This is a genomic window from Lentzea tibetensis (assembly GCF_007845675.1).
GTDB classification, from domain to species: domain Bacteria; phylum Actinomycetota; class Actinomycetes; order Mycobacteriales; family Pseudonocardiaceae; genus Lentzea; species Lentzea tibetensis.
Window position 1 is genome coordinate 1 of record NZ_VOBR01000039.1, and the last position, 57671, is coordinate 57671.

A 57671-nucleotide genomic window follows, 5' to 3' on the forward strand; every position below is an offset into this window, starting at 1 on the left:
CCTTGACTTGGGGTGCGGCGTGGTACCCCTATCGGGCCGGCAGGTGCTCTTCCTGCCGGCGGAGCCGGCCCCACCACGCCGCGAGGGGCCCCAAGTCAAGGCCCAATCGCTGCGCCGAAGGCGCGACTCAACCACCGACAGCGAAACACCGCAGCACAGCAACCATAAGAACCCAGCCCCGACGAAACCGGCAGCCAAGCAAAGACCCCAGCCCCAACGAGAACCGGCAGAGGCCAACCCCGGCGAAAACCGGCAGCCAAACGAAGCCCCCCAACGAAACCGCCAACCAAGCCACAAACAACGGGCCCCCGACCAGAAGAGGTCAGGGGCCCGTTAGATCCAACCACAACTACCAGCTAGCCAACTTCTTGTTGGGAAGCAAGAACACCAGCCCAAAAGCAACAGCAGCAACAGCGGCAACGATCAACGCCGTAGTCACCATGCCCGAAGTCAAATCGGCAGGATTGGCGGTCAACGTGAAGTAGATGGTCGCAATGACGCCGACCCCGAGGGACCCGCCGAACTGCTGCACGGCGGACAGGGTGCCGGAGGCGGAACCGACCTCGCGCTGACTGACGCCACCGAGCACGACGCGGAAGAGCGGTCCGAAGATCACGCCCATCCCGGCGCCGATGAGCAGGTGGGCGGGAACCAGGAGCCACGAGGTGATGGTGTTGCCGTAGTGGTCGACGGTCAGTGCGAGCGTGACCAGGCCGATGATCATCACGGCGAGTCCGCCGTGCAGGATGTGTCGGCCGAACCGGGCGGTGAGCTTGGTGGCCACCAGCCCGGCGCCCGCGATGCCGAGTGACAGCGGGATTCCGGTGAGCGCCGCGTGCACGGGGGTGAAGTGCAGGCCGATCTGCAGGTACAGCGTGATCACGAGCACGACTCCGGCGACTGCGCCGAAGAAGACGATCGCGATCGCCAGTCCGCTGATGAACACGCGGTTGCGCAGCAGGCTGGGTTCGATGATCGGTGCGCGGGTCGTGTGGCGCTCGTAGACGGCGAAGAGGCCGAAGGCCACCACACCGGCGGCGAGCATGACCCAGATCCAGACGGGCCAGCCGTGGGCACGGCCCTGGACCAGCGGGTAGATGACCAGAACCGCCGCCGCGGTGACGATGGAGGCGCCGATCAGGTCGAGCCGCATGTTGAGCTTGTCCTGCTTGCGGGGCAACAGGAACACCGCGCCTGCGAGCGCGATGAGCCCGATGGGCAGGTTGACGAGGAACACCATGCGCCAGCCGGTGCCGAAGATGTCCGCGTCGATCAGCGCGCCGCCGAGGATCGGGCCGCTGACCGAAGCCAGGCCCATGATCGGGGCGAAGAGGCCGAACGCGGTGCCGAGCTCCCGTTGGGGGAACACGGTTTTGAGGATGCCCATCCCCTGCGGGATGAGCAGGGCGCCGAAAGCGCCTTGGAGCACACGGGCGGCGATCAGGGTGCCGGGGCTGCCTGCGAGCCCGCAGGCGACCGAAGCGGCGGTGAAGCCGGCCGCGCCCACGAGGAACATCGTGCGGCGGCCGTAGATGTCACCGAGTCGGCCACCGGTGATCAGGAAGACGGCGAACGCCAGCGTGTATCCGGCGGCGAGCCATTGGAGAGTCGAGTTGCCGCCACCGATTTCGGCCTGCACCGAGGGGGCGGCGACGTTGACGATCGTGGTGTCGATCTGGTTCATGATGTTCGGACACAGAACGACCCCCCAGATCAGCCAGCGACGGGGGTTCGGGGGTTCGGCGGATTCCGCCGGTCGGGCCCACGCGGTGGCCGTAGCGCCACCGTGGGAGTCAGTTGGACGGTCTGTCCCGGCATCTGAACCGGGGCGAGCCTCGCGAGAGCTGTCTGAAGACATGGTTCATCCTTGGTGCCACCCTTCGACTCAGGCTGCTGCCTGGTCCCACTGTTGCGGCGTATATATGCGAATAGTTGCGCGCATGACGCTACCAGAGCGACACGCTGCGTGGTCGCTGGTTTGATCACACGGAGACCACCTGACCCGTCACGGTCGAGGCCTCGGCACCGACCAGGAACGGCAGCGCGCCGGCGACGTGCGCCGGGTCGATGACGTTCGAGGTGATGCCGAACGGGCTGAGCTCCAACGCGATTGTCCTGGTGAATCCGGACAATCCTGCCCAAATCGTCGCATTCGAACACTCGGCGACGGTGATGATGCGGCCTCCACCGTTCTTGATCATCGGATCGACGACCGCCCTGCTGAGCAGGAAGACCGCGCGCAACCGGGACGCGGTGGACGCGTACCAGTCGGGCTCGGGCAGTGCGTCTCCGACGACGTTCACGAGCACCTCCGGATCGCCGAGCGTCGAGCACACCTCGGCGAGAGCGGCGTCGACCGAGGTGGCGTCGGTGACGTCTGCTCCGATTGCTGCCGATCGCATGCCCAGCTCGGTGATCCGGTGCGCGGTGTCCGTGCACGCGTTCTCGTCCAGCAGTGCGACACCCATGCCGCACTGGGCCAGTCTCAGTGCAACGGCGGCGCCGATCTCCGAAGCACCGCCGGTCACGATCGCGACCCTTGCCATGGCTCGTCCTCTCACCCGTGGCCGCCGTCGACGTAGATCGTCTGACCGGTGACGTACGAGGCGTCCGGGCCGGCCAGGAAGGCGACCACGCCGGCGATGTCGTCCGGCGAACCGACGCGGCGCAGCGGAATCCGCTCCGCCGCGGTGCGCCGGAACTCGTCCGGGGCGACGCCCATCCGGCCCGCGGTCTCGTCCGTCATCGCGGTGGCGACGAAGCCGGGTGCGATGGCGTTGACCGTGATCCCGTGCGGCCCCAGCTCCGCCGCGAGGGTCCGGGTCAGGCCCTGCACCGCGGCCTTCGCGGTGGAGTAGTTGGCCTGGCCCTGGTTGCCCAGTGCGGCGATGGAGCTGAGGTTCACGATCCGTCCGGACCGCTGCCGCACCATGTGCGTCCGCGCGGCGCGCGAACACAGGTAAGCGCCGCGCAGGTGCACGTCCACGACGGTGTCCCAGTCCTGCTCGCTCATCATGAAGAGCAGGTTGTCCCTGATGACACCGGCGTTGTTGACCAGCACGTCCACCCGGCCGAACTCGGTGACCGCGCGGTCGACGGCCGCGTCGACCTGGTCGGCGGACGTGACGTCGCACGCGACGCCGATGGCACGGCCGCCCGCGGCCTTGATCGCGGCGACGGTGCCGGTCGTGTCGTCCTCGATCCGATCGAGGACGACCACGGCCGCTCCGTCCGCCGCCAGCCGGGCCGCGGTGGCGGCGCCGATGCCCCGCCCCGCACCCGTGACGATCGCGACGGGATCCATTCGCTAGTCGCCTGCCGTCGCGTCGATCAGGCTCTTCGGACGCAGGTCGAGCCAGTTCTGCTCGATGTGGGCGAGACACGCCGCGCGGCTGTCCGGGCCCATGACGACCCGCCAGCCGCCGGGCACGCCCGCGAACTCGGGCCAGAGTGAGTACTGCTCCTCGTCGTTGATCAGCACCAGGTAGGTGCCGTCCTGGTCTTCGAACGGGTTGGACACGGGCGGATCCTTTGCTCGGAGGTCGGTTGGGTTCACCCGGCGGCGGCCGCGGTCCCTGCCTTCGACAGGGCGCCTTGGTCGGCCTTGAGGGAGACGGGCAGCGAGCTCATGCCGTGCAGGATCGTGGAGTAGATCCAGTTCTCCTTGCCGGTCTGCTCGAAGCCGCCGACCATCCGGCGCAGTCCGTCGAGCACCGCCTCCACCTCGAGCTTGCCGAGGTAGTGGCCGAGGCAGAAGTGCGAGCCGAAGGCGAACGTGAGGTGCTTGTTGGGCGTGCGGTTCAGGTCGAACCGGTACGGGTCCTCGAAGACCTTCTCGTCGCGGTTGGCCGAGTAGATCCAGACGCTGACGGGGTCGCCCTTCTTGATCAGCTGCTGCCCGTTCACCACGACGTCGCCGGTGGTCATGCGACCGCCGTGCAGTGACGGCACGGTCCACCGGAGCACCTCGTCCGCCGCGGCGCTGATGTCGACCTCGCCGCGCTTGAGCGCCTGCCACTGGTCCGGGTGCTCCATCAGCGCGAGCACGCTGCCGGTGATGGCGTGCCGGCCGGTCTCGTCGCCGCCGATCATCAGGCCGTAGCAGTTGGCCATGAGCTCGGCGTCGCTGAGGTTCTCGCCGTCGATCTGGCTGTTGGCGAGCAGGCTGATCACGTCGTTGTGCTCGCTGCTGCGGCGGGTGCTGGCCAGGTCGGAGAAGTACAGCAGGATCTCGTTCTTGGCCGCCCAGCTGTCCTCGGGTGGAGCGTCGGCGTAGTCCGAGCTCCACGCGTGCGCGGTGAGGCTGAGCAGGTACTTGCGGTCCGAGCGGGGCACCGCGAGCAGGTCGCAGATCGCGCCGAGCGGGACGTTGCCGGAGACGTCCTTCGCGAAGTCGCAGTCGTCGTTCTCGATGGCGTCGGCCAGCAGCCCGTCGACCGTGATCCGCAGTGACTCGCCGATGTCGTGCAACATCCTGGGGGAGAAGGCTTTCATCAGGATGTTGCGGATCTGCGTGTGCCGGATGCCGTCGGTCACCGCGAGCATCGACCCGGCGGCCGAGTCGCCGCCGTTGAGCAGCGTGCCCAGTGCGTTGCCGTGCTCGGTGGTGAAGTGGTCCTTGTCCTTGTACACGGCCACGGCGTCCTCGTGCCGGGTGATCACCCAGAAACCGGGCTGCGAGCCGCGCTCGGTCTGCCAGTAGAACGGCTTCTCGGCACGGAGGTATCGCCAGACTTCGTCCAGCTCGAACTCGGCGTGCAGCCGCGGGTCGGCCAGGTCGATGTTCTCGAGGTCGTCGGGGGAAACCATCGGTCGTGCGGTCATCGTCGTCTCCTGTTACTGGCTGATGCTGCGTGCCACGGCGGCGAGCGCCTCGATGGTCGGGTTCTGGATCATCTCCCTCGGCGTGATCGCGAGCCCCGCCTCCCGGGCCTTCTGGATCACCGTGATCGCGAGCAAGCTGTTGCCGCCGAGCTCGAAGAAGTTGCTCGCGGTGTCCACTTCGGACACCGGGAGGATCTCGATGAAGATCGCGCTGAGCGCCTGCTCCGCCGGAGTGCGCGGGGCGATTCCGTTCGCCGACGAGGTGACCTCAGGAGCGGGCAGCGCCCGGCGGTCGAGCTTTCCGTTGGGCAGCAGGGGAAAGGCGTCCAGCGTGACGTACGCGGTGGGCACCATGTGCTCGAGCAGGAACCGGCCCGCGTGCTCGCGGAGCTCGGCCGGTGCGGGCTTCGCGTCGCCCGCGGGGATGACGTAGGCGACGATCTGGTCCTCGCGCACCACGGCGACGACCTGGCCGACCGACGGGTGGCCCGCCAGCACGGACTCGACCTCGCCGAGCTCGATGCGGAACCCGCGGAGCTTGACCTGGTCGTCGACGCGGCCGTGGAACACGAGGCTCCGGTCCGGCTGCCACGACACCAGGTCGCCCGTGCGGTACATGCGGGAACCGTCGGCGGCGAACGGGTTGGCGACGAAGCGCTCGGCGGTCAGCGCCGGGCGCTGGAGGTACCCGCGGGCCAGCAGGTCACCGCTGACGTAGAGCTCGCCGGGTGCGCCGGGCGGCAGCGGCCGCAGGGCGCGGTCCACCACGTAGATCGCGGCGCCGGGAATCGCCTGTCCGATCGGGGGAGCGGCGGAACCGGACAGCGGCTCGCTCATGGTCGCGCAGACGGTGACCTCGGTCGGGCCGTATGCGTTGATCATGCGGCGGCCGGGTGCCCAGCGCGCGACGAGGTCGCCGGAGCACACCTCGCCCGCGACCAGCAGGCTCCGCAGGCCGGGCACCGCTTCCGCGGCCACGCTGCCCGCGGCCACCGGCGGCAGCACCGCGTGGGTGACGCGCTGCTCGGTGACCACCTGGGCCAGCACGTCACCGGCGAGCGTGCCCGCGGGCGGGATCACCAGCGCGGCTCCGGCCGCGAACGTCGCGAGCAGCTCGAAGACGATCGCGTCGAAGCTCGGCGAGGAGAACTGCAGGACCCGGCTGTCCGCGTCGACGGCCATCCGCTCGCTGTTTGCCGCCGCCAGCCCGGCGAGCCCGGCGTGCGTGACGGCGACGCCCTTGGGCTTCCCCGTCGAGCCGGAGGTGTAGATGACGTAGGCGAGACCGGCCGGTGCCACTGGTGCGCCCGCCGGGTTCGCGTCGGAACGGCCGCGCAGGGCGATCGTGACGTCGGTGTGGTCCAGCAGGACGCGCTGCGGTCCTTCGGGCAGCACCGCCGCCTTGGTGGTGCACAGCAGCGCCGGACCGGCGTCGCGGATCATGTACTCGATGCGGTCGGCCGGGTAGCCGGGGTCGATCGGGAGGAACGCGGCACCGGCCTTGGTCACCGCGAGCATCGCGATGATCATGTCGACGGACCGCGGCAGCGCGAGCGCGACGAGCTTTTCGGGGCCCGCTCCCAGATCGGCGAGCAGCCCGGCGAGCCGGTTGGCGCGCCGGTTCACCTCGTCGTAGGAGAGCGTCACGTCGCCGGAGACCAGCGCGGTGTTGGCCAGCCGGTCACGTGCCTGGCGTTCGAACAGTCCGGCGAGCGTGACGGTGGAATGTGCGTCTTTCGGCAATTCACGTTGCTGCAGATTTATGTCATGGGCCATGACGTGAGCTCACTCTCTCGATCGTCTTGGAGAAGCCTGATTGCGATAGTGACAAAGGGCGGTCGGCGGTCGCTGAAATATCACTGAAGGCAATTCGGCTGGTTTTGCTCAGTCAGAGACCATTGTTTTTCCAGCCGTTCAGGTATGGCGGTACGGGCGGATCGGAATGCCGACCCGCTGCAGGCCGGAGTAGTCGACGACCTCCCAGTGCTCGACCACCTGGCCGCTGGACAGCCGGAACATGTCGGAGGTGCGCATGAAGAGCTTCTTGCCGGTCGGCATGCGGCCTCGGGCGAACCCGGTGTTCGTGCCGCGCCAGGTGGCGAAGACCATCACCTTGTCGCCGTGCGCCAGCACGTTGTCCGGCGCGACGGAGAGATCCGGGTAACGCGCGAAGTTGCCCCGGAAGAACTCCTTGAACGCCTCGACGCCGTTGGGCACGGCGGGCATCTGGTCGTTGTGGTGCACGTAGTCGCGGGAGTAGTGGACGTCCGCGCGGTCGAGCTGGTGCTGCGTCATCACCTCGTCGTAGGCGCTGAGCACCACCCCGACGTTGGCCTCCTCGGCCGGGGTGTGCGGGCCGATGAGGTCGAGGCTCGACGGGAAGTCGTCGCGCTGCGGCGTGAAACCGAACGTGCCCAGCTCGCAGTAGTCGACCACCGCGCCGTGCTCGGCCACCGCGCCGTCGGTCACCCGGAACAGCTCGCTGGTGTGCAGCTCGAGATCGCGGCCGTCGGCGTCGTGCCCGCGCCAGGTGAGGAACGACATGACCTGGTCGTGGTCGGTGAGGGTGAGGTCGACCGAGACCTTGAGATCTCCGAACGTCTGCAGGAACTCCTGCCAGAACCCTTCGAGGTCGTCGCCCACTCTGGGGTCGTGCTCGGCGTAGCCGGCGGGGAAGTACGCGGGCAGCCGGTCGAGCCGGTGCTCGTTGTGGATCTCCTCGACGAGCTGCCGGACCAAGTCCTCGCTCGGGCTCACGCGACACCGCCCTGGATCACGGCGGCCTCGTCCTCGTGCATGATCCGCGCGCCGAGCTGCTGGACCCGCTGCCGGTCGACCTTGCCCGACGCGCTGAGCGGGAGCTGTTCCCAGCGCACGAACCTGACCGGGGCGTGCCGCACCGACATCGCCTTGCCGACGTGCTCGCGCAGCGTCGAGAACCTGGTGCGGCCGTCCGGTCGCAGCACGACGGCGGCGTGCACGTGCTCGAGCTCGTCGGCGTCCTTCTGCGCGTAGACGCACGCGTCGACGACGTCGGGGTGGCCGGTGAGCACCTTCTCGACGTCGGCGGGGTAGACCTTCGTGTCGCCCGCCTTGATGATGTCGCCGATCCGGCCGAACAGCCGCAGGTAGCCCTCGCCGTCGAGGCGGCCGAAGTCGCCGGTGTGCAGCCAGCCGTCGCGCAGCACGCGTGCGGTGAGCTCGGGGTCGTCGACGTAGCCGCTCATCATGTTCGTCGAGCGCACGCAGACCTCGCCGATCTCGCCCTCGCCCACCTCGCGGCCGGTCTCCGGGTCGCAGATCTTGAGCGCGACGTCCGGGCTGGGCCGCCCGACCGTGGACAGCAGCTCGGGCCGCTGGTGGTCGGCGGGGCTCAGCAGGGTGATCCGGCCCGCCTCGGTCGTGCCGTAGTTCTGCGTCAGCGCGGCACCGAAGACGGGCAGCGCCTGCTCGAGCCGGGCCGGCGAAGCCGGACAGCCGACGTACAGCAGCTGGTACAGCGACGAGACGTCCGTGGTCTTGAGGTCGGGGTGGTCGAGCAGCGCGTACAGCTGCGGGACACCGATCATGGTGCCGGTGACGCGGAACCGTTCGATCGCGCGCAGGGCCGCGCCGGCCTCGAACCCGTCGTGCAGCAGGACCGTCCCTCCTGCGGCGATCATGATGTCCACGACGAGACCGACCGAGTGGCTCAGGGGGCTCACCGCGAGGAACTTGATCGCGGCGCCGTCCGGAACGGCCGACGCGCCCCACAGCACGGTGGAGTTCCACGCGTCGAACCGCAGGCAGACGCCCTTCGGCCGGCCTGTGCTGCCGCTCGTGTAGGTGACGTTGGCGCGCTCGGGCTTCTGCGGCGCGATGTCCGTCTCCGCGACCGGGCCGTCCAGTGCGGCGGCGCCGGGTACGGGGGCGCCGAAGCAGCCCAGCTTCAGCCCGCCGGGCATCAGGTCGCTGAGCGCCTTGGCCCGCTGCGCGCGTTCGGAGTCGAAGACGAGCACGGACGCCTTGGTCTCGCCGAGCATCCGGACCTGCGTCTCGATGGACAGGTCGGGGCCGCTGGTGCCGGGGTTGGCGCCGCGGATGTGCACGACCGACGCACCGAGCAGGTGCGCGGCGTACCGGGCGGTCAGCGTCGACGGGCTGTTGTTCCTGGTCAGGATCGCGACCGTGCTGCCGGTGCCCACGCCGAGCTCGCGCAGGGCGGCGGTGGCCGCGCGCACCGAGTTTCCGAACGTGGTGCCGGAGACCGGGGCGTCCTCCCACCACAGCACCGGGTCGTCCCCGCGCTCGGCCAGCGTGTCGAGTATTCGCGTCACGTAGTGCTCGGAGATGCTGGGCAGGTCGAATTCCGCGTCGGTTCTTGGCACTGTCGCCGGCTCCAATCGTGCTGATCGCTCACGGCGCTGCGCGATGGCGCCTCGGAGCGAGGATGGGGCCGGTTCCTGAGCATTCGCTGGAATCCAGCTGAACGCCGCTGTATGTAGGTTTTGGTCCTGCATGTCCGAATTGGCCGCGCGGCTCACCCGATCGGCCCGGCCGCTGCCGCCTGTCGGATGAATTCTTGTCCTGGGGCGCGACTGTGGCCTATAGTTGCGCTCAGAACGCAAGTTTCCTTGCGTTGAGGACGCTCGCCGGGGTCGACCGGCGACGCAGGACGATCAGAGGTGATTCCGAGCGCGAAGAGGACCGCGTCCCCTCGTGGACGGCGGTTGAACCCCTTTTCTCGTCTCGACGGGACATGCTTCGTCGTGTCCAGGTCACTCGCGTCCCTCAACGTGAGGAATTTTTCTTATCTGACCCGTTCTCTTCGAGGCGCCGCAGTGCGCCGATTCGCGGTGCACCAGTTGTCGGGCACATTGTCGTGCCGGGCTGTCGCACGCCCACATCGCTTTGAGTCATCGTTTTTTGCAAGGTTCTAAGGAGAAATCGTGATCCTCGTTCTTGGTGCCACCGGCAAGGTCGGTCGCGCCCTCGTTCCCGCCCTGCTCGACGCCGGTGCCGGCGTCCGTGCACTGACCCGCGACCCGGCCAAGGCCCGCATCGACCCGCGTGCCGAGGTCGTCGCGGGTGACCTCGGCGTGACGGAGGATCTGCCGCGACTCGTCGACGGCGTCGACAAGGTCTTCGTGCTCACCTCTGGCCACGGCCGCAGCGGTGCCGCCCAGGAGGCCGCGGTGGCCGCGGCCGCCGCCAGCGCCGGCGTCACCCACCTGGTCAAGCTGTCCACGACCGGTGTCCACTTCGGACAGCAGGACCCGATCACCGCCGGCCACGCCGAGGCCGAGCAGGCCATCCGCGATGCCGGTCCCGCGTGGACGATCCTGCAGCCCGGCACGTTCATGGACAACAGGTTCGCCTGGCGTCGTTCGATCATCACCGACAACGCCGTGTACGTCCCCGAGGGCGACCCGTCCTCGGCGCTCGTGCACACCCGCGACATCGCGGCGGTCGCCGCGCTGACCCTGACCACGTCCGGTCACGAGGGCCAGACCTACCAGCTGACCGGTGGCGAGGCGCTCACCACCGAGGAGCAGGTCGCCATCCTGTCCGAGGCGATCGGCCGTCCGCTGAAGTTCGTCGAGGAGCCCGAGCCCGAGGCGCGCGAGCGGATGCTGGGCTTCGGCTGGCCGCAGTCGGCCGTCGACGGCGTCTTCGACCTCAAGCGCGAGTCGGCGGACAACGAGAGCATCGTGTTCGACACCGTGCAGCGGTTGCTCGACCGTCCGGCGCTCACCTTCGCCGACTGGGCCCGTGAGTACGCGAAGAACTTCAGCGCCTGAGCACGAGGGCAGGGCCTCGACCGCCATCGCGGTCGAGGCCCCGCTCGCTATCCGCTGATGCCGACCTTCGCCACGAAACCGGGGTTGCCGGTCTGGGCTTTGACATCGCCGATTCCCGTCCAGTCGCCCGCCGCGGAACGCCGGATCGCGTGGAACAGTCCGCCTGCGCGCGTGGAGAGGAGAATCTGCAGGTCGCCGTTCACACCCGCGGCGGAGACGTCGGTGACGACGCCGGGGTTGCCGGTCTGCGCTTTCACGTCACCGAACGCGGTCCAGAAGCCCGGCGGGAACCGAATGGCGTGGAAGAGTCCTCCGTCGTTCGTGCTCACCAGGACGTGCACGTCACCGAAGATGCGCGCGGCGGAGACGCGCCGGACGTAACCGGGGTTGCCTGCCTGGCTCTTGGCATCGCTGATCGGAGTCCAGCTGCCGTCCGGCTGGCGGGTCGACTGGAACAGCCCGCCGTTCGCCGTGGCGGCGAAGATGTGGAACGCGCCGTTGCCGCCCACCGCGCCGACGTCGGTGACGTATCCGGGGTCCCCCGTCAGCGCTTTGACGTCGGTCATCGCGCTCCAGTTGCCCGCGGGGAACCGGATGGCGTGGAACAGCCTGCCGTTGTTCGTCCTGGTCAGGATGTGCAGGCTGCCGGAAACGTTGGCCGCGATCGCGTCGACCACGTACCCGGGATTGCCCGTCTGGGCCTTGACGTCGCCGATCGGGGTCCACGAGCCGTCACCGTGGCGAATCGCGTGGAAAAGACCGCCCGTGCGAGTCACGGCGAGGACGTGCAACTCGTCCAGAATGGCCGCGTCGGAGATGTCGGTGACGTATCCGGGGTCGCCGGTCTGGCCCTTGACGTTCCCCATGCCGGTCCAGTTCCCGCCCGCGGCCCGGACGGAGTGGAACAATCCGCCGTTGGCCGTCGCGACGACCACGTGGGCATCGCCTGCGGCGGCGATCGAGGGGCCGCCTGCCTGTGCGCCGGCAGTTCCGGCGGTGAGCCAGACCAGCACCCCGAATGTCGCTGTGAGTCTGATTGTCGCATTTCGTATTTTGCTCAAGGTCCACCCCTGGTTCGGCGACGGTGTGTGTTGCGCGGGGTAGGTTAACCTAGCTTTTCGAATGGCGACATACCCATTGCACGGGAATTAATCGCACGCCCGGACACATCAGTTTTCCGGATAGTTGGTGGTGTGCAGGATTTCAGCGGAATTCGAGGGTTCGGCCAGCACGTCGTGCTAGGCGAGTCGGCGTGCTATTCGTCCAGTAGTTCGCGGGCGTATTTGACCAGCGCCGCGCGGTCGGGCTGGTTCGTGCGGGCGCGCAGGCTCGCGACGTGCCGCTCGACCGTGCGGGGTGACAGGAAGAGCCGTTCGCCGATCTCGGCGTTTCCGAGTCGCTCGGCGACGAGCCGGAGCACCGCGAACTCCGCGACCGTGACCCCGTCCTTGCGCAGCTCGGCCGGGATGGTGTCGTGGTCGCGCCTGCGTCGCGGCGGCGGGGCGCCCGCACCGCGCAGCAGCGCCCGGCAGGCCGCCGCCACCTCGGGCACGCGTCTGCCGTGGAAGTACTCCTCCGCCTCCCGCAGCCAGTTCAGCGGGCTGCCCCAGCCGTCGGTGATCGCGCAGGCCGCGGCGAGCCGGGCGCCGAGGTGGCGCGGCAAGCCCAGGCCGGCACCGAGATCCATCGCCTCCCGCGCGGCCTCGGCGGCGGCGTCCGATCGGCCTTCGCGGCCCAGCAGCACGGCTCGGCTCCACGCGAAGTACGTCCGGTGCACGTGCACCTGGGCGAGGTGCGACCCGGCGAGCTCGTCGTGCTCGCGCCAGCCCGCGCGGTCGTGGACGACGCGCAGCAGGAGGTAGGGCCCTTCGTAGAAGGTGCCGCGGATGTGCGGGACGGTGTTGGCGGCGTGATCCACTTCAGCGAACTCGGTCAGCGCCCGCTCGGGCTGTTCCTCCAGCAGCGCGCACAACGCCGAGCTGTGCGCCCAGACCTCCGCGCAGTGCCCGTGGTCGCGCAACCGGGCGAGTGCCTGGTCGGTGGGCTTGCGGCGACCGTGCGCGGCGGCGATGCCCGCCTCCACGGCGGCGGCCAGCCGTTGCAGCTCGCGCAGCTGCAGGCGGTCCGCGGCCTCGGCCGCTTCCGCGCCGTGGCTCGACGCCTCGACGTACTGCCCCCGCAGGAGGTACGTGCTGGCCAGGTGCAGGTCGATCGTGATGATCATGGCGACCGCACCGGACGCGTGCGCGGCCCGTCGCGCGGCCAGCAGTCCGGTGGGGCTGGTGTGCTGGTAGGTGTCGGTCACCCCGAGTTCGAGCAACGCCCGGATGCGCCAGGCGGCGAGGCCGTGCTCTTCGGCGATCGACCGCCATCGCTCGATGTGCTCACGGGACTGCGGGAGATCACGTGCCCGCGCGCAGCGGGTCAGCACCTCGAGCGCCTCGCAGACGACCTCTGGGGTGCCGTTCGCGGCCGCGCGCTCGGCGAGTGCGCGTGCCTCGGGCAGCCGGTCGAGCTGGTTGAGGCCGAGCACGAGGTTCGCCTCGACGGCGTCGATCGACGCCTCGGTGACGGGATCCGCGTCGTTCGCGCGCAGCAGGCGGCGAGCGGTCGACACCTGGTCGAGCCCGATGTGCCAGCGCCCGCACACCGCAGACGCCCGCGCCTGGGCGAGGTGAACCGAGGCGCGTCTGGCCAGTGGCGCGTGCGCCGCGGTGAGCGCCTGCTGAACGCGCTCACCGAGTGCGAAGACCCGTTCGCTGCCGCTGTTCGGCACCAGCAGCGCCGCCTGCGGCAGCGCGGATGCCAGTGCTTCGAGCAGGTCCGTCACGAGCGCGGGATCGGGGTCGGGATCCGCGATCGACAGGCCCCGTTCGAGCAGTTCGACGGCGGTGGTGAACCGGCCGCGCCCCGTGGCGCGACGACCGGCGCGCAGCAGGACGCGGGCGGCCCGCTCGGTGTCGCCACCCGCCGCCCACAGGTCCGCCGCCCGTACCGCCTCTCGTGGGCAAGCGCTTTCCACGGCCTGCGCGGCCGTGCGGGACAACGCCGTGCGTTCCGCCGCGGTGAGCCTGCTCAGGATCGCCTCGGCGGTCAGCGCGTGGCGGAACGCAGGCGCGTCGGCATCCCCCGTGGTGATGAGCCGCGCCCGCGCCGCGTGGCGCAGGTGCTTGAGCGCGTCGCCGGGAGCGATGCCGGCGACGGTGGCCGTGATCTCCACCGGGAGACCGTTGCCGAGCACGGCCAGTGCCTCGAGCAGTGCGACGCCGGTGGTGCCGATCCGGTCGACCCGTTGCAGAATCGCCGTCGTCACGTTGGGCGGCAGGCCGACCCGCACGTCACCGTCCACCCGCCAGGCCCCGCGGTCGTGCCGCAGGACGGCGTTGCCGACCATCGCGCCGAGCAGTTCCTCGACGACGAACGGCACACCGCCTGCGACCCGGCGCAGGTGGGCGATCACGTCGGGTGGCACCTCGCCGACGGGGGTCTCGAGGCAGTGCGCCGCGAGCTCCGCCGTGCCGTCGTCGTCCAGTCCCGCCAGCCGCCGCACGGTCGCGACCCGCCGTGCGCAGGCCTTCTCCGCCAGCTCGGCCGCGCCGCCGGGATCCGGCCGCAGCGTCGCCAGCAGCAGCACCCTCTCACCGGCCAGGTTGTCCACCAGGTAGTCCACGACGGCGAGCGTCTCCGCGTCGGCGTCGTGCAGGTCCTCCAGCAGGAGCACGGTCGTCCTGGTGGTCAGCAGCCGCAACACGGCCTCTGCGCGCACGACGACCGGGTCCGGCACGTCACCGGGGGCCTCCGGTGCGAGGCGGTGCAGGACGGGGAGGTACGCGCCGAGCTGTGCTGTCCCAGGGGCTTCGTCCCCGCGAAAGGCGGACAGCGCCGCCTCGGCCAAGGCGCGTAACGGAACCTGGGCGCTGGCTCGGCCGCGCAGCACCCGGAACCCGCGCATCGCCGCCTCGGCGACGACCTCGGAGGCCAGCCGCGACTTGCCGATTCCCGGTTCTCCGACCAGGAAAACCGCGCCACCCCGGCCACTTCCGGCTCGGTCGACGGAGGCGAGCAGCGCCGACTGGTCGTCGTTTCGGCCGACGATCACGGGTGACGTGAGGTGCATCCGCCTGCTTCCAGAGGCTCGGTGCCCGGCTCGTTCCGGGCCACGGAAGCTTACGGAGAATGATCACCAAAAGGTGAAACCTTGTCGCGTTTTGGACAAGGTCTCACCCTGTTGTGATCAGGACGTGAGCAGAGATGCTCCATACGCAGCAAGGGATTTGGTGATGTCGACGTAGGCGATCCGCCACGAGCACTGCCTGCCGACGACACCCGTGCACGTCGCCGGGGCGTTGGTGATGTCCGCCGCGGAGAGCGTTCCGTACGCGGTGACCTTGCCCGCGGCGTTGTGGACGAAGAGCGCTCCGCCGCTGTCGCCCGCTCCGCCCGCGTTGGTCCGGTCAGCCTGCTCGGCGACGACCACCGGGAAGACCGAGACCGCGTCCGGAGTGTTGATCGTCTGGTTGACCGCGACCACGCGGATCCGGCACGACTCGTCCGAACGGGCCGACGACCGGCACACGAGGTTGCCGACGAAGCTGGCCGACGAGCCGGAGACGCGCCTCGAGTCGATGCCGTCGTAGAACCCGGTGTACATCGACCCGGTCGCGGGTGCGTCGATCAGCAACGTGTCGTGGGCGTTGTCGTCACCGACGACCGGGCCCATCGGATCGTCGCCGCCGTCCTTGGCGTTGAAACCGTTGGACGCGCAGTGGCCTGCGCTGAGCACCTTGGTCCGGCCGCCGTGGCGCACGCCGAACCCGGTGCTGCAGAACCCGATCGCGCCCTTCCACAGGCCGCCGCCGAAGTAGGGCGGCACGTCGTTCTGCTTCCCCGCCGCGGGCGTCATCGCGGCCCCGTGCTCGACGGTCACCGGCACCGAGGCGTCGAACGCGGCGGTGGTGACCCCGGAGGCGGTCACGGTCAGTCCGCTGCCGTCGACCTCCGGCGCCACCGCGTGCACACCGGGCCGCGCGGCGATCCGTGCCGCTTCACGCAGCAGCTCCGTCTCGGAATGCCGCGCGGGCAGCACGTCCACCGGCAGTTCACGGCGAATCCCGCCGACCACTTCCGTCACCGGCCCCGGCAGCGCGCCCTTCCAGTAGACCGTCAGCCGACGGCTCTCCGGCGCGGCCACGATCCCGGCGTAGCCGCTCTCCGCGCCGAGCTCCCGTTGCGCCGCAAGGATCTTCTCGCCCGCGGCGTTGAGCCGTTCCTGCGTGGTGGTCAGCTCGGCCCACGAGCCGAAGCCACCCGGTACGTCCTGCGCCGCCGCGACCGACGGCGTCGTCGAGATCAACGACGCCGTCAGCACCGCCAGTGCTCCACCTGTCACGCGCCACTTCCGGCCAACCCCGCATCGCCGCACGGGCACCCCCTCCTGTGACCCCGAACAAGACCGTTGATCAGCCACAGTGTGCCGATGCGGGTTCGCGGTGACATGAGGGTTGAGCCCTCACATACGGTCGATCAGCGGTAGCGGGGCGAAGGTGTGGTCCTGCCAGATCAACCGCGATGCCTCCTCCGGGTAGGCGGTGACGGCCGGGTGGACGTCGAAGAGCTGCGTGAGACGGTGCTCGGTGTCGTACGCGGGCCAGCCGGGGTCGCCGCCGATGGCGAACGCGGTCCACGCGGCGCGCATGCGGGCGGACAGCTCCGCTGCCTCGCCGGAGGGGTCTTCACCGATGAGCGCGGCAGGCTGACCGCTGCTCAGGTTGCCGAAGACGAGCGGCACGTCGAGGCCGTGGCAGGCGCCGAACGCACCGCCCATGCCGGGGGCGGGCCAGGTCAGCTCGAAGAGGTGGACCCGGCCGCCCGCCGCGGCCTGCGCCTCGGCGAGGTGCAGCGACGGCATGCGGAACAGCCAGTCCGAGTTGACCAGTTCGTAGAGCTCCTCCGGGCCCGCGTCCGGAAAGGCCTCGTGGTACCGGCTGCCGCCGTCGGGGGCGAGCGCCTCCAGTGCGGTCGCCGCCTGCTCCGGTGTCACCTCGCCGAGCATGCCTTCGATGACGGTGAACAGCCGCTGCTCGTCGCGGGTGTGGCCGACGATGAGCTCGACGTCCCGACCGGCGCCGTCGGCCAGTGCCTGCCACGGCGTGACGGGCAGGACGTCGCCGTCGACGACGGCCGCGAACGTGATCGTCCGGTGTGCGGCCCGGCCCCAGCGCTCCGCCCACTGGCCGATCTTCGCGGTGACCGCGTCACCGGCGGCGGGCAGCAGGGCAGGGTCCACAGTGGACAAGTCGGCGACCGTGGGACGCAGCCCCAGCTCCGTGGCGAAGGCCGCGGCGATGTCGGCGGCGAGCTCCGGCGTGAAGAACGGGCCCGGCACGCTCTGCGCGATCGCCCGGTGGAAGAGCCCGGCCGCGCGCGGCATCGTCAGCAGGGCGGCGACCGACCCACCGCCCGCCGACTCGCCGAAGACCGTGACCCGGTCGGGGTTGCCGCCGAAGGCCCGGATGTTGTCGCGCACCCACTCCAGAGCGGCGACCTGGTCGAGCAGACCCCGGTTGGCCGGGGCTCCCTCGATCAGCGCGAAACCCTCGACACCGGTGCGGTAGTTGAACGTCACGACGACGACGCCGTCCCGTGCGAGGCAGGCGCCGTCGTACTCGGGGAGGCCGGACGTGCCGAACGCGTAGCCGCCGCCCTGGATCCACACCATGACCGGCAGCTCCGCACCCGGACCGGGCTCCGGCGACCAGACGTTGATCGTCAGCCAGTCGTCGCCGGGTGCGTCCTGCGCCAGCGCGTCCATGCCGAACATGCCGGGCTGTGGTGGCGGCGGGCCGTAGGACACGGCCTCCCGCACGCCGTCCCAGCCTCGCGCCGGCTGTGGCGCGGCGAACCGCAGCGCGCCGACCGGCGGCTCGGCGAACGGGATGCCGCGGAAGACCGCCACACCCGCCTCCCGGCTGCCGCGCAGTGTTCCGGCCGCGGTGCGGACCTCGGGCTGGGCAGCGGTCATCACGACTTCCTCTCCTGGTGGGGGCAGCACATCCTTCCCGCGGCACGGAGTTGCGTGCCAGCCATTTACCGGCGGCCGGGACTCGATCACCGCTCCAGCGGTGTGCGGCACCCTGGTTCGCATCATGGAGAACAAGAACGTGTGCGAACTCGACGAAGTGCTGACAGGCGCGCGGATCGAACCGGAGGTGTGCCTGCTGCGCCCGGACTTCGCGGTGCTGCTGATGGTGGCGTCCGGTCTGCCGGGCGGCCCGTCCGACGACGCCAGCGACGCGCTGCTCGCGGCCGCCGAGGAGCAGGTCACGCCGGATCACCCGCACGAGCAGGCGTGGGCGGACGCCTACCGGGCGTTCGGCGCGAAGCCCAACCGGACCCGCCCCTCGGTGACCGCGCTGCGCAGGCGGCCGGGGCTACCGCGGATCAACAAGCTGGTCGACGTCTACAACGCGGTGTCGGTGCGGCACGCCCTGCCCGTCGGCGGCGAGGACCTCGACGCCTACCGGGGTGCGCCCCGGCTGTTCCGGGCGCGGGGCGACGAGGAGTTCGAGACCTCCGCGGGCGTCGAGCACCCCGAGCCCGGCGAGGTCGTGTGGGGTGACGACGCGGGGGTGACGTGCCGGCGGTGGAACTGGCGGCAGTGCGCCCGGACGCAGATCACCGAGCGGACCGGCCGCGCGTTGTTCATGCTCGAGCGGCTCGAGCCGATGACCCTCACCGCGCTGCTCGCGGCGGGCGAGGAGCTGCGCGGTCACCTCGAGGCGCTCGGCGCGGACGTTCGGACCAGACTGATGAGGTGATCGCCTCTTCCCTTCCGAGACGGTCGAGTCCAGGATGGTGCGCACCCCACCACGAGGAGTGACCGTGATCATCCGCCTGGTCCTCGCCGCCCTGCTCGCCGCAGTGGCGCTCACACCGTCGGCAGGAGCGCAGGCTCCCTGGTGGGAGCCCGTGAACCGACCGGCGCCGGACTCGGAGATCAACGTCAGCGGGGAGCCCTTCCGGGGCACCGACAGCCAGGGCAAGGTGCGCGGGTTCGTCGACGCGCACAACCACCTGATGACGAACGAGGCGTTCGGCGGCAGGCTGATCTGCGGCAAGCCGTTCTCCGAACAGGGCGTCGCCGACGCGCTGAAGGACTGTCCCGAGCACCACCCGTTCGGCCTCGGCGCGATCTTCGAGGCGATCGTGGCGGACCCCGACGGCCACGACCCGGTCGGCTGGCCGACGCTCAAGGACTGGCCGTCGTACAAGACCGTCTCGCACCAGCAGAACTACTACGCCTGGGTCGAACGCGCCTGGCGCGGCGGCCAGCGGGTGCTCGTGGCCGACCTGACGAGCAACGCGGCGCTGTGCTCGATCTACCCGTTCAAGGACCGCGGCTGCGACGAGATGGACTCGGTCCGCCTGCAGGCCCGCCGGACCTACGAGCTCCAGGACTACGTCGACCGCATGTTCGGCGGCGCGGGCAAGGGCTGGTTCCGGATCGTCACGACCCCCCAGCAGGCGCGGAACGTGGTCGCGCAGGGCAAGCTCGCCGTGGTGCTCGGCATCGAGACCTCGGAGATCTTCGGCTGCCGCCAGGTGCTCAACTTCCCCGCGTGCACCAAGGGCGACATCGACCGCGGACTCGACGAGGTCTACGCGCTCGGCGTGCGCAGTGTGTTCCCGTGCCACAAGTACGACAACGCGTTGTGCGGCGTCAGGTTCGACTCCGGCACGTCCGGCGCGGTCGTCAACGCGGCCCAGTTCCTGCGCACCGGCACCTGGTGGACGACCGAGAAGTGCACCGGCCCGCAGCAGGACAACCCCATCGGGCTCGCGGCGCCGAACGCGCTGATCCCGGCGGGCGTCGTCGCCCCCGCGTACGACCCGGCGAAGCGGTGCAACACCCGCGGCCTGACCGCGCTCGGCGAGTACGCCGTGCGCGGCATGATGCAGCGGCACATGATGATCGAGATCGACCACATGAGCGTGAAGGCCGCCGGGCGCACGCTCGACATCGCCACCCAGGCCCGTTACCCCGGCGTGCTGTCCAGCCACAGCTGGATGGATCCGAAGTGGACGGAGCGGGTCTACCAGCTCGGCGGTTTCGTCGCCTCGTACGAGATGGACAGTCCCGCGTTCGTGGAACAGACGGCCGCCACCAGCGCGCTGCGCCGCCAGTACAACGTGGGTCTCGGGTTCGGCACCGACTACAACGGCGTCGGCTCGCACCCGAGTCCGCGCGGCGGCGTCACCTACCCGTTCCGCAGCTTCCCGGACGGGCCGCTGGTCGACCGGCAGCGCACCGGCCAGCGCGTGTGGGACATCAACACCGACGGTGGCGCGCACGTGGGCCTGGTGCCGGACTGGATCGAAGAGGTGCGGAAGCTCGGCGGGGACCAGGTCGTGAACGACCTGCTCGCCGGGGCCGAGTCCTACCTCGGGACGTGGGCGGGCGCGCAGCGCTGGCCTTCCTGACGCTGTTGGCGGGAGCCGATTCACCCCGTTCGCGCGAAGCAGCCGCGCGAACGGGCGGTGCAGGGTGTGGAGACGCACGTGTCCACACCCTGACAGGAGAACGTGATGAAGGGACCCACTGCCCCGGTCGTGGTCGGCGTCGACGGCTCGTCCTCGGCGCTCGCCGCGGTCGAGTGGGCCGCCGGTGAATGCGCTCACCACAAGGCTCCGCTGCGTCTGGTGCACGGATACGTGCTGCCGGTGCGCGGATACCCGGAGGTCGTGCTGACCGGCAACGAGGTGCGGCAGGCGATGGAGGTGCGGGCGCGGGAGTGGCTCGGCGACGCCGAGGCGGTGGCGCGCACCGCCGCGCCGGACGTCGAGATCACCACGCACCTGGCCGCATCGGGCGCCACGGCGTTGCTCATCGAGGAGTCCCGCGACGCGCGGCTGATGGTGCTCGGGTCGCAGGGGCTCGGTGCGGTCACCGGACTGCTCGTCGGGTCGGTCGCGCTCGCGCTGGCGTCGCACGGGAAGAGCCCGCTCGTCGTCCTCAGGGGGACTCCGGCACCCGACGGTCCGGTCGTGGCCGGCGTCGACGGCTCGCCGACGAGCGAGGCGGCCTTGGCGTTCGCCTTCGAGGCGGCGTCGGCGCGGGACGCGTCGCTGATCGCGGTCTTGTCGTGGCAGGAGTACGCGGTCGACAGCGCGTACCACCTGTCCCGGCTCGCGATCGACTGGGACCGGGCCGAGGAGAGCGAGCGCAGGCTGCTCGCGCAGCGGCTCGCGGGCTGGCAGGAGAAGTACCCGGACGTGCGGGTGCACCGGGTGGTGCTGCGGGACCGTCCGGTGCGCGCGTTGATGCGCTACGGCGCCGATGCGCAGCTGCTCGTCGTCGGCAGCCACGGCCGCGGCGGGTTCGCCGGAATGCTGTTGGGGTCGACCAGCCAGGCGTTGCTCTACCACTCGCCGTGCCCGCTGGCGATCGTCCGCCCCACCTCGGGGTGAGGTCGGCGAGCGGTCTGCGGATAACCGGGGCAGGCGCTTCGCGCACGTGCTACTCCTACGCGCGTGCGTGCTGAGGATCATGCGAGTGCGGTCCACGTGGCCGTGGTGTCCCCGGACGGCCGAGTGGGCGTGACCGCGACGCGACCGGGCGAGATCCGGTTGTGGGACATGGCAACCGGCGGTCTGCTGGCCGTCAGGGCCGAGTCCGACGAGGTCGTGGAGAGCGCCGCGTTCACCGGCACCGGGCAGCTCGTGGCCAGGGGGTCCTGGTCGGCGAAGCGGTGGACGGAGGAGCTCGTCGAGCTCCCGGACGCAGGCGAGTGGGTGGAGCTCGCGGTCGGCAGCCGGATGCGGGTCACCGACGACATGCGCCTCGCCACGGTGGTGGTCCCCGCGGGCGGCAGGCTCCTGGTCGGCCACGACGCGACCGGTGCCGTCCACGCGTGGCACCACCAAGGTCGCACCGTCCACACGGATCCGTACCACTGGCTGAGCCCCCGTTGGTCCTATGTGGACGAACAGGCTGACCAGCGGTTGCTGTGCGTCTGCGACGACGGGCGGCTGGTGGTGTCACCGAGGCCGGGCAGGCTCGTCGTGCTGGACGCGAACACCGGTGCCGCGGTGCGCACGATCGAGGCGCCGGAACCGACGGCACTGGCGGGCCACCCGGATCTGCCGCTCGTCGCGCTCGCGGACCGGGACGGCGAGCTGCGGTGGTGGGACGCGGCGAGCGGCGAGCCGCTGGGCCGGGTCCAGGCGCACGGCGACCGGGTTCGCGGTCTCGCGGTCGCGGCCGAGGGGCTCGTGTCCGCGTCGCGGGACGGCACGGCCGCGCTGTGGGACTGGGACGGCGCGCTGCTGGGCCGGTTCACCCCGGCGCCCGCCGACCGTCCGCGGGTGCCGGCCGGCCGGCAGGACCCGCACGAGCTCGCGCTGGTCGCCGGGACGCCCGACGGCAAGCGGTGGCTGGTCTGCGGGTACGGCGGGCAGGTGCACGTGCTCGACGGCGAGCTGGTTCCGGTCCGCCACGGCCAGATCGTTGCGGCGCAGGGGATGCTCGACGTCGACGAGGTGCTCGACGCGATCGCCGCCGGTGGCGCGGAGTTCGCCGCGGTGGCGCGGACACTGGCCGTGCCCGGTGCACTGGACGAGCTCCACGGCGACGCACACCCGTACGACACGGACAAGGTGATCGCGCGTGCGCTGGACGGGCCCGTGCGGTCGGACGACCCCGACGTCGTGGAGGCCGCCGCGCTGGCGCTGATCGAGCTCCGGCCGAACAGGGCCATCGCGCTGTGCTGGGAGCTGATCAGACGCGTTCCCGGTATCGCGGGAAGGCTGCTGGCCGACGTCACCGGTTCGGAGCCGCCGGGAGTCGACGGCCTGCTCGAACAGCTGCCGCGCGTCGACCACTTCACCGCACTGCTCGTCGCGGGCGCGCTCGCCGAGCACGGAGACGCGGCGGTCGACGCGCTGTGCGCGGCCCTGCGCGAGTTCCCTCCCGGCTGGGAGGAGATCGGGCACCGGGTGGTGTGGGCGGTCGAGTTCGTCTGCCCGCGTGACGGTCTTCAGCTGATGCTGACCTCCGCCACGCCACGTGCGCGCAACATCGCGATGGACGCGTACAGCTCGGCGCACCGCGACAGCAGGCACGGCGGCCTGAAACCGTTGTACGACTCCGAAGAGCTCGACCGGGCCGTGCACGACTGCGCCGTGCGGGAGCTCGCCGCGACCGAACCGGGTTACGGCTCACGCGACAACCAGTACGAGGCGATGTACGCGTTGTGGTTCTGCTTCGACCACGCCGACGCGCCGCTGATCGCTCAGGTGCTGGCCACCACGGAGGACTCGGGCGTGCGCAGCATCGGCCTTTCGCACGTGGAGGAGATCTTCCAGACCGATCCTCTTTTCGACAGCGGGTTGCTCGACGCGTTGCGCCGCACGGCATCCGACCCCGACGAGAGCTGCGGCACCCGCACGGAGGCGCTCCGCTACGCCGCGGGCAGCGCCCGCGAGGAGGTCGTGCCCTGGATGCTCGCCGCACTCGACGACCGCGACCGCCGCGTCGTGGCCGGCGCCATCTACGCCTTGCTGTTGAAGGACAAGGAGCGCTTCGCCGCGCGGGTGGCGCCGCTGCTCGACGCGTGGGAGGACACCGACGGGTGCGGCTGGGAGATCGGCGAGGCGCGCGACATCCTCGCCGGCGAGGAGTCCTGAAGCGGTACCACAACGTCCGCGAACCTATTTGGGGGAAGACCTTGGCACCATCACGCTCGACCATCACTCGGCGCGCCCTCCTGAGCGCGGCCGCGCTCCTGCCGCTGGCCGGATGCTCGAACAACGCAGCACCGTCCACGTCCACATCGACCTCCACGTCGACGCCGACGTCTGCTGCCCCGGTGACCGAGCACGACGACGATCGCCTGGCCGAGCTGGAGCGGAAGTTCGACGCACGCCTCGGGGTGTACGTGCTCGACACCGGCTCGGGCGCCACCATCGTCCACCGGCCGGACGAGCGGTTCGCGTTCTGCTCGACGTTCAAGGGCGTGGCGGCGGCCGCCGTGCTGCACCGCAACCCGTTGTCGCACCTGGACACCGTCGTCAGGTACACCGAGGCCGATCTCATGGAGCACGTTCCCGTCACCGGGCAGCACGTGGCCACCGGGATGAAGATCCGGGACCTGTGCGACGCCGCCATCCGCCACAGCGACGGCACCGCGGGCAACCTCCTGGTCCGCGACCTCGGCGGGCCTGCCCAGCTCACGGACTTCGTGCGCGGCCTCGGCGACACCGTGACCAGGATGGACCGGATCGAGCCCGCGATCACCGAAGCGACACCGGGAGACCCGCGCGACACGACCTCTCCCCGTGCGTTCGGCACGACCTACCAGAAGATCGTGCTGGGGCCCACCCTGCCGGACGACAAGCGCGCCTTCCTCCGCGACCTGCTGGAACGCAACACCACCGGCGACCAGCGCATCCGGGCGGGCGTGCCGCAGGGGTGGGTCGTGGCCGACAAGACCGGGACCGGGAGCTACGGCACGCTCAACGACATCGCCGTCGTGTGGCCGCCGAACGCCGCGCCGCTCATCATCTCGATCATGTCCAGCAAGGCCGCGAAGGGCGCCAAGGCCGACCAGGCCGTCATCGCCGAGGCCGCCGCGCGCGTCGTGGCCGCGTTGACCTGAGATCGATGTTCACGGATTGATGTTCAGCGTCCTCGCGCTGATCCCGGACAACGTCGGAGCGCTAGACAGGCACTCGGCAACGTCACTGATCAGCAGGGGGAAGTCGTGTCACCACGGAAGTTGGGAAGACTGGCGCCGGCGGGCGCGGTCGTGTTCGCGGTGCTGGCCGCACAGGGGCTGACCGGTGTCCAGGCGAGCGCCGCACCGGAGCAGGACGAGCAGGCACTGGTGCGGCTGACGCAGCAGTACCTGCAGGACCGGGCCGACCGGTTGACCGGCGGGGCGAAGGCCTCGGCGCTGACCTCGGTCAGCGGGACGGCCGAGTTCACCGGCAGGCTGGCGGCGGAGGCGGCCGAGCTGGACCGGCGGCGGTCGTCGGCGGACTTCAGCGGGGCGCGCGTCGTGATCCAGCAACCGGACGTCCGGTTCGCCGGGGACGAGGCGCGGGTCCGGTTCGTCGAGCGGACGGAGCTGTTCTACGCGCACCGGTCGAAGGCGGACTCGCCCGCCGCGGCCTCCCACCGGGTCGGGCACACCGTCGGGTTCACTCGCGTCGGCGGTCAGTGGAAGGTGGCCTCCGACGTGCTCGACCTGCCGCAGGACGCGGTCGGTCCGCTCACGTACGCGCACCCGGTCAAGAGCGGGCCCGCCGCGGCAGGCCCCAGGTCGAAGGTCCCGGCGGGCTGGGTCGCCTCGAGGCCGGACACCCCGAGGAAGGCCGGCGGCGAGAACCCGACCGTGCAGGGTCCGCCGTACAGCCGGGCCGCGGCGGCGAACTACGCGCGCCGATGGGCCGAGGACCGGAACCCGGACTTCCCGTCGTTCGGCAACGACTGCGCGAACTTCACGTCGCAGGCGCTCCTCGCGAGCGGCTGGGACATGGTGAAGAGGGGCTACAACCACCCGGACGCCTGGTGGGTCACCAAGCCCCAGCCGGGGTTCTTCAACAGCCACACCTGGTCGGTTGCGCAGAACCAGGCCGACTTCGGTGGCATCAGCGGCAGGTTGAGGAACTACGCGGGTGAGCCCGTGCACGTCGGGGACATGCTCTACGCGGACTGGGGCGGCGATGGAGGACCGGACGCCCACATCGACCACTCCATGATCGTCGTCCAGGTCGACGATCCGTGGGACTGGGGCCAGATCCACCTCGCGTACCACACCACCGACCAGGCCGACATCACGGCGTGGGACCTGTACACCATGGACGAGTACACGGAGACCGCTGCCTACTACTTCTTCAGCCTGCAGAACGCCTACTAGCGCGGTGAGGCCTCTCGCCGGGTGCCGGCGAGAGGCCTCTCACCGGCCGTGGACGAAGGAGATCCAGCGGCCCTAACGGCAGAGGTGCTGTGCGCCGAGGTACGCGAACACGGCGGCGGCGCCGAGCGTGCAGCCGGGACCGGGGTAGGACCGGCCCATCACCGACGCGGTGGTGTTGCCCGCGGCGTACAGGCCCTCGATGGGTGAGCCGTCCTCGCGCAGCACGCGCGCGTGCTCGTCGGTCACCAGCCCGCCCTTCGTCCCGAGGTCGCCGGGGTAGATCGCGGCCGCGTAGTACGGCGCCGTGTCCAGTGCGCCCAGGTTCGGGTTCGGCTTCACCCGAGGATCACCGTAGAAGCGGTCGTACGCCGTGTCGCCGCGGTGGAAGTCCGCGTCCGCACCTGATGCGGCGAAACCGTTGAACCGCGCGACCGTCCTTTCGAGACGTTCGGCCGGTACGCCGATCTTCTCCGCCAGCGCGGTCAGTGACGGGGCCCGGTGCAGCAGCCCGATCTCCGGCGTGTCACCGGGTTTGAGCATGACGAACGGGTACCGCGAGCGGTGCTTGTCGTCGATGATCAGCCACGACGGCACGCTGCCGCGTTCGTAGATCCGGTGGCCGCACTCGTTGTACGAGGCGGACTCGTTCATGAAGCGCTCGCCCGCGGAGTCCACGATGATCGAACCGGGGAAGGAGCGCTCGCGCAGCGTGACGACCGACATCCCGTTCGGCAGCGTCAAAGCGGGGCCCCACCAGGCCTCGTCCATCAGCGCCGTCGCCGCACCCAGCGCCACGCCCAGCGAGATCGCCTCGCCGGTGTCGGTGGGCGCGGCCATGGTCCACGACGTGCCGGTGGGCTGCGGGTGGGACTTCTGGCGCATGTCGTCGTTGTGCGCGAACCCGCCCGCGGCCAGCAGGACGCCGCGCGCGGCGTCGACCTGTTCCGGCCTGCCGTCGCGCGACACGACCACCCCGGTGACCCCGGAGTCGTGCACGACGAGCTCTTCCAGCTTCGCGTTCAGCCAGATCTCGGCTCCCCGGTCGGTCGCCAGCTTCACCAGCTGCCCGATCAGCGAGGCGCCGCCGATCAACGGCGTCTTGCGGCCGATCCTGCGGAGCTTGGCGACCCGCAACGCGGTGAGGAACCCGCGCGGGGTGCGTTTCGCCAGGCCCAGCAACGGGATCTCGGTGGTGTAGAACGGCATCGCGGTCGAGCCTGGACGCAGCCGCAGCTTGCCGAGCCACGGCCCGAGCGAGTCGCCGTCGATCAGGCTCGCCTCGACGCACCGGCCGCTCGTGCTGCCTCCCGGCAGGTTCGGGTGGTAGTCGGGGTAGTTCTTCGACCACCGCAGCCGAAGCCCGGCCTTCAGCAGGAACGCCACCATGTCCGGACCGCTGCGGACGAACGCCGTCCGGCGCTCCTGCGAGCTGTCCTCGCCCGCCGTCTCCTGCAGGTACCGGAGCGCGTCGTCAGCGGAGTCGGTCCCGCGCAACAGCGGGTTGGCGGGGACCCACAGGCCGCCGCCGGACAGCGCGGACGACCCGCCGAGCAGGTCCGACTTCTCCAGCACCAACGGTTTCAGGCCCTGCCCGGCCACGGTCAGCGCGGCCACCAGCCCGGCCGCGCCACTGCCGACGATCACGACGTCGAATTCGGACACGAGGCGTCCTCTCACGCAGAGCTTCGCAGCCTAAGTGAGAATCATGAAGCGAAAGTCGTGCGTTTCGCCAGCGGAACCGCATCAGTGCGCGAAGTCCCAGCGGGTGGCACCGGCCTGCTCGGCACCGCCCACACCGAAGGCGGTGTGCAGGGTGAGCCGGTACAGGTGCCACGGCGGGGGACCCGCGCTGGGCGCGGTGAACGGGGCGGTGAGCGCGTCACCCTCCACGGTGGCCGGCCAGCCGCCGCTGCGGTAGACGGCCGCGACGCGTTCCAGGGTGGCGGAGTCGGTGACGCGGTGGGCGTCGCCTTCCAGCACCAGGTCGATGCCGGGCAGGCGGACGGACGCGGTGCACGCCGGGTTGGCGCTGAGGTTGCGCGCCCGGCGGGTGGCCGGACCGCTCTTGAAGTACAGCGCGTCGTCGACCCACACGGCTCCGACGCCCGCCGAGTGCGGCCGTCCGCCGGGACGCACGGTGCCTATGAAGAACGTCAGGTCGGTGCCTGCGGTCTTGGTGGCGAGCAGGTCGCGCGGAAAGCTCCACGGCACCTCCGGGGCGCCGTACTGGTCGAGGTTGCGAGTGGACGTGGGCTCAGTCATGGACTTCGTCATACCCGTTCGTCGAACAGGTGCATCTCGAATCGACAACCGGATCGCGCGAAGTTCGCCGGGCGTGGGCAGCGCTGCCTTAGCCTCTGCCGGTGAGTCACGATCTTCCCGCGGGTGGCATGACCGAGCTCTGGCACGAGGTCCTGGAGGGACCGCTCGGCGGCGCCGTCGAGGCCGTGGAGCGGTTCGGCGAGTGGCGGCCCGCGGACGAAGCCGGTCAGGAGTTGTTCGCGCGGCTCGCCGCGGCCGATCCCGGTGTGATCGCGGCGTTCGCGGAGCCCGATCCCTGCGTGACGATTCCCGCCGAGTATCCCCAGGACCTGACCTTCTCCCCGGACCTGTCCGAGGTGGCGCTGATACCGGGGCTCGAGGACACGGCGACGCTGGAGATCTACGCGGTGGCCGACGGCCGCCTCGTGGATCGTCGTCCTATGCCCGACGAGACGTTGCAGCCGTGGGACTACCAGGTGCTGCACGTCGGCGACGCGATCGTGCACCTGGAGAGGCGCGACAGCGACCGCGGCGGCTGGGAGTGGACGGTCGTCCGCCGCAGGGCTCCGCACTGGTCGTCGGAGGTGCTGGACGAGTTCAACGCGGGCACGACCAAGCTCGCGCCGGTGCCCGGCGGGTTCGTCGTCGGAGCGGGGGAGTTCTTCCTCTTCGGTGCGGCGGACGGCCCGCTGCGGGGACCGGTCGTGTTCCGCGACGACCGTCCGAGAACCCTGTTGACCACCGACCCGGCGAGCGGGCGGATCGCGGTGATCGTGGGGAGCCCCGGCTCCACCTACGCCCAGACCGAGCTGCTCGTGCTCGACGCCGACCTGCAGGTGGTGGCCAGCGCGGCCATCAACGGCGAGGGGCAGCACATCCACCACGGCTGGTTCTGCGGGCCCGACCGGTTGCTGACGCACGGGCGCTGGTACCACGTGAAGTCGTGGGAGGTCGCGGGCGAATCGCTTGTCGTGCAACGGTCCCGCCACCTGGACAAGTGGGAGCACCGGTACGCGTCGCACCTGCCTCCACTGGGGACGACGCCGCTGCCCGGCAGCATGCGGGTCGCCGTGGAGCGCGACGGGAACCCGCCGCTGTGGCTGGACGCGTGCACCGTCGAGATCCTGGAGACCCCGTCGTTCGGCTCGCGGTGCCCGCTGTGGGTGTCGCCCGGCGGCGAGTACGTGGTCTTCGAGGCGCGAGAGGAGACCGAGATCCACGACCTGCGGCAGCTCGAGCTCGCCGACCTCCTGACCCGCCCGATGGCGCGGGTGCGGCCGTCGGACGTCGACGCCGTGGCGACCGCGGGCTCGGCCGCCGTCCTCGAGCTGCTGAAAGCGTGCGTCACCTACCGGCTCGCCCGCTGACGGACATCGCTGAACCGGTCGCGCGCGGTGCTCACAACTGGTACTACGGTGCGGTGACCACCTGGAACGATGTGATCAACCACGTCCGCCAGCGCTACGAGGTGCTGGAGGACACGGACGGCTGGCTGCGCCTCCGCATGGACACGGGAGACGGGCGCACCCAGCAGGTGGCCCTGCACCACCTGCCCGACCTCGACTGGGTGGAGATCTCCTCACCCGTCGGCAAGGCGGACGCGATCGACGCCCACCGCCTGCTCGAGCTCGCGGGCGCGTCGGAGATCGGCGGCGCGGCGGTGGTCGACGGCGTCGCGCTGCTCAAGCACACCGTGCACCTGAGCGTCGACGAGTTCGAGCGCGTGCTCCAGCTGCTGGTCGCCCGCGCCGACGCGCTCGAAGCCGAACTGACGGAGGCCGACGACTTCTGACCTCAGCGTTCGGACCAGGTCGCCTCGGTGAGCGCGGCGACCTGGTCAGGAGACGGCCGCGCAACGGGTGGGGCGGTGCCCCATTCGGACAGCGCGGTCGTCTTCCAGTGCGGGCGCCCGAAGCTGTCGTGCGACACCTGTTCCGCCCGCGTCACGCGGTTCTCGTCGTCCACCCACACCGTGAGCGTCACGCCGGACGCGGTGGAGGGGTTGGACTCCACAGCCTGACCCGACGTCAGCACGTACCGGCCGTCCGACGCCTCGACCAGCCGCAGGGTGTCGCCGTCGAGGTCGCCGAACAGGCTGCTCGGGTGGACGTCCCTGGTGCCGATGCTGATCTCGCTCTCGAGCGTCCACATCCACATGACCTGCTGGCCGAAGTCGAACTTGACGTACTTCTTGCCCGCGGGCAGCCGCACGCGGTCGTGCTCGACGTAGGTCTCCGTGCCGCGGTCGAACTTCACGACGTGGTAGCCGTGCGGCCCGAACCGGGACTCGCTGCGCACGGTGATGTCGGAGTCGAGCGTCGTCCCGAGGAACCCCGTGGTGGCCGTGTGCAGCACACCGGTCCACGTGGTCCGCGCCGGAGCGGGTTCCTCTTCACGCGACTCGACGTCCACGCGCACGGACGCCTGGCGCAGCATGGCGTCGCGCCACGTCTCGAGCAGGGCCTTCGGGTCGGTCGTTGAAGCCGTTGAAGGTGTGCCGCACGCCGTCAGCAGGACGAGGGCGGGGAGCAGTCGCCGGATCACCCCGGCGAGTCTGCCGAACCAGACCCGCCGGGGTGAGGTGATCAGACGAGTTGGTCCTGTCGGACCAGCGGAAGGCTGGTGCCGCACCGGTCCGCGAGTGCGCGCGCCTTGGTGAGCTCGGCGCGGGCCGCACCCGCGTCACCGCGCGCCCGCAGGGAGACGGCGAGCAGCTGGCGCGCGTGCGCGCCCATGACGGGCTGGCCGACGGAGTCGAACAACGCCGTCGCGCGGGTGGCGTGGTCGACCGCGCGAGCGGGATCGGTGGGCAGCGCCGCGTGCACCCTGGCCAGGTGCGTGTGGCCCCGGCGGCGCGGCGGCGTCCACGGCCTGAGGTCGGCCTCCGCGCGGTCGGCCCAGGTCGCCGACACATCCGGAAGCCGTTGTGCGGCCGCGGCCTCGGCGAGCAGGGAGTACCACCAGACGCGGGTCATCGGCGGGACGGTGGAGGACCGGGGGTGGCCCAGTGCGGCGGTCAGCAGGTCCGTGCAGGTCGCCGCGTCGCCGGACCGCAGTGCCGCGAACGCGACCGGTCCGTGGACCAGCCCGGCGAACAGGTTGCGCTCGCCGCCTGCCGTGATCGCTTCCTTGCCCAGCCGCAGCGCCAGGTCGAGGTCGCCGCGGAACGTCGCGACCCAGGACTGGAAGGCGCACACGGCCGCGGTGAACTGGTCGTAGCCCGAGAGCTCCGCGGCGTCCCGCGCGTCCTCGAGGTGGTGGGACACCCGGTCGAGGTCGCCGGTCTGCCCGGTCGCGAACGCCATCGCGGTGTGGATCTCGCCGGCGACGTAGGTCTGGCCGGTGCTGCGCGCCACGGCGAGCCCGCGGTTCAGGTGGCGCAGCGCGGCCTCCGTGCGTTCCTCGCAGGTCTCGGCGGTGGCCAGCAGCACGATCGGGTACAGCAGCTGGGACAGCTCGCCGTCCGGCATCGCGTCCACCAGGTCGGCCGCCTCGTCGAGCTTGCCGAGCGCGGCCAGGCCGGTCCGGCCCAGCGCCTGGTCCGCCACCACGTGCGCCGCCAGTGCTCCGACGAGCAGCGGGCCTCCGCAGGTCCGCGCCGCCCGCAGGGCCTTGCCCGGCCAGTCGACGCCATCGCGGCGGTCGTCGGAGGGATGGCCGACCGCCAGGCCCAGCATGAGCTCGGCGGCGGCGCGGTCGTCCCGCTCCGGCCTGCGTGCCAGCTCGGCCACCAGCTGCGCCTTCGACTCGGCGTGCCTGCCGAGCAGCCGTTCGATGCCCGCGCACAGCGCCACCAGCGACGCGCGCAGGTCGCTCATCTCGGCCGGCAGCAACGACAACAGCTCGTGCACCGCCTCGCGGCTCTCCCGCAGCTTGCCGGTGAGCGCCAGCGCGAGCGCCCGCATGCTCAGCAGGTCCAGCCGCAGTGCGGCGGTCTCGGCCTCGTCCGGCAACAGGTGCTCGGCGGCGACCAGCCAGCGCACCGAGGCGGCCGGGCTGCTGTGCAAAGTGCCCGCGGCGGCCTCGCGCAGCACGGCCACCGCCTCCCGGTCACCCCGGCGCGCCGAGCGTTCGACGTGGTGCGCCCGCTCCACAGCCGGCGCACCGCGCAGCCTGAGCGCCTTCGCGGCACGGCCGTGCGCCGCGGCGCGCCAGCCCGACCCGGCCGCGTCGTAGGTGACCCGCCGCAGGAGCGGGTGCCGGAACCGGAACCGCTCGGTGCCCCGGATCTGCCGCAGGACATCCCTGCGCACCAACGTGTCCAGCGCGCCGAGCACCTCGTCGACGCCGAGGTCCGCCATGTGCGCCACCAGTTCGGGCTCGACGACGTCGGCGGCCACCGCGGCGGCCTTCGCCACCAGCTCATCGGTGGGGCACAGCGCGTCGAGCTCGGCCGCCAGCGCCGCCCGCACCTGCGCGGGCAGGTCGTCGTCCTCGTCGCCCGGCGTCATCGCCGCCACGGCCGCGCCGGCCAACGCCTGGACGTAGAACGGGTTTCCCCGTGCCACCTCGTGCACCTCACGCCTGCGCACGCCCTCCAGCCGGACCGGCAGCAGCTCGTCGATCTCCGCGGGGGAGAGCGGACCGAGCTCGATCGGCGTGACCACGCCGTCGTTGATCGCGCGGCCCAGCGCGTGCCGGAGCCTGCCGGTGAGCTGCCTGGGACGGTAGGACACCGCCAGCACCACCGGGCCGCTCGGCGGACGGCGCAACAGGTAGTCGAGCAGCTCGGCGGAACCGTCGTCGGCCCAGTGCAGGTCGTCGAGCACGAGCACGACTCCGCCCGCGCACGCCATGTTCTCCAGCAGCGCGCGCACCGCGCGGTGCAGGTGGAAACGCTCCCCGTTGGGCGCCGGTTCCGCGGCCCGCAGTCCGGGCAGGAGCTCGCCGAGCAGGCCCCGTTCCGCTGCCGACAGCTCGGCCAGGTGCTGTGGCGCGTGCTCCGCGAGTGCGTCGGCGACCATGGCGAACGGGACCTGCTGCTCGAACTCGCTGGCCCGGCCCCACAGGACCAGCCGTCCGGTGCGTCCGGCCCACTCGGTCAGCAGCCGGGTCTTGCCGATGCCCGGATCTCCGGCGACCGCCACCGTTCCGCGCTCCATATTGTCCAATGTGGACAGTTCGTTGGTGCGGCCAGCGAACGGCGTGCGGCGCACCTCGACCGCGCGTTCGGGCGGCACGAGTGCGCCGTCCTGGCGCAGCACGGACTCCTCCAGCTCGCGCAGCGCGGGGCCGGGGTCGATGCCCAGTTCGGCCGCCAGCCGGTCGCGCACCTCGCGCAGGACCGCGAGCGCGTCGGCCTGCCGTCCCCCCCGGTACAGGGCCAGCACCAGCTGTCCCTGCACCTGTTCGTCGAACGGGTGCTGCCTCGCCAGGTCGGTCAGCTCCGGCAGCACCTGTCCGTGCTCGCCCGTCCGGAGCCGCGCGGCCAGCAGCTCGCGCCGCACCTCGAACTCCAGTCCCGCCAGGCGATCGGCCTGCTGGGCGAGCCACGGCACCTCGGCCACGTCGACCAGCGGCGCGCCGCGCCACAACGCGAGCGCTTCGCGCAGCAGCTCGATGCTCTTGGCCGGAGCGGACGTCTGCCGCGCGGCGCGCAGGAGCCGTTCCGCCTCGGCGACGTCCGTGTCCAGGCTCAGCAGGTAACCCGGTGGCCGCGCGGTGATCGCCGACCCCACGCCGATCACCCGGCGGAGCTGGGAAACGTGTGCCTGCAACGTGTTCAGCCCGCACGCCCGGCCGTCCCACACCAGCTCGATCACCCGGTCCGCGCTGACGATCTCCCCCGCGTGCAGGCCGAGCACGGCCAGCACCGCCTTCTTCCGCAACCCGGACACCGGTCTGCGCGCACCGTCCTCGTCCGCCACGTCCACCGGCCCGAGCAGCCGAACCCGCACCCGAATCCCCCTGTCACGCTTGTGTTTTCAGTTCCCCGTCAGCTCTGGTTAAGCGCAGGCCGCGACGCTCTCGGCATTCCGGTTCACCAGACCGAAAGGCCGAGATGAAGATCCGTTCCGTGCTGCTCACCGCGGCGCTCGCCATGATCGCTTCCCTCGCGGCGATCGTCCCCTCCGCCTCCGCTGATGGCATCAGCACCTTCTACGTCACCATCCGGACCGCCGACCTGCCCGACGCCGGCACCGAGGACCACGTCCGGCTCACGATGTTCGGGCCCAACGGTGCGTGCGGGCCCTTCCAGTTCGACAAGGACTTCCACCGCGGCGACACCTGGGTCTCCGGGAAGCTCAAGTGTCCGAACATCGGCACTCCCAGCTGGATCAGCCTCGGCAAGGGCGGCGGCCACAAGGACGCCTGGTACGCCGAGTACGTCCACATCTACGAGGAGGGCCCCGGCACCAACGTCCACTGCGAGGTCAACTACCTGTACCCGAAGTCCAGCGAGACGAAGTTCTGGGGCTGCTCGCAGATCTGACGGCGCGGTGGTCACTCCGTTCGAGACCCTCTCTCGAACGGCGTGACCACTACGTTATCGATGTCGGCCACATGGCGACCACACGCGGTGATCGCCGTGTGGCCGACCGCTGTCACGGGGTTGATGGCGAGGAACAGGAACGCCGCCAGCAGCACGAGGCTCAGCGTGGCCAGCGTCGTGACCGTCGTCAGCGCGGCGCCACTGCCATGCCGTTCGTCGTGATCATCACCGCGGCGAACACCGTGTCCCGTGCCAGCGACGCGGCTTCCGGACCGCCGGACACCATCAACGTGACGATCAGCGCGACCTCGATCACCGTCACCGCGACCGCCAGCACGACCGCCACCGCGGAGACGAGCACCGCACCAGGTTCGAGTCCCCACGTCAGCGCCAGGAGTGCGACGGCCAGCAGCGGCACGACGTTGGTCCAGGACAGCAGCGGTGAACGAGGGATGGCGATCATGCCTGCCACCCTCGCACAGCTCTCCCGGCGCGGCCTGCCTCGCAGCAGGCGGGTGCTATGCGAGCGCCGGCACCGGATCAGGGGTGCCGAACCGCACCGGCACGCCGGGGGAGTGCAGTGCGCTGACCGGGGGACCGGCTGGTGCGGGCACGCCCGCGGCGGCGACGAGCTCGTCGTCCAGGTCGAGCACCTCCGCCCGGTGCAGCTCCCAGCTCGGGTGTTCGTTGGGCAGGTGCAGGGTGCTGCCGTGCCACGACACGTGCAGACCCCACCGGGCGGTGAGGAAGTGCTCCAGCGGGCTGGGTTCCGCGATCGGCGGCCCCACCCCGACCACCACACGGCTCGCGACAGCGCGCGGGCCGGGCCACCTCCGGCGGCACGTGTAGGCGATCACGTCGCCGGTGCGCTCCAGGCGCATGGACGACCACTTGTACGGCAGGCGCGCGCTCACCTGCGCGCCCAGCACCGGTACCAGGCGCGAGGCGTCGAGCGACAGGAACACGACGCCACGCCGGCCCGCACTGTCCACTGAGTACAGCCGGACGTTGGTCTCGCAGAAGGTCCCCACGTACGGCAGGTGAGGCCCGACCGCGCCGCCGATCGGGTGCATCCGGAACGGGACGAGCCCGACGTAGGTGACGCCGTCCAGCACGTCCGGGACCGTTCCGCGCGGCAGCAGGTGCGCCACCAGCTCGGGCCGGACCGGCCAGTGCAGGAACGTGACGTCACGCCACCACTGCGTCACCGGTGCCAGCCGCACCGGTCGCGGCGTCACCGGCGTGATCGGTTCCACCGCCACGACCCGGTCAGCCGCTCGTCGCGGCAGCGGCTCGTTCGGCCATCTCCTGCGGGGAGAGGTCCTCGATGCGGGTGGCGACACTCCACCGGTGCCCGAACGGGTCCTCGAACTGACCGCTGCGGTCGCCGTAGAACTGGTCGGTGATCGGACGCAGTGCGGTGGCGCCCGCGGCGATCGCCTTGGCGAAGACGTCGTCGACGTCCTCGACGTACAGACTGAGGGTGACCGGTGTGCCGCCGATGGTCTTCGGGGATCGGATGCCGAGGTCGGGGAACTCGTCCGCCAGCATGATCACGGCGCTGCCGATCTCCAGTTCGGCGTGGCCGAGCCTGCCGTCCGGTTCGGCCATCCGCATCCGCTCGGTGGCTCCGAACACCGCGCGGTAGAAGTCGATCGCCGCGCCGGCGCCGTCGACGCACAGGTAGGGCGCGAGCTGGGGGTAGTTGTCGGGAACGGGCTTCACGTCAGCCATGAGTGACTTCCTACCCCTGCCGCGCGGACGTTGTCGAGCGGAGGTACTGGGCGGGTGACGATCCGAGCTCCGCCCGGAAGGCGGTGCTGAACGCACTGGGCGTGGAGTAGCCGACGGCACCGGCGACCCACGACACGGCGCGTCCGTCGGCGAGCAGGCGGAGTGCTTCGAGCATGCGCAGCCGACGCCGCCACTCGCCGATCGTCATTCCCGTCTCGGCGAGGAACAGGCGTTCCAGCGTGCGCCTGCTCGCACCGGCGAGCGAGGCCAGCGCGGTGATCGGCTCGGAGTGGTGCGACCGCAGTAGGTCCGCGAGAGCGCGCGCACGCGGTTCTGCCGGCGCGGGCAGCTGCAGCGCCGGGTCGGGCGCCACCGAGTCGAGCAGGTCGACCAGCACCGCGACGAGGTGGGAGTGCCTGAGGTCCGAGAGGTACAGCGGGGCCGTCGCCACCGCGTGCAGGATCAGCTCGCGCAGCAACCGCGAGACGGCGATGACCTGGCAGCGCGCCGGAAGCGCCTGCAGCCGGGCGGCGAAGTACAGCGTGCGCAACGAGGTGCGGCCCGCCACGTCGATCCGGTGGCCGACGCCGCCGGGCACCCACACCGCCCGGTGCGGCGGGACCACCCAGCTGCCGAGTCCGGTGTGGACGGTCACCGCGCCGTGCGCGGAGTAGATGAGCTGGTCCCACTGCTCGGCCTGCGGCAGGATCAGCTGCCCGTTGCGGTGGGTCACCGCGTAGCTGCGCACATCGGGCTCAGCTTGTCGCATTCTCGAAAGAATCCGCCGCATCGTCGGCTGAGCGCAAGCCCCCGAGGTGCCACGCTCGCTCCATGCCCAGACTCGCGCACTTCGCGATCAACGCCGACGACGTCGACGTGACCCGCCGCTTCTACGCCACCACCTTCGGCTGGCAGTTCGCGCCGTGGGGCCCGCCGGGCTTCTACCGCGTCGAGGCGGACGCCGCCGCCGGACCCGGTGTCACGGCGGCCCTGCAGCAACGCCGGGACCTGGTCCCCGGCCACCCCACCACCGGGTTCGAGTGCACCGTCGCGGTGGACGACGTCGACCGGACGCTGAAGGCGGCGGTGACGGCCGGTGGCCGGGTGCTGATGGACCGCACCACCATCGCGGGCGTCGGCCACCTGATCTGGCTGGCCGACCCGTCCGGCAACGTCGTGGGCGCCATGACCTACGACAACTCCGCGGAGTAGAGCACCGGAGCACTAGTGCCGCGTGACCGACTGCATGCGGATGGTCCAGCCGTCCGGCCCGGACCGCACGTCGACGTACTCGCAGACCTGCCGGGTGAACCACAGCCCCTGACCCGGTTGCGGCTCGCGGGTGCGCGGTGGCCGGAAACCGATCAGCAGGTCGTCGATCTTCCCGGTGAGCCGGTGGATCTCGCACACGGAGGCGCCGTCGTGCGACCACGTGTGGACGTAGCCCTCCCCGGCGAGGTGGGCGACCTCGGCCACCGCCGACTCGAACACACCCGCCTCCAGCGTGCCGAGCCCGTGCAGGATGGCCTGCGCCCGGACGAAGCGGCACACGGACTCGACGTCGCGGTGCAGGTGAATGGTCTTCGCGGACTTCGGGCGCTTCGGCAGGGGTTTGGCGTCGAGCTTCGCGATCAGTGAGAGCGGGTTCTCGTAGGTCGCGCAGACGCGCTTCTCGGTGCCGAGCACCTCGATCGGATGCGCACTGCGCGCCGCTTCCACGATGGCCGGGTCGGTGGTGCGCGTGTCGTAGGGGCACATGGCGTGCACGCCGAACGGCGCCAGCAGCACGTTCGCCATGGCCTCGAAGCGGATCCACTCCGTGATCTCGCGTGGCGAGCTGCCCGCGCGGCCGGTCCAGTCCGGTTCGGCGGCGGCGTGGATCCGGCCGGCGGGCCCCGTGTTCATCGCGATGTAGCCGGCCGCGTGCGCCATGGCGTTGGCGGCGGTGCCGGTGTACCACTCGTGGTTCGGGATGAACGCCACGTGCTCGCGGTCGGCGCCCATCTCGTCGCGCACCAGGTCCATCTTCCTGGCGGTGCTGACCAGCAACGGCGGCGGCTCGTCCTCGGCCGCGATGCCCGCACGCAGGAACGGCACGACCGCGGCCAGGAACTCCTCGTCCGATCCGTGGACGACCACCTGATGTTCGAGCGGCCCGTGGTGGCCCGTGCTCATGACTGCCTTTCGTCGACGCGCGTGGGTGAAGCGCCCATGCTGCGCCTCGGATGCGTGAGCTGGCAGTGAGATCGTTTGTATTGCACCGGAACCGGAGACGGCGCGCCTATACAATTTCCCATGTGAGCGGGGCTGACTACACCCAGATCCGGATCAGCGACACGGAACGGGACGAGGCCGTCTCGACACTCGCGGTGCACATGTCCACCGGGCGGCTGGAGCTGGCGGACTTCGAGGAGCGCTCCGGGAGGGCCGCGGCCGCGCGCACCAGGGGTGAGCTCGAGGCGCTGTTCAGCGACCTCCCCGCACCGCACCCCGACCTCAGCTCCGCGACACCGCCCGGCCGGAGCTCCGCGACCGCGCCTGGCCGGTCGGTCGTGAAGGCCGAGGACGGCCCCGAGTCCGAGCTCGTCGAGACACCGCTGAGCTCCGCACTCGAGGCCGTGGGAGGGCTGACCCTCCTCGTCGGCATCCCCGGCGCGATCCTGCTGACCATCTTCCAGGGCATGTGGTGGCTGTTCATCCCGGTCGGCCTGGTGCTGATCGTGTCACTGGGGTGGTCCGAGGCCGCCAAGAAGCCGAAGTCCGGCGCCTAGGCCGTGTCCTGCAAGTCTCGCCCGTGACTCTCATCGAACGGACTTGCAGGACACGGCCTAGTCCTCCCCGGCGAGCAGCTCCTGCAGCTCGCGCACGGCCTCGGTGAGCTTGTCGGCGAACAGGTACATCTGGTCGGCGACCGCACGCGGCGTGCTGAGGTAGATGTTGAAGCGGTCGGGCAGCAGCACGTAGGCGATGCCGATGCACTTCTGGCTCGTCGCGCCGAAGCCGAAGTACTGGATGTGCTCCGACGGCGCCGAGCTGGTGCTCAGGTAGTCGTCGCGCATCTTCAGCCAGCCGGGGGTGTCGTACAGCGCGAGCGGCCCGGTCGCGCCGAGCTCGCCGCCGCGCCGCTTCTGGATCAGCTGCAGCTCCCACAGGTGCTGCTCGGGCACGGCGCCCGCCTGGCTGTCCTTGGCCCGCTCGACGTGCTTGTTCGCCCCTGCCCGCAGCGCCGCCCTGCGGGTGGCCGCGTCCGCGGCGGGATCGTCCATGGTGGACACGAACGTCAGCACCTCCGGCGTCACCACGCGCATCGCCTCGGTGCGGCCGTTCTGGTACTGCCGGGTGGCGATCGACTCGTACGTCGCGCCGACGAGACCCTTCGCCCGGTTGTGGGCGAGCTGGTAGGCCATCTGCACGAACCCGTCCGGCGACATCCGCAGCTGCTTGGCGCGGTTCCGGCCGAAGTCGGAGAACGACAGCGTGGTGGTCGCGGTGTCCGCCGCGTACTGCGCGAAGGCGCCCGCCGCTGCTCGCACGTCGTCCCGCTGTTCGTCGGTCAGCGTGAACTCGATCGGCTCGGTCGCGGGCAGGCCCTGCGACGTGGCGCCCGACAACCGGACGTGCTCCTCGGCCGGTGAACCGAGCATGGTGTCGACGAAGCTGAGGATGGTGGTGCCGTCCAGCTCGCAGTGCTCGACGTTGATGCCCGCCCTGCCGTCCGCGAAGACGATCAGCGTCACCGCCTTGTCGAACCACCGGTTGCCGCTGTCGCCGTGCAGCAGCTGGTCGCACGCCGCCAGGGTGTCCGCGGGCGCGAAGTCCTCCAGCGCCAGGCAGAACAGCGCGGTCTCGATGGTGTCGAGCGCCTCGGCGTTGTCCGCGAGCAGTGCCTGCCTGCTGGCGGCCCACTCGGCCCGTGCCTTGGTGGTGAGGTGCCCGGCTGGCGTCTCGGCGCGTTCCGAGCCGGCCTTCATGATCGCCTGCAGTCCGCCGGTGAGGTCGGCCAGGTCGTGCGGCGTGCCGTCCGCGCCGAACACGTCCATCCGGAACGCGTTGCCGCGGAAGAACACCACGATGTGCCGGGCCTGGGACGGGCCGGGCTGCTCGGCGCTGTACGGCGTGCGGACGGTGTCCTGCTGGGGGTGCGGAATGCGGGTCGCGGAGAACAGGTACTTGTTCTGCACCATCGACTGCGGCGTGCCCCGCTGCAGGATCGGCGGGATGGCCTCGGCGTCCAGCTGGACCTTGTAGGCGACGGCGGCGGCGATGAGCCCGGCCGCGCGCTGCTCCTGGGTCTGCTCACTGTCCTGGAACAGGAAGAAGAAGTTCGCGTTGAGCGCGATCCGGTCGCGGCGGCCCAGGTACCTGGTCGGCCAGAACAGGTCGAGCCAGCTGCGCACGTCGTCCCGCGCGTTGTACTGCTCGAGAGCCGCGTGGAGCGTGCGAGCCGGGCTGTCCGCCTTCAGGAAGTCCTCGACGGCGGCCTCGGTGACCGCCAGTTCCGCAGCGGTCAGCAGCGGTGCGCACCATTCGACGAACCGCTCGCAGCTCTCCTCCAGCGTGGGCAGAGGCACGCGCGGCAGCCGGTCGTCGTTGCCGAAGGTCCGCGTGGACCACACCTCGCTGTTGTTCACTGTCACCTCGAGTTCGCTTGGTGGAACGCGTCGAAGAAACGCGGGGGCGTGCTGTCACGGGGACCGGACACGTGGAGCTGAGCGTAGAGCCAGCCGTCGGTCTCCAATCCGCTCGGATCGACTCCGACGCCCGACAGCGTGTCGAGCACACGGGATTGTTCCTCGTGCGAGATGAATCGGCGCTGCCGGAACACCTGGTCGAGCCGCACCGTCTCGTATCCGAGCCCGGCGAGGCTTTCCTCGATCGAGTCGAACGGGAACATCCGCAGCACGAAATGCGCCATCCACGGAGAGCCGCTGGCGGCGACGACCTTCGAGAGCGTGTTCGCGCCGACGTATCCCAGGCTGCCGGTGGAGATGACGAGATCGGTGTTCGCCAACTGCGCCAGCTGTTCGGCGGTCGGGTCGTCGCGCTCCAGATCCGCGTGCACGGCGTCGTCGAGGAACCCGGTCTCCCGCGCGTAGGCCAGCGCAGGCTGCGAGATGTCGAGCCCGACGAACCGCGCGCGCGACCCGGTGCGCGACCGGACCAGCTCGCGGTCACGGGCCACCACCGCGGCACGGCTGTGCGAGTCGATGTCGCAGTAGCGGTCGTACAGGTCGTCCATCGTCACGTCGCAACGCAGGAGCGCGGCGTTGATGCCGTACGACGAGCCGATGTCCAGCACCTGCGGGACGTCGACCTGCCGCGCGGCGCGGTAGTCCTCGATCAGCGTGGCGAAGTACGGCTTGGCCAGCTGCGGGATGTGGTACTCGAGCCCGCGCAGCGCCGAGAAGTACGCGCGCGGATCAGCCTGCGTGTAGATGTGGTCGAGCGTCACTTTCCCCGTGGCGTCGAATCGCACTTGTCTCCCTAGTCGAGGCGTTCGTCGACCCGCACGGCACTGCCTTCCGCCGCGAGGTGTTCGGGCAGCACGCGGCCGAACAGCTGCCGCGTCCGCGCCACGCTGCCGATCACGCCGGGCCGCTCGCTGTAGGCGAAGATCACCGTGTGGCGCGCGCGGTCACCGTGCACCGTGCTCACCTGGTGCAACGAATAGCGTCCCTTGAACAGCTGGAGGTCGCCGGGGCGCAGCGCGAGGCGGTGGGTGAGGTGCTCACCCCGGCCGTCCAGCACCGCGCGCACGTCGTCGAAGTTCTCCGCGTCCGCTGATCGGATGTTCGGGCAGTACTGGAACTCACCGCCCGCTTTCGGCAGCTGGGTCAGCATGCTCACCGTGAACTCGTTGGTGTCGAAGTGCCACGGGTGCGCCCTGCCGGGTGGAATCACGTTGAGGACCAGCCCGGACAGCGGGTCGGCCAGCTCGTGCAGCTTCGGCAGCTCGAAGCAGCTGGCGACGAACTGCTGGAACAGCTCGCTGGAGTAGAGCTGCTGGATGATCGAGTCACCGGGAATGCGATCCCGCGCCACGAAAGCGTTGCCGCGTTCCATGGTGGTGCGACCGGGATGGTCCGCAGGCAGCGGTGTGTCGACGGCGATGTTGTAGGCGTTCACCGTTTCGACGTCGTAATACGCCAGCGGCGCGATCTCCGCGCATTCCCGGCGCAAGTCGTCGTGCAGCTCAGGGCGAATGAAATCGGGGAGGACGCTGCAACCCGTGGTGTGCAGTTCCTGGTGGGTGCGGGAAACCACGTCCCGCCACGCCGCGCTGCCCGGTTCTCCCAGTGGATATCGCTCCGTGTCGACGACCTTGTCGAACGTCTGCAACTCTCACCTCCGGCTCAGGGATTCGGACAGTGTCTTCTGCCGAATCACCGCCGCGTAGCCATTTGTGAGATGAGCCACGACAGGCGTTCAGCGGTACACCGGGAAACGGGGACGCCTCCGGCCACCCATCGGGGGAGACGATGGCCGGAGGCGAGTTGAGAGGTCGGCACGGCGGTCGCCTCTCGGCGAATGGCTCGACGCGGCTCCAGCCGAACGGTGTTCCGCGAAGGCTTGGGTGAGGCCCGGGGACACGGACCGCACCGACCGCTCCGTACAACGGCCGCGGGTGCGCCGGTGTTCCCGCGTGGCAGTGGCCTTGGTCTCACCGGCACAAGTCTGATGTGGACGGTTGTGGGTGAGGTCAGTTGCCGCGCAGCAGTGCGCGGCACGCGTCCGCGACGCGATGCGTGCCGTGGCCTTCGAAGTAGCCCGCCGCGTCCCGCAACCACTCCACCGGACTGCCCCAGCCGTCGGCCAGCGCACAGGCCGCGACCAGCCGGGCACCCAGGAACCGGGGCAGGCCGAGATCGGCGGAGAGCGCGATCGCCTGCGCGGCGGCGTCGGCGGCCGCGTCGACCTGGCCGTCGCGGCCGAGCAGCACGGCCTGGCTCCACAGCAGGTACGTCCGGTGCACGTGCAGCTGAGCCAGGTGGGAGTCGGCGAGCTCCTCGTACTCCGCCCAGCCCGCCCGGCCTCGGGTCACGCGCAGCAGCAGGTAGGGCCCGCGGAAGAAGAAGTAGGAACCGCGGATGATGGGGATCGCGGTGGTCGCCCGGTCCGCTTCGGCGAAGTCGGCCAGTGCCCGTTCCGGCTGTTCCTCCACGAGAGCGCACATCGCCGAGCAGTACGCCCACACCTCCTCGCCGTTGCCGTACCCGGCGTCGCCCTCCTCCCGCAGCCGGCCGAGTGCTTCGTCGGTGGTCTCGCGGTCGCCTCGTGCGGCGGCGATGCCCGCGTCGATCGCGACCGCGAGCATGACGAGCCCGTGGAGCCGGAGCCGGGCGGCGGCCGTGGCCGCGCCCGCGCTGCGCCTGGCGGCCTCGTCGTACTCACCGCGGAGGATGTGCGTGTGGGCCAGGTGGAGGTCGATCGCGATGATGACCAGGACGGCGCCCGTCTCGTAGGCCGCCTGTCGCGCCGCCAGCAGTCCGGTGGTGCTGCTGCACAGATACCGCTCGGTGACGCCGAGCTCCAGCAGCGCGCGGATCCGCCAGGCCACCAGTCCGTGTGCTTCGGCGATCGACCGCCACCGCTCGACGTAGCCGCGGGACCGGGCGAGGTCGTGCCCGCGGGTGCAGCGGGTGAGCACGTCGAGCGCCTCGCACGCGACGTCGGGCTGCTCGTCTCCCGCGGCGAGCGCGGCGCGTTCGGCCAGCGCGCGGGCCTCGGGCAGTCGGTCGACCTGGTCGAGGTTGAGGATCAGCGTCGCGGCGACGGCGTCGACCGACGCCTCGTCGGTGCCCAGCAGGCGGCGTGCGGACTCGATGTGGTCGAGGCCGCGCTCCCACTGCGTGGCAACGGTCGCGGCCCGCGCCTGTGCCACGTGCGCCGCGGCCAGCCGGGCCGGTGGCGCGTTCATCGCCGCGAGCGCCTCGCCGAGGCGTTCCCCCGCGGCGAAGGCGCGGTCGGCGTCGCCGATGTGGACGAGCACCGCCGCCAGCGTGTCGAGCAGGTCCGCCTCGAGTGCCGGATCCGGGTGGGGATCGAGGATGGACAGGCCCCGCTCGAGCAGCTCGACGGCGCTGGTGAGCAGTCCGCGGTCGGCGGCGCGGCGACCGGCCTGCACCAGGAGGTGGACGGCCCGCGCGGTGGCGCCGCCCGCCGCCCACAGGTTCGCGGCGAGCTCGGTCTCCTGCGGCCGCATGGACTCCACGGCCTGCGCGGCGGAGCAGGACAGCGCTTCGCGTTGCGCCGCGGTCAGCCTGCTCAGGATCGCGTCGGCGGTGAGCGCGTGGCGGAACGCGGGCGTCTCGCCGTCGTCGGAGCCGACCCCGACGAGCTGGGCCTGAGCCGCGCCGCGCAGTTGTTCCACCGCGTCGTCGGGGGCGAGGCCGGCCACCGTGGCGGCGACCGCCAGCGGGAAGTTGCGGCCCAGCACGGCGGCGGCCTCCAGCAGTGCCACACCGCGGGCGGCGAGCCGGTCGACGCGGTGCAGGATCGCCGCCGTCACGTCCGGCGGCAACTGGGCGCGCACGTCACCGTGCACCCGCCAGATGGCGTGGTCAGGACGCAGGACGGTGCTCTCGATCATCGCCGCGAGCAGCTCCTCGACGACGAACGGCACGCCGCGGGCGTCCCGGTGCAGATGGGCGATCACCTCGGCGGGCACCTCGCTCGCCGGGATCTCGAGGCACTGGGCGACCAGCTCCGCGGTGTCGGCGTCGCCCAGCCCGGACAGCCGTTGCACGCTCGCGACCCCGCGGGCCTCGGCGGACTCTGCGAACTCCAGTGCGAGCGGAGGGTGTGGTCGCGTGGTCGCCAGCACCAGCACGGCCTGGTCGGCGAGACCGTCCAGCAGGTGGTCGACGACGACGAGCGTCTCCTTGTCGGCCTCGTGCAGGTCCTCGAGCAGGAGCACGGTCGCTTCGTGGGTGCCTGTCGCGGAGCACAGGCGCAGCAACGCTTCCGAACGAACGACGTGCGGGTCCGGGAGGCCGGCGGGGGCGTCCGGGGAGAGGCGGCGCAGCACGGGCCAGTAGGCGCCCAGCTGCGCCTCGGTCGGGGCGTCCCGCCTGCGCAGTGCGGTGGACACCACCTCGGCCAGCGCCCGCAGCGGTGCTCCGCCGCTCGCGCGTCCCCGCAGCACGCGACATCCGCGCGTGGTCGCGTCGGTGACCACTTCGGACGTCAGGCGCGACTTGCCGATTCCTGGCTCTCCGACGAGGAACACCGCGCCGCCGCGGCCTTCTCGGGCTCGTTCGACCGCGGCGCGCAGCGTGGAGAACTCGCCGCGCCGACCCACCAGCACGGGTGACGTCAGATGCATTTGCCTGCTTTCCAACCGGAATCCGTTGAGGCTGCGGGAGTCTACAAACGAGGCTTGGCGCGGAGGGGCGTTTTCGATGTGCTCGCGGTGTGGCGGCGGAGTGCATCGTGGCAGGGGTGGAAGACGAACTGCGCGCGCTGCTGGACGCCGAACCTGAGGAGAGTCGCTGGCGGCGACTGTGCTCGCTGGCCGAGGACCTGCCCGCGGAACAGCTGGCCGAGGTGGAACTGAGGCTGCGCGACTGGCCCGCGCGGCTGCGGGTGATGCCGACGACTGGTGGGTGCGCTGGCGGGACGGTGATCGTCAGCCGCACCACCGCCTCGCCGCGCACCGCGGGCTCGGTGGCTGGGCCACGGGGCCGCACGACGACCCGCCGCGCGCCTTCGACAGCGCCGGGATCGAGTTCGCCCACCTCGGCGGGTTCGCGCTGGCGTGCTCGTCGGACCTCCGGTGGGTGCTGCTCGCCGGATCCATGCAGCCCCACCACAGCGGCGGCGTGGTGCTGCTGTGGGGCACCGGGCCGGACGCGTCGTGCTGCGTGCTGGTCACCGGCGACGACTACTACGGGGAGACGCACACGGCGCTCTTCAGCCCGGACTCGTCGACGGTGGTCGCTGCGCTCGAACAGGACTGCCTGGAAGCGTGGCCCACGGCCTGGGAGGTGAACGGACACTGGGCGTGGCGGTGGTGCGTCACGCAGAACCCCTTCGACGAGGACGGCGAAGAGCCGGATGAGCTCGAGAACGTCGGGCTCGCCACCTCCGGCGACGGGAAGCTGATCGTGGCCACGTCGAGGCGCGATGGCGCGGTTGACGTGTACTCGATGGCCGACGGTGAACCGGCGCACGAGTTCACCGACGGCGCGATCGGCCCGGTGGCACTGGACCACACGGGTCAGCGGGTCGTCTACGCGGTGGCCGACGGCGTGCTCGTGGTGCGCGACACCGGCTCCGAGGCGGAGTTGCTGCGCCACCACAGCGGTCTGCCCGAGGTCGACGAGCTGGCGATGGCACCGGACGGCAGCGCTGTCGTGGCCGTCTGCGGGACGACGGCGTGCGTGCTGACGTTCGACGGTGACCGGATCGCCGCGTCGCGGATCGTCGAACCCGTCTGCGACCTGGCCGGACAGGTCCGGGTGGCGACACGGGTGACCTGGGGCGAGCACGGTCTGCGCGTGTTCGTCACCGGTGAGGGCTCCGCGGTGTTCGACGGCGACGGCCGGGTCCTGTGGCGGGAGCCGGTGGGCGTGCGGGGCGCGTTCTCGCCGGACGGCCGGGTGCTCGTGACCGCGACACCGGGTGGTGACGGCGCGGTGGAGGCCTGGTTCCTGGACGCCCTTCGGTGAGCGCCTTGGCCTGCACGAGTTGTGCGCGATTGGACCTTCTGGCCGGTCCATTCAGCACATACGGTCAGGTGCATGACGATTCGTTCGGCCATCTGGCTGCCGATCTTCGACGAACTGGCCGACCCGGTGGTCGTCGCGCGCCTGGCCGCGGAGGCCGAGGAGGCGGGCTGGCACGGCGTGTTCGTCTGGGACCACCTGCGCTGGCGCGAGCCCGTGGTCGACGTGGCCGATCCGTGGATCACGCTGGCGGCGATCGCGTCGGCCACCGAGCGCGTGCGCATCGGCCCGATGGTCACGGCACTGGCGCGCCGCCGTCCGATCAAACTCGCCAAGGAGACCGCCACGCTGGACCGGCTCAGCGGCGGACGGATGATCCTCGGTGCCGGGCTCGGCAGCGACCGCTTCGGACAGGAGTTCTCCACGACCGGTGAGGAGCTCGACGACCGGGTGCGCGGGCAGATGCTCGACGAGTCGCTCGCGATCCTCGCCGCCGCGTGGTCCGGCGAACCCGTGGAGCACCACGGTGAGCATTACACGATCAGCGGCGCGGCCTTCCGCCCGACACCGGTGCAGCGGCCGGGGATTCCGGTGTGGACAGCGGGTTTTCCCGGCAAGGTCAAGCCGATGCGCCGCGCCGCGCGGCACGACGGGTACTTCCCGGTCAACCTGCAGCACCCGGACGAGCTCGCCGCGGCCGTCGAGACGATCACCGGGCTGCGCGGGGACAGCACGGCGCCCTACGACGTCGCGGTCGCACTCCCGGCGGGCACCGACCTCGCGCCCTACGCAAAAGCCGGTGCCACCTGGTGGATGGCGGAGTTCGACCAGCACGAGATGTCCGTCGACACCGTGCGCGGCGTGCTGCGGGACGGACCGGCGTGACGGTCGTCGTACTTCGACGAACTGGCCGTGGCGTCGCCCGCCGAACAGGACGGCGTGCGCACCGCGAACTGTTGGCCACTGCACCGGTTCGGCACCGGTTGATCTGATCACCTTGCTGCTCAAGCGTTTCCTCAGCGCGTGCTCGTCGTTGTACCCAGTGGATTGCGATTGGGGGAAGCGATGCAGCCGCCCGACCACACGACACTGGTGGACCTGATCACGACGTCGGCACCCGACGTGGTGCCGCACCCGCGGGAGGAGTTGTTCTCGGTACTGCTGGTTCACGACGACCCGCTGCTGCGCGACGCGATGTCGGTCAGGCTCAGCCACATGGGAGCCGGAACGGTGCGCGGCGCCGCCTCGCTGGCCGAGGTCCGGGCGCGGGCACGGATTTCCGGTCCGTGCGACCTGGTGGTGCTGGGCCTGCCGGGTGACACCGGCATCGGCCTGGTCGAGGAGTTCAGCGCACTGGGCTGGCCGCGGATCGTGGTGCTGGGATCGGCCGACGACCCCGCCGCGGTCGTCACGGCGCTGAAGGCGGGCGCCAGGGGTTACCTCTGGAAGTCCGCGGTGGTCAACGAGAACCGCGTCGTGCCAACGGTCTCCCCGGACGCCGACGACCCGATGAGCCAGCTCTCCCCGCGTGAGGTCGGGGTGCTCCAACTGGTCGCCGACGGCCACAGCAACAAGGAGATCGGGGTGGCGCTGAGCCTCTCCGCGCTCACGGTGAAGTCCCACCTGAGCCGGATCGCCAGGAAGCTGGGCACCGGTGATCGCGCCGAGCTGGTTGCCCTGGCAATGCGCGCCGGGGTGATCGACTAGCCCCCGGCGCGCACGGCTACCACCGGTTTCGCGGTCAGAAGGCCAGGCTCCAGACGTCGATGCGCCCGGTGTCCTGCCGGGCGACGTCCTGCACCCGCAGCCGCCACGTCCCGTTGGCCGGGCTGGCGGAGGCGTTGACGGTGTAGGTCTTCACGACGTCGTCTCCGCTGTCGTTGTTGGGGAAGTCCTCCAGCCCGTAGGTGGTTCCGTTGGGGGACAACAACGTCAGCACGAGGTCGCCGCGATAGGTGTGCCGGACGGTCACGTTGACGCGCAACGTCGCGGGCGCGTTGCCCGCCACAGCGGACACGGTGATCGGTGACTCCGCGGTGGTCAGGTCGGTGATCGGCACGTCCACGTCGTTCGTGAACTCCTTGCCGGGAGGCGTTCCGCCGCCGACGATGCCGTCGATCCAGGCGCGGTGCGTCGTGGAGTCCATGTAGATGGCCGGTGCCTGCCCGCAGATCGGGCTGGTGCCCGCCGTTGTCGTGCCGACCAGCTGCCACTCGGTGCCGACCTTCATCACCGCGGGACCGCCGGAGTCGCCGTAGCAGGCGCCGCGCCAGCCGTCGACGTTGCTCACGCACAGCTCGGGTGTGCCGGTGCCGCACCGGCTGTCCGGCAGGATCGTGGTGTCGAGCTCCTGGAGGATCGTGGGTGCCGGGGTGTTGCACGGGTCGCACGTCGCGCCCCAGCCGAGCAGCCGGATCGCGGCGCCCGCCGGTGCTGTCGCCGCGATCTGGGCCGGCGGGTACGAGACCGGCGAGGCCAGCTGGATGACCGCGACGTCGGTCTGCGGGTGCAGGACGATCCGGGTGGCCTGCACGAGGGTGCCGCCGCTCGTCCGGTTGGTCGAGCCGATCCTGGCGCGCACGGACGACGGGGGATCGCCCTCCACGCAGTGCTTCGCGGTCTCCAGCCAGTTCGGCCGGATCAGGACGGCGCCGCAGAAGTGCCCGCCGCCGGAGTTCTGCAGGGAAGCGGCGAACGGATAGGCCTCGGTGGCCGGTCTGCCGCCGACGACGTTCGGGGTCACGTCCGGTTGCGCCACGGCCTGCGGTGAGCACAGCAGCAGTGCCATGATCACCGTGAGAAGAGCACGCATGTGTCTCCTTTTCGTTGCAGGGCAGCAAGGTCGTACGCCGCTCGCGATCGCGGGCACAAGATTCGGACGTCCGGGCGTTGTGCGCGCCCGGACGACGGAACTACAGTCGGGGGTTGTTCTCGAATGGCCGCCGACCGGACCGAGGACGTGTCGATGCAGTCTGTTCGCGGGCCTTTCCACATGGCCTTCCGCGGAGCCGTCCAGCGACGGGGCATGAGCCTGGAACGCCTGTGCGCGCATCTCGCGCGGCACGGGATCGCGGTGGGGACGTCGACGTTGAGCGACTGGCAGTACGGCCACACCCGTCCCCGGTCAGCGAAGTCGTTGCGCGCCTTGGGATGCCTGGAGGAGATACTCGGCGTGCCGCTGGTCGGCCTGCTCGAGGAGTCCGACCACCTCGGCGAGCGCGACAGCCCGCTCGGTGACCTGCTCGGCGACACCGACGAGGCGGTGGAGGTGCTGAACCAGCAGGAGAAGGTGCTGGTCGACGCCCGCCGCCGCCCCTCACGGATCTGGAGCCGCACGACGGTGCGCGCCCGGCGCAACGGCGTCGACCGCTACCTGGTGCGGTACTTCGGAAATCCGGGCGGCACGCCGGACGCGGTGCGGCTGGAGGCACGGGAGAACTGCCGCCTCGGCGAGGTGCGGCGGCACGCCACGGAGCCGGTGCTCGTCGCGGAACTGCTGTTCGGCCACACGTTGCGCGCGGGCGAGACGTGGGTGTTCGAGCTGCAGATCACGGATGGCACGGGTGTGCCGGACGACGTGCAGGCGCACGCGTTCCGGCACTCCGAGCAGCAGCACCTGCTGGAGGTGCGGTTCCACCCGTCGGCCCTGCCCGCGCGCTGCTACTCGTTCAGCCAGAACCACCTGCGCGACGGCCGCACGCGCACGGGCGAGCTGCCGCTCAGCGAGCACCACACCGTGCACCTGCTGACCATGAACGGCGTCACGGGAGTGGTGGGCATCGGGTGGGACTGGTGAGCAGGGCGTCCACCATCCACAGCTGCGTCGCCCTGACGGCGTCGGCGTCCAGTCCCGCGACGTCGCTCAGCCACGCGCGCGTCTCGATGCCGCAGACGCTGCGCAGCGCAACCGCCAGCCGGTGCAGCCCGGCGTCGCCCAGTTCGGCGCGGAGCGGTTCGAGCGCCTCGCTGAACCAGCCGATCGCCCGGCCCTGACGCAGCGGCAGCTCGTGCGGCACGTCGCCCAGCGACAGCCGCAGCATCGCCCGCTGCTGGTGCTCGGTCTGCTCCACCTTGTCGACGAACGCGGACGCGACCGCGGCGACCCGCTCCGGCACGCCTTCAGGAGCCGGTGCCGGAAGCAGGGACCGCATTGCCGTCTCCGGGAACGCCGCGGCCAGCAGTTCCGCCTGGGAGGCGAAGTAGCGGTAGGCGGTGGTGCGCGAGATGCCCGCCGCTTCGGCCGCCTCCTCCACGCGCGGAGTGTCACCACCCTCGATGAGCCGGCGCGCCGCTTCGAGCAGCTGGTCGCGCGTGCGCTGCTTCTGCCTGGTTCGACCTGATTCCGCGTAGCCACTTGACACGCCCTTCATGGTACCGCAGTCTCATGATGAGACACCAGTACCATGAAGGGGTGTGTGTCATGAACCAGCAAACAACTCTGTCGCCGATCGTGCGCCGAGCAGGCGAAGGAACCCAGATGTGGTTCTTCGGAGGCGGCGTGTTCACCTGGAAGCTCAGCGGAGCCGAGAGCGGCGGTGAGCTGAGCGTGTTCGAGGTCGAGATGCTCGGCGGGAAGAGAACGCCGTTGCACACCCATCCGATCGCTGAGTCGCTTTTCGTCCTGAGTGGACACATCCGGTACCGCATCGACGCCGAGGACGTCGAGCTGCGCGACGGCGACTACGTCATGGTTCCGCAAGGCGTTCCGCACGCCTTCCTGGTGCTGAGCGAGCACGCCCGCGTGCTGTCCATCCAGCCTTCCGGAGAGTGCGAGCCGTTCTACCTCGGCGCGAGTGAGCCGCTGGAGGGATCCGCGCGGGAGACGGACTTCGCCCGCATCGCGGAGAGCGGCGCGGTCAACGGCGGCATCGAGATCGTCGGCCCGCCGCCGTTCTGAGGATCTCCACCAGCATCAAGGGGTGATGTTCGAACCCCGGTGCAACCTTCCCGGTCGTCGACGCGTATGCACGTACTGAACGACATGCGACTGGGGAGCGACAGTGACGGACGAGCAGTTCACCAAGAGCCACGTGATCACACTGATGATCACATCGTTGATCGGCGTCGGGTTCGGTACCGGGTGGTGGTTCGCCGCCGTGGCCGCACTGCCTGCCGGCGGGACCGTCCTCACGGTACTCGGCGTCGTGATCGCCATCGGCCTGGCGGGCTGGGTGGTCCGCTTCGGCCGGTTCGGCGGTCATCTGCCCCCTGGCGGTGGACGCGCCGACAGCCCGTTCGGCAAGACGTACGGCATCGCGGTGCTGCTCATGGTGGTCGGGATCTTCGCGGGCTCGCGGCTGCTGACGCTCCTCGAGCTGCCGCAGGCGGTCCCGGCGTGGGTGCTGTTCGTCGTCGGCGTCCACTTCGCACCGTTCGCGAAGATGTTCGGCTCCAACCGGTACCTGGTGCTGGCGGCGCTGCTCTGCGGCGTGGCCGCGCTCGCCGTCGTGCTCGGCGTGGTCGGGGTGGAGTGGGCGTGGCGGCTCGTGCCCGGATTCGGTGGGGCCGCGGTGTTGTGGGGCACGGTCGTCGCCGGTCTGCGCGACGGGCAGCAGCTCGCCGCGCAGCAAGCTGTCCGCTAGTCGGGCCACGACCAGCGGATGCCGATCCAGCTCACCTTGAGCGCGGTTTCCAGGTGGTGCACCGAGTTGTCGCCGTTGAGGGTGAGGTCGGCGGCGCGGCGGGGTTCGTCGTCCGGCCCGTCCTGGCAGGCGACGTGGATGTCGGTCGGCAGGGCGTACGGGTGGAACTGGACCTCGATCAGGCTGTGCTCGGCGGAACCGCGGACGCCCTGCCAGTACTCGTGGCACGGCTGGGAGTTCGGGCTGTGCTGCGCGTCGAACTCGAAGATCCACGTGTCCCCGGTGGACAGCACGTGGTCGAAGAGGAGCTCGAAGACGACGGCCATGTCGCCGGGTCTGCGGACGACTCTGCCGAGGCGGCAGTGCTGGCGGGGCGTCACGGTGAAGCGTTCGATCGGGATGCTGTTGTCGCCGTAGTAGTGGACGAAGAAGCGGTCCACGCTGTCGAAGCGGGCGCGGGTGATGATGCGGCTGCGTGTCAGCACCGAGTGGCGCTTGGCGTCGAGGAAGACCTTGTCCTGGCGGGCCACGACCTCCAGGTCGTTGGCGTTGAAGCCGGGGAGCCCGGTCGGGAACTCCTTGGGCCAGCCGGTCGGGCCGGTGTGCTCGAGCAGGTCGAGCAACGTGCGGTGGGGCAGTCCGAGCACTTCCTCGAGCGCGGCGATCACCTGCAGGGCCCGGCGTGAGTTCGGGCGGGCCGTGCCCTGCTGCCAGTAGCTCAACGTCGACAGGCCGATGGTGATGTCGCGGCGCGCGAGGTGGCTGCGCAACCGTTCCAGGGTCAGGCCGCGCTGTCTGATCGCGGTTCGCAGTGCCAGGTGGAACGGGCCGGTCGCCAGCAGGGTGTCCAGGCTCGGAGTGGCGGTCACATCACCCAGCGTAGTGAACCATTGATGGGGAGCAGAACCCTACAGACGGCGGGCGCTGCGCAGGCCGAGTCCTTTCTCGCGCGGCTGGTCGAGCACGAGCGGTGCGCCGTCGTCGCCGAACGTCGGGCCGCCCGCCCGTTTTCGGCTCGACACGAACCTGGGGCGTCCTGACTGGTCGAGGCCGAGGAAGATGCCGACGTGGTCGACCTCGCCCTTGCCGCCCCGCCGGGTGTCCAGGAACAGCAGGTCGCCCGGCTGGAGCTCGAGGCGGCCCGTGGTGATCGGTGCGCCCGCGTCGAACGCGGCCATCGCGGCCGGGGTGCGGGGCAGTCCGGCGCCGCGGCCCGCCTCGTCGCGCAGCGGGTAGCCGAGCCGGTAGCCGTAGACCAGGCGGACGAAGCCGGCCGCGTCCAGCGCGCCGTAGCGGTCCGGCGCGGGCTTCGCGGTGACGCCGGGGGCGAACGACCAGTTCACGCCGAGGTAGTCGTGGAAGTCCGCGCGGCCGAACGACGCATCGCCGCGGTAGCGCACGGACTTGTCGTTCGTGACGGCAGGCGCGCCGTCCAGGTACTGCGTCGCCACGGCCAGCACGTCGTCACCGCGATCGGCGACGGCGGCGTCCAACCACGGGCGGAACCAGTCCGCTGTCTCGGCGTGCTGGCTCCACGGCTGAGGCGTCAGCCGCACCCACGCCGTCGTCGTGACCACGGCGGGTGTGCGCGTGGGTTCGGAGAAGGTGCGCGCCGGGCCGGTGATCACCGCGGTCCTGGCGCCGTCGGTGAACGTGGCCACGATGGCGCCCCTGGCGCGCACGACGGTGCGGGGCGGCGTGCCCAGCCGTTCGTAGCGGTAGCCGTTGTCCGGCAACGGGTGCGGCCGCGCCACTGCCGCCTGCCTGCCGTCGAGCCCCTCCTGGGTGGTGGCGACGTGCACGGCCACCGTTCCCGACGACGCGATCACGGTCGCCAGCACGGCGGCGCGCACGGCGCGGTTCGCTCGGGACATCGTCGCGCTCCTCAGATGGTGGGGACCAGGCCGACGAGCACGCCGCTGACGAGCACGCCGTAGGTGATCGCGCTGACCGCGCCGGTCGCGAACACGGTGGCCGCGGGAGGTTGCCGGACGAGCTGGTAGGCGATCAGGCCCGGCACGACGAAGCCGAGCGTCTCGTGGATGTACATCAGCGGGTAGTCGTTCTGGATCAGGACGAACAGCGACGTCTGCAGCAGCACCCCGAGCAGCACGACGGCCGCGAACAAGCGCTTGCCGTACAGGATCACGACCCGCTGGAGTCCTTTGGTGCCGACGTAGGTCAGTGCTGTCATCAGCACGACGATCGCCGCGCGCCGGTAGTCCTCGACCATGGTCAGCGCCAGCCACCCCGGCGTGATCATCCCGCCGGGGGAGAGGTTCGACGTCAGGTAGCACAGCAACGAGAAGAGCAGGCCGATGGCGAGGCCGAGGGTCGCCACCTCCGGCTGCAGACTGCCGTTGATCATGAGTGGGCTCCGTCCGCCGGGGTGCGGGCCAGCCCGTCGAGCTGCTCCAGCAGGACCTCGCCCTGGCCGTGGATGTTGCCGATGGCGGCGAGCGAGATCGCCTCGCGCGGGCCGGACAGGATGCCGCGCAGCAGTTCAGCGGGATCACGTCGTCCGCCGAGGTCGACGATCCGGTCGCGGCAGTGCGGCGCGACGGCGACGGCCGCGCTGCGGGTGGGTTCGCCGATGAGGAACACGCGCGCGGGGTCGAGCTGCTCGACCAGCGCGCCCATCTGGCCGTTGCGCTCCACCCGGTCCGGCCGGCAGTTGATCACCACGTGCAGCGGCCGCTGGATCGCGCCGCGAGCCAGCAACAGCTCGATGTTCATCAACGTCGACTCGGGATCGTTGGCGGCGAACACGTTCGCGAACCGCAGCTGCCGGTCGTCGACGGTGTAGCGGTGCACCTGCAGCACACCGGGATCTGGCGGCGCGTCCCACATGCCCTTGATCGCGTGCTCGCGCGAGACCCCGCACAGCCGCGCCACCTCGACGGCGATCGCGACGTTCTCCTTGAACGTGATCCAGCTGAACCCGCTCATCTCCTCGTCGGTCACCGACTCCGGGTCGACCGCGATCAGCTCGCACCTCCGGTCGGCGGCCTCGGCGCGCAGCACGGGCAGCCGTTCCTGCTCGGCGGTGACGCAGATGCCGCCGACCGGCATCGACCGGCACAACGACCGCGCCACGTCGTCCAGCGTCGGCCCCATCTCGGCGAGGTGGTCCTCGCGCACGTTGCACAGCACGCCGATGGTCGAGCGGATCAGCTTGCTCTGGTTGATCTCCTGCAGGTCCGGCGCGACGGCCATGCACTCCATCACCAGCGCGTCCGGCTCGTACGCCGCCGCCCGCCGCACGATGCCGATCTGCTCGACGATGTTGGCCAGCCCGAACTTCCGGTAGACCGGTTCCTCGGTGGCGTCCGGGTGGATGAACCGCGCCGCGGTGCCGGTCGTCTTCGCGACGGTGGTGAGGCCGCCGCCTCTCAGCGCACCCGCGCACAGCCTCGTGATCGAGCTCTTGCCCCTGATCCCGTTGACCAGGACGCGGAAGCGGATGCGCCGCAGGTTCGCGTAGTGCCTGCGCTGCTCGACGAGTCCGGCGATCAGCAGGGCGACGCACGCGATCAGGTACGTCGTGTGGAGGAACCTCATCAAGGGCCTTTCCGGTCGACCGACTGGCGGCAGAGCTCGAGGCAGCGGGCGATGGTGCCGATCTCGTCCGGCCGCTGCGGGTAGATCACGGTGGTGCGGTCACCGGCGGCGAAGCGGTCCGCGGTCGCGGCGAGCCTGCGCAACGGGAGCACGAGCACCAGCAGGTGCCAGCCGAGCAGGCACAGCACCGTCACCGCGGCGATCAGCGCGGCGAGCCACGCGCTGCGGCGGACGTCGTTGCCCGGCAAAGGGAGCCTGCTCACGGGTTGCTCGATCACCACCGCCCACTGGAGCTCGCTGGTCGTGCTCGATCCGTTGATCGCGGCGGAGGCGACCACCGACATCCGGCCGTCCACCTCGCGCACGGTCGGCTCGGACTCGCCGTGCAGCGCCTTGCTCACGCTGCGCCGCAACGGTTCCGCGGTGAGCTCCTCGTACGCGCGGTAGCCGACGGTGGCGGCGACGGTGCGCAGCCCACCGTCGACGAGCCGCCCGATGCCACCGGGCTGGCGCACCAGCGCGGCCAGCTTCACCACGTCCAGCTCGCCGATCAGCACGTGCTGCCCGTCCGCCAGCGGCGTGCTCGCGTAGACGATCGGCACCCGGCCGCTGGTGTTCTGCTGGTGCAGCCCGCGCGTGCGGGGTGGGCGCTGGCGCGGCCGCAACGGCGTCCGCCCGGCCCTGGCCTCGATGTCGCCGTTCGCGTCGACGACGTACACGCTGCGGTACCGGGGGTTTCTCGCGGTGATCTCGTCCAGCGCGGGCCGGAGGTCGGCCGGATCCGTCGAGGTGACCAGTGCCGCGAACGACCTCAGGTCGGTGAGGCTCTGCTGCAGGCTGCGGCGCAGCACGGCGGCGGTGTTGGTCGCGAGGCTCTGGGTGATCTGCACGGCCTGCGCGGGCACCTGCACCTCCAGCCTGCCGAGCGTGACCATCACCCCGCTCGCCCAGACGAGGAGCACCACCCCGGCCAGCACGACCGCGGTGCGCGCCGAGAGACGCGCTCGCGCGGCCGGTGGCTCGTCGGGCAGACCGGCCTGAACGCGGCGGGCGCGTTCGAACGCGCCCGCGATCCGGCGCACCTCGTCGATCCGGTGGGTCCGGACGGGCTGGTCGAGTCGTCCGGACGCGATCGCCAGCGCGTCGGCGCGCAGCCGTCGCACCGGCCGGACGAGTGCACCGCCGAGCAGCAGCAGGACGAGCAGCGCGACGCAGGTCAGCGTCACGAGTGGCAGGACGCCGCGGCTCGTCGGCGGGTCCGCGACCTCGGGCGTGGCGCCGACGAGCAGGACCGAGAAACCCAGTCGTGTCTTGGCGTTGCCGGTGGCCACCGGTGCGAACGCGACGATCGGGACCGTTGGCCTGCCGTCGGCCGAAGGCTCGGACCCGCCGACCAGGTGCCCGCTCGTCCCCGCCGCCGCGGCGGTCGCCGCCCGCTGGACCAGCTCGCTCCGTTCGGGCTCGCCCGCCACCGGGGTGGCACTGCGCGGCCGCAGCACCTCACCGTCCGATGTGGACAACAGGACGGTCTCCGGCAGGTTCAGCGCGTCCACGGACGTCGCGGGGACGACGAGCTCGGTCGACACGACGATCAGCTGGTCCGAACCGGGCAGCAGGTCGGCGATCACGATCTGCACGCCGCTGTGCGCGCCCGCCACCACGCGCACCGACACCTCGTTGATGTCGCCGATCGGCAGGGACTCGATCGCGACCGGTTCGCCCGCCGATGCCAGCAGTCCGCCGGACACCCGGTCCACCACGGCGATTCCCCTGGTGTGCGGGGAGTTCTTGGCGAAGAACTCGATGGTCTGCTCGTTGCGGCGGCCGGGTTTGACGTCGTACAGCTTCACCGCCGTGGTGAGGTCGCCGACCGCCTCGTTGACCGACGCGCCGATCGAGCGCGCGAGGTT

Annotated in this window: 49 protein-coding genes and 1 pseudogene (1 of these 50 running past the window's edge); 18 read left to right on the top strand and 32 right to left on the bottom strand. The window is 70.9% G+C overall.

The window, feature by feature from the left end:
* Window positions 1–349: 349 nt before the first annotated feature.
* From FKR81_RS38425 to FKR81_RS38460, 8 genes are all read right to left on the bottom strand, one after another.
* Window positions 350–1684, bottom strand: coding sequence for an MFS transporter (locus FKR81_RS38425; protein WP_186763420.1), 1335 nt, complete (start codon window positions 1682–1684; stop codon window positions 350–352).
* 298 nt (window positions 1685–1982) lie between these two features.
* Complete coding sequence (locus tag FKR81_RS38430) at window positions 1983–2546, bottom strand: SDR family NAD(P)-dependent oxidoreductase (RefSeq protein WP_146359504.1); 564 nt, start codon at window positions 2544–2546, stop codon at window positions 1983–1985.
* A gap of 11 nt (window positions 2547–2557) precedes the next feature.
* Window positions 2558–3304, bottom strand: coding sequence for a 3-oxoacyl-ACP reductase FabG (gene fabG, locus FKR81_RS38435; RefSeq protein WP_146359507.1), 747 nt, complete (start codon window positions 3302–3304; stop codon window positions 2558–2560).
* 3 nt (window positions 3305–3307) lie between these two features.
* Window positions 3308–3520, bottom strand: coding sequence for an MbtH family protein (locus FKR81_RS38440; RefSeq protein ID WP_146359510.1), 213 nt, complete (start codon window positions 3518–3520; stop codon window positions 3308–3310).
* 32 nt (window positions 3521–3552) lie between these two features.
* Entirely contained in the window at window positions 3553–4824 is a 1272-nt protein-coding gene (locus FKR81_RS38445; RefSeq protein WP_146359513.1) for a cytochrome P450, read from the bottom strand.
* 12 nt (window positions 4825–4836) lie between these two features.
* Complete coding sequence (locus FKR81_RS38450) at window positions 4837–6567, bottom strand: amino acid adenylation domain-containing protein (protein WP_222598543.1); 1731 nt, start codon at window positions 6565–6567, stop codon at window positions 4837–4839.
* A gap of 171 nt (window positions 6568–6738) precedes the next feature.
* On the bottom strand, window positions 6739–7581 hold the full coding sequence (locus tag FKR81_RS38455; RefSeq protein ID WP_186763421.1) for an ester cyclase: 843 nt from the start codon (window positions 7579–7581) through the stop codon (window positions 6739–6741).
* A complete protein-coding gene (locus FKR81_RS38460; RefSeq protein WP_222598544.1) occupies window positions 7578–9191 on the bottom strand; it encodes a class I adenylate-forming enzyme family protein in 1614 nt (537 codons plus the stop codon). Before FKR81_RS38460 ends, FKR81_RS38455 begins: the two co-directional genes overlap by 4 nt.
* Before the next feature lie 561 nt (window positions 9192–9752).
* Here FKR81_RS38460 and FKR81_RS38465 point away from each other — a divergent pair.
* Entirely contained in the window at window positions 9753–10604 is an 852-nt protein-coding gene (locus FKR81_RS38465) for an NAD(P)H-binding protein (RefSeq protein WP_146359522.1), read from the top strand.
* A 47-nt stretch (window positions 10605–10651) separates the two neighbouring features.
* Here FKR81_RS38465 and FKR81_RS38470 read toward each other — a convergent pair whose 3' ends face one another.
* The 4 genes from FKR81_RS38470 to FKR81_RS38485 all read right to left on the bottom strand — a co-directional run bounded on the left by FKR81_RS38470 (window position 10652) and on the right by FKR81_RS38485 (window position 17625).
* Window positions 10652–11617: a hypothetical protein gene (locus FKR81_RS38470; RefSeq protein WP_146359525.1), complete on the bottom strand. Its 966-nt coding sequence runs from the start codon at window positions 11615–11617 to the stop codon at window positions 10652–10654.
* A 242-nt stretch (window positions 11618–11859) separates the two neighbouring features.
* A complete protein-coding gene (locus FKR81_RS38475) occupies window positions 11860–14721 on the bottom strand; it encodes an ATP-binding protein (RefSeq protein WP_146359528.1) in 2862 nt (953 codons plus the stop codon).
* A 117-nt stretch (window positions 14722–14838) separates the two neighbouring features.
* Complete coding sequence (locus FKR81_RS38480) at window positions 14839–15993, bottom strand: chymotrypsin family serine protease (protein WP_146359531.1); 1155 nt, start codon at window positions 15991–15993, stop codon at window positions 14839–14841.
* 120 nt (window positions 15994–16113) lie between these two features.
* The gene (locus FKR81_RS38485) at window positions 16114–17625 is read right to left on the bottom strand and encodes a carboxylesterase/lipase family protein (protein WP_146359534.1); all 1512 of its coding nucleotides are present in this window, start codon (window positions 17623–17625) and stop codon (window positions 16114–16116) included.
* Window positions 17626–17749: 124 nt separating this feature from the next.
* Between FKR81_RS38485 and FKR81_RS38490 the strand changes: the two genes are divergently transcribed.
* The 6 genes from FKR81_RS38490 to FKR81_RS38515 all read left to right on the top strand — a co-directional run bounded on the left by FKR81_RS38490 (window position 17750) and on the right by FKR81_RS38515 (window position 25522).
* Window positions 17750–18421 (top strand): B3/B4 domain-containing protein, encoded by a 672-nt coding sequence (locus FKR81_RS38490; RefSeq protein WP_146359537.1) that lies wholly within the window; start codon window positions 17750–17752, stop codon window positions 18419–18421.
* A 64-nt stretch (window positions 18422–18485) separates the two neighbouring features.
* Window positions 18486–20084, top strand: a complete 1599-nt coding sequence (locus tag FKR81_RS38495) for an amidohydrolase family protein (protein WP_222598545.1) — start codon at window positions 18486–18488, stop codon at window positions 20082–20084.
* A gap of 105 nt (window positions 20085–20189) precedes the next feature.
* On the top strand, window positions 20190–21071 hold the full coding sequence (locus tag FKR81_RS38500) for a universal stress protein (protein WP_146359544.1): 882 nt from the start codon (window positions 20190–20192) through the stop codon (window positions 21069–21071).
* Between the two features lie 63 nt (window positions 21072–21134).
* Window positions 21135–23288: a WD40 repeat domain-containing protein gene (locus FKR81_RS38505; protein ID WP_146359547.1), complete on the top strand. Its 2154-nt coding sequence runs from the start codon at window positions 21135–21137 to the stop codon at window positions 23286–23288.
* A gap of 62 nt (window positions 23289–23350) precedes the next feature.
* A complete protein-coding gene (bla, locus tag FKR81_RS38510) occupies window positions 23351–24259 on the top strand; it encodes a class A beta-lactamase (protein WP_407936582.1) in 909 nt (302 codons plus the stop codon).
* A gap of 105 nt (window positions 24260–24364) precedes the next feature.
* Window positions 24365–25522, top strand: a complete 1158-nt coding sequence (locus FKR81_RS38515; RefSeq protein ID WP_146359553.1) for an amidase domain-containing protein — start codon at window positions 24365–24367, stop codon at window positions 25520–25522.
* A gap of 72 nt (window positions 25523–25594) precedes the next feature.
* On the opposite strand, the gene FKR81_RS38520 is transcribed toward FKR81_RS38515, so the two are convergent.
* The gene (locus FKR81_RS38520) at window positions 25595–27184 is read right to left on the bottom strand and encodes an FAD-dependent oxidoreductase (RefSeq protein WP_235922159.1); all 1590 of its coding nucleotides are present in this window, start codon (window positions 27182–27184) and stop codon (window positions 25595–25597) included.
* Between the two features lie 81 nt (window positions 27185–27265).
* Complete coding sequence (locus tag FKR81_RS38525) at window positions 27266–27784, bottom strand: pyridoxamine 5'-phosphate oxidase family protein (protein WP_146359558.1); 519 nt, start codon at window positions 27782–27784, stop codon at window positions 27266–27268.
* A gap of 101 nt (window positions 27785–27885) precedes the next feature.
* On the opposite strand from FKR81_RS38525, the gene FKR81_RS38530 reads away from it, so the two are divergent.
* Both FKR81_RS38530 and FKR81_RS38535 read left to right on the top strand, forming a co-directional pair.
* Window positions 27886–29151 carry a hypothetical protein gene (locus FKR81_RS38530; protein WP_146359561.1) on the top strand — a complete coding sequence of 422 codons (1266 nt, stop codon included), beginning with the start codon at window positions 27886–27888 and terminating at the stop codon, window positions 29149–29151.
* A 53-nt stretch (window positions 29152–29204) separates the two neighbouring features.
* Complete coding sequence (locus FKR81_RS38535) at window positions 29205–29576, top strand: hypothetical protein (RefSeq protein WP_146359564.1); 372 nt, start codon at window positions 29205–29207, stop codon at window positions 29574–29576.
* Between the two features lie 2 nt (window positions 29577–29578).
* Here FKR81_RS38535 and FKR81_RS38540 read toward each other — a convergent pair whose 3' ends face one another.
* Both FKR81_RS38540 and FKR81_RS38545 read right to left on the bottom strand, forming a co-directional pair.
* On the bottom strand, window positions 29579–30328 hold the full coding sequence (locus FKR81_RS38540; RefSeq protein WP_146359567.1) for a hypothetical protein: 750 nt from the start codon (window positions 30326–30328) through the stop codon (window positions 29579–29581).
* Window positions 30329–30369: 41 nt separating this feature from the next.
* Window positions 30370–33681 (bottom strand): BTAD domain-containing putative transcriptional regulator, encoded by a 3312-nt coding sequence (locus FKR81_RS38545; RefSeq protein WP_146359570.1) that lies wholly within the window; start codon window positions 33679–33681, stop codon window positions 30370–30372.
* Between the two features lie 104 nt (window positions 33682–33785).
* Here FKR81_RS38545 and FKR81_RS38550 point away from each other — a divergent pair, with 104 nt between their 5' ends.
* Window positions 33786–34217, top strand: a complete 432-nt coding sequence (locus tag FKR81_RS38550; protein WP_146359573.1) for a PLAT/LH2 domain-containing protein — start codon at window positions 33786–33788, stop codon at window positions 34215–34217.
* 86 nt (window positions 34218–34303) lie between these two features.
* On the opposite strand, the pseudogene FKR81_RS38555 reads toward FKR81_RS38550, so the two are convergent.
* From FKR81_RS38555 to FKR81_RS38570, 4 genes and pseudogenes are all read right to left on the bottom strand, one after another.
* Window positions 34304–34680: pseudogene (locus FKR81_RS38555) on the bottom strand (ionic transporter y4hA); the annotation flags it as partial.
* A 55-nt stretch (window positions 34681–34735) separates the two neighbouring features.
* A complete protein-coding gene (locus tag FKR81_RS38560; RefSeq protein ID WP_146359576.1) occupies window positions 34736–35479 on the bottom strand; it encodes a YqjF family protein in 744 nt (247 codons plus the stop codon).
* Window positions 35480–35486: 7 nt separating this feature from the next.
* Complete coding sequence (locus tag FKR81_RS38565) at window positions 35487–35951, bottom strand: VOC family protein (RefSeq protein WP_146359579.1); 465 nt, start codon at window positions 35949–35951, stop codon at window positions 35487–35489.
* Window positions 35952–35961: 10 nt separating this feature from the next.
* Entirely contained in the window at window positions 35962–36720 is a 759-nt protein-coding gene (locus FKR81_RS38570; RefSeq protein ID WP_186763422.1) for an AraC family transcriptional regulator, read from the bottom strand.
* 62 nt (window positions 36721–36782) lie between these two features.
* Here FKR81_RS38570 and FKR81_RS38575 point away from each other — a divergent pair, with 62 nt between their 5' ends.
* The gene (locus FKR81_RS38575) at window positions 36783–37163 is read left to right on the top strand and encodes a VOC family protein (RefSeq protein WP_146359584.1); all 381 of its coding nucleotides are present in this window, start codon (window positions 36783–36785) and stop codon (window positions 37161–37163) included.
* A gap of 12 nt (window positions 37164–37175) precedes the next feature.
* Here the strand turns inward: FKR81_RS38575 and FKR81_RS38580 are convergent, their stop codons facing one another.
* The gene (locus FKR81_RS38580) at window positions 37176–38126 is read right to left on the bottom strand and encodes an MEDS domain-containing protein (protein WP_146359588.1); all 951 of its coding nucleotides are present in this window, start codon (window positions 38124–38126) and stop codon (window positions 37176–37178) included.
* Window positions 38127–38248: 122 nt separating this feature from the next.
* Here FKR81_RS38580 and FKR81_RS38585 point away from each other — a divergent pair, with 122 nt between their 5' ends.
* Window positions 38249–38722, top strand: coding sequence for a DUF1707 SHOCT-like domain-containing protein (locus FKR81_RS38585; protein ID WP_186763423.1), 474 nt, complete (start codon window positions 38249–38251; stop codon window positions 38720–38722).
* Between the two features lie 57 nt (window positions 38723–38779).
* On the opposite strand, the gene FKR81_RS38590 is transcribed toward FKR81_RS38585, so the two are convergent.
* From FKR81_RS38590 to FKR81_RS38605, 4 genes are all read right to left on the bottom strand, one after another.
* Complete coding sequence (locus tag FKR81_RS38590; protein WP_407936581.1) at window positions 38780–40582, bottom strand: choline/carnitine O-acyltransferase; 1803 nt, start codon at window positions 40580–40582, stop codon at window positions 38780–38782.
* Window positions 40583–40584: 2 nt separating this feature from the next.
* Window positions 40585–41427 carry a class I SAM-dependent methyltransferase gene (locus FKR81_RS38595; RefSeq protein WP_186763424.1) on the bottom strand — a complete coding sequence of 281 codons (843 nt, stop codon included), beginning with the start codon at window positions 41425–41427 and terminating at the stop codon, window positions 40585–40587.
* Between the two features lie 8 nt (window positions 41428–41435).
* Entirely contained in the window at window positions 41436–42290 is an 855-nt protein-coding gene (locus FKR81_RS38600) for a HalD/BesD family halogenase (protein ID WP_146359597.1), read from the bottom strand.
* Window positions 42291–42651: 361 nt separating this feature from the next.
* Window positions 42652–45276, bottom strand: coding sequence for an ATP-binding protein (locus FKR81_RS38605; protein ID WP_146359600.1), 2625 nt, complete (start codon window positions 45274–45276; stop codon window positions 42652–42654).
* 280 nt (window positions 45277–45556) lie between these two features.
* On the opposite strand from FKR81_RS38605, the gene FKR81_RS38610 reads away from it, so the two are divergent.
* From FKR81_RS38610 to FKR81_RS38620, 3 genes are all read left to right on the top strand, one after another.
* Window positions 45557–46621, top strand: a complete 1065-nt coding sequence (locus FKR81_RS38610; protein ID WP_146359603.1) for a WD40 repeat domain-containing protein — start codon at window positions 45557–45559, stop codon at window positions 46619–46621.
* 72 nt (window positions 46622–46693) lie between these two features.
* Window positions 46694–47503, top strand: coding sequence for an LLM class flavin-dependent oxidoreductase (locus FKR81_RS38615; protein ID WP_146359606.1), 810 nt, complete (start codon window positions 46694–46696; stop codon window positions 47501–47503).
* 180 nt (window positions 47504–47683) lie between these two features.
* The gene (locus FKR81_RS38620; protein WP_146359657.1) at window positions 47684–48325 is read left to right on the top strand and encodes a response regulator transcription factor; all 642 of its coding nucleotides are present in this window, start codon (window positions 47684–47686) and stop codon (window positions 48323–48325) included.
* Window positions 48326–48359: 34 nt separating this feature from the next.
* Here the strand turns inward: FKR81_RS38620 and FKR81_RS38625 are convergent, their stop codons facing one another.
* Window positions 48360–49430: a trypsin-like serine protease gene (locus FKR81_RS38625; protein ID WP_146359608.1), complete on the bottom strand. Its 1071-nt coding sequence runs from the start codon at window positions 49428–49430 to the stop codon at window positions 48360–48362.
* Window positions 49431–49643: 213 nt separating this feature from the next.
* Between FKR81_RS38625 and FKR81_RS38630 the strand changes: the two genes are divergently transcribed.
* Window positions 49644–50414, top strand: a complete 771-nt coding sequence (locus tag FKR81_RS38630; protein ID WP_146359611.1) for a hypothetical protein — start codon at window positions 49644–49646, stop codon at window positions 50412–50414.
* Here the strand turns inward: FKR81_RS38630 and FKR81_RS38635 are convergent.
* Window positions 50380–50979, bottom strand: coding sequence for a TetR/AcrR family transcriptional regulator (locus FKR81_RS38635; protein ID WP_222598547.1), 600 nt, complete (start codon window positions 50977–50979; stop codon window positions 50380–50382). The two genes, FKR81_RS38630 and FKR81_RS38635, sit on opposite strands and share 35 nt — an antisense overlap.
* A gap of 116 nt (window positions 50980–51095) precedes the next feature.
* Between FKR81_RS38635 and FKR81_RS38640 the strand changes: the two genes are divergently transcribed.
* A complete protein-coding gene (locus FKR81_RS38640) occupies window positions 51096–51515 on the top strand; it encodes a cupin domain-containing protein (RefSeq protein ID WP_186763425.1) in 420 nt (139 codons plus the stop codon).
* 103 nt (window positions 51516–51618) lie between these two features.
* A complete protein-coding gene (locus tag FKR81_RS38645) occupies window positions 51619–52200 on the top strand; it encodes a hypothetical protein (RefSeq protein WP_146359620.1) in 582 nt (193 codons plus the stop codon).
* Here the strand turns inward: FKR81_RS38645 and FKR81_RS38650 are convergent.
* The 5 genes in view from FKR81_RS38650 to FKR81_RS38670 are tightly spaced (at most 39 nt apart) and all read right to left on the bottom strand, a layout consistent with a single transcriptional unit that may run on beyond the window.
* Entirely contained in the window at window positions 52197–53069 is an 873-nt protein-coding gene (locus FKR81_RS38650) for a helix-turn-helix transcriptional regulator (protein WP_146359622.1), read from the bottom strand. The genes FKR81_RS38645 and FKR81_RS38650 overlap by 4 nt on opposite strands.
* A gap of 39 nt (window positions 53070–53108) precedes the next feature.
* Entirely contained in the window at window positions 53109–54074 is a 966-nt protein-coding gene (locus tag FKR81_RS38655) for a C40 family peptidase (protein WP_146359624.1), read from the bottom strand.
* An 11-nt stretch (window positions 54075–54085) separates the two neighbouring features.
* Window positions 54086–54568 (bottom strand): poly-gamma-glutamate biosynthesis protein PgsC/CapC, encoded by a 483-nt coding sequence (locus FKR81_RS38660; protein WP_146359626.1) that lies wholly within the window; start codon window positions 54566–54568, stop codon window positions 54086–54088.
* Window positions 54565–55761: a poly-gamma-glutamate synthase PgsB gene (gene pgsB, locus FKR81_RS38665; RefSeq protein WP_146359629.1), complete on the bottom strand. Its 1197-nt coding sequence runs from the start codon at window positions 55759–55761 to the stop codon at window positions 54565–54567. Before pgsB ends, FKR81_RS38660 begins: the two co-directional genes overlap by 4 nt.
* A protein-coding gene (locus FKR81_RS38670; RefSeq protein ID WP_146359632.1) for a HAMP domain-containing protein crosses the window boundary here: on the bottom strand, window positions 55761–57671 show its 3' portion. The gene runs 183 nt beyond the window's last position; only the last 1911 of its 2094 coding nucleotides appear in the window; its start codon lies off the right edge, out of view — the gene reads right to left on this strand; its stop codon occupies window positions 55761–55763. Before FKR81_RS38670 ends, pgsB begins: the two co-directional genes overlap by 1 nt.

Excerpts from the sequence above, each read along its gene's own strand:
- FKR81_RS38500 (WP_146359544.1), top strand. The coding sequence starts at position 20,190 with ATGAAGGGACCCACTGCCCCGGTCGTGGTCGGCGTCGACGGCTCGTCC.
- FKR81_RS38550 (WP_146359573.1), top strand. The coding sequence starts at position 33,786 with ATGAAGATCCGTTCCGTGCTGCTCACCGCGGCGCTCGCCATGATCGCT.
- FKR81_RS38655 (WP_146359624.1), bottom strand. The coding sequence starts at position 54,074 with ATGTCCCGAGCGAACCGCGCCGTGCGCGCCGCCGTGCTGGCGACCGTG.
- FKR81_RS38625 (WP_146359608.1), bottom strand. The coding sequence starts at position 49,430 with ATGCGTGCTCTTCTCACGGTGATCATGGCACTGCTGCTGTGCTCACCG.
- FKR81_RS38565 (WP_146359579.1), bottom strand. The coding sequence starts at position 35,951 with ATGGCTGACGTGAAGCCCGTTCCCGACAACTACCCCCAGCTCGCGCCC.
- FKR81_RS38445 (WP_146359513.1), bottom strand. The coding sequence starts at position 4,824 with ATGACCGCACGACCGATGGTTTCCCCCGACGACCTCGAGAACATCGAC.
- FKR81_RS38525 (WP_146359558.1), bottom strand. The coding sequence starts at position 27,784 with ATGACTGAGCCCACGTCCACTCGCAACCTCGACCAGTACGGCGCCCCG.
- FKR81_RS38580 (WP_146359588.1), bottom strand. The coding sequence starts at position 38,126 with ATGAGCACGGGCCACCACGGGCCGCTCGAACATCAGGTGGTCGTCCAC.
- FKR81_RS38615 (WP_146359606.1), top strand. The coding sequence starts at position 46,694 with ATGACGATTCGTTCGGCCATCTGGCTGCCGATCTTCGACGAACTGGCC.
- pgsB (WP_146359629.1), bottom strand. The coding sequence starts at position 55,761 with ATGAGGTTCCTCCACACGACGTACCTGATCGCGTGCGTCGCCCTGCTG.
- FKR81_RS38490 (WP_146359537.1), top strand. The coding sequence starts at position 17,750 with ATGGAGAACAAGAACGTGTGCGAACTCGACGAAGTGCTGACAGGCGCG.
- FKR81_RS38570 (WP_186763422.1), bottom strand. The coding sequence starts at position 36,720 with ATGCGACAAGCTGAGCCCGATGTGCGCAGCTACGCGGTGACCCACCGC.
- FKR81_RS38475 (WP_146359528.1), bottom strand. The coding sequence starts at position 14,721 with ATGCACCTCACGTCACCCGTGATCGTCGGCCGAAACGACGACCAGTCG.
- FKR81_RS38575 (WP_146359584.1), top strand. The coding sequence starts at position 36,783 with ATGCCCAGACTCGCGCACTTCGCGATCAACGCCGACGACGTCGACGTG.
- FKR81_RS38630 (WP_146359611.1), top strand. The coding sequence starts at position 49,644 with ATGAGCCTGGAACGCCTGTGCGCGCATCTCGCGCGGCACGGGATCGCG.
- FKR81_RS38430 (WP_146359504.1), bottom strand. The coding sequence starts at position 2,546 with ATGGCAAGGGTCGCGATCGTGACCGGCGGTGCTTCGGAGATCGGCGCC.
- FKR81_RS38425 (WP_186763420.1), bottom strand. The coding sequence starts at position 1,684 with ATGAACCAGATCGACACCACGATCGTCAACGTCGCCGCCCCCTCGGTG.
- FKR81_RS38640 (WP_186763425.1), top strand. The coding sequence starts at position 51,096 with ATGTGGTTCTTCGGAGGCGGCGTGTTCACCTGGAAGCTCAGCGGAGCC.
- FKR81_RS38485 (WP_146359534.1), bottom strand. The coding sequence starts at position 17,625 with ATGACCGCTGCCCAGCCCGAGGTCCGCACCGCGGCCGGAACACTGCGC.
- FKR81_RS38620 (WP_146359657.1), top strand. The coding sequence starts at position 47,684 with ATGCAGCCGCCCGACCACACGACACTGGTGGACCTGATCACGACGTCG.
- FKR81_RS38660 (WP_146359626.1), bottom strand. The coding sequence starts at position 54,568 with ATGATCAACGGCAGTCTGCAGCCGGAGGTGGCGACCCTCGGCCTCGCC.
- FKR81_RS38605 (WP_146359600.1), bottom strand. The coding sequence starts at position 45,276 with ATGCATCTGACGTCACCCGTGCTGGTGGGTCGGCGCGGCGAGTTCTCC.
- fabG (WP_146359507.1), bottom strand. The coding sequence starts at position 3,304 with ATGGATCCCGTCGCGATCGTCACGGGTGCGGGGCGGGGCATCGGCGCC.